The sequence below is a fragment of the Blautia sp. CAG:257 genome (assembly GCF_000433815.1).
Classification (GTDB): Bacteria; Bacillota; Clostridia; order Lachnospirales; family Lachnospiraceae; genus Blautia_A; species Blautia_A caecimuris.
In genome coordinates this window covers 6,133-63,803 of the sequence record NZ_HF999056.1, presented here as the reverse complement: position 1 = coordinate 63,803, position 57,671 = coordinate 6,133, and the positions used below count along the sequence as shown (strand labels likewise).

Sequence of the window (57,671 nt, the reverse complement as noted above, 5' to 3'; positions counted from 1 at the left end):
AGGCAGCAAACGTTGCGCTTGTAGGAACAGAGAAAATCGGTTCCGGACTTGTAACAGTTATGGTTCGCGGTGATGTAGGCGCTGTGAAATCAGCAGTAGAAAGCGGAAGCGCAGCAGCATCTAGACTTGGAGAGCTTGTAGCTACACATGTAATTCCAAGACCTCATACAGACGTTGAGAAGATTCTTCCGGTTCTTAAATAAATCAGAGTAAGCAGTTCAGTCATGTATCCAGACTTATTACAGGCCGGGTAAAAGGGTCAGAGACTTTTGTGCAGACAGGGGTTCCCTGATCCGGCTGTCTGGCTCATGGCTGAATTTTTATTCGGAAAGCAGGTGTATTCTTGGAAACAAAGAACATAGAGCTGATCACAAAAATGGTGATAGACGCCATTAATAAAAATGAGAGCAGAGGCCAGGGCTTCATGGTTCCCATTGGAGTTTCCGCAAGGCATATCCACCTGACACAGGAGCATGTAGAGGCTTTGTTCGGACCGGGATATCAGCTTACAAAGAAAAAAGAGCTGATGGGCGGACAGTTTGCATCAAATGAGACGGTTACTATCGTAGGTCTCAAGCTTCGTGCTATTGAGAACGTCAGGATTTTAGGACCTGTCCGCAAAGCATCACAGGTGGAAGTATCAGCCACAGATGCCATTAAACTGGGAATGAAGGTTCCGGTTCGCGAATCAGGAGATGTCAAGGGAAGTGCTCCCATTGCCATTGTGGGACCAAAGGGTGCTATTTATCTGAACGAGGGCTGTATTGTGGCTATGCGTCACATTCATATGTCACCGAAAGATGCTCAGGCAGCAGGTGTAAAGGACGGCGATATTGTTTCTGTAAAAGCAGACAACGAGCGCGGAACAATCTTTAATCAGGTAAAAATCCGTGTAGACGACAGCTTTACACTGGAAATGCATATTGATACGGATGAGGCCAATGCGGCGAAGATCGCCACAGGCAATACCGTTACAATTATAAAATAAGGTTCCTCCGAAAAGCAGGGGATGCAGCACAGGAAAAGATCCTTTGGGATATATGCGCCGCATCCCCATAGGAGGATTTAAGAAGAATATTTATGCGGAGGCTCACATGATTGTAGGAAAAGTAGTTGGAAGCGTGGTTTCCACCCGGAAAAGTGAGAAGCTGATCGGACAGAAATTTATGATTGTAGAGCCGGTGCATCATATGAAATCAGAACTCAGCCAGATTGTTGCGATCGACATGATCGGCGCGGGAATCGGAGAGTATGTATTGGTGGCACAAGGTAGCGCAGCACGAATCGGCTGCGGCGAAGAAACAGCACCTATTGATGCGGCGATAGTCGGAATCATTGATGACGGTGCGGGATTGGAGTAACGCCATGGAAATCAAAGAATTACAGAAAATAATGCAGGACAGCGGTGTGGCAGGCGCCGGCGGCGCCGGATTTCCGACTTATGCCAAGCTTACGGATAAGGCGGATACCATTCTCATGAACTGTGCAGAGTGCGAGCCGTTGCTTAAACTGCACAGACAGCTGCTGGAAAAGCATGCCTATGAGATCATGAAAACTTTCAATCTTGTAGCAGAGACAGTCGGCGCATCAGAAGCGATCATCGGCATTAAAAAATCTTATGTGCAGACAGTAAAAGCGCTTCAGCAGCATATTGAGGAATTCCCGAGAATCAGGATACATCTTCTTGAGGAAGTTTATCCTATGGGAGATGAAGTTGTTCTGATCTATGAAGCAACCGGACGCGTGGTAAGACCCGGGGGACTGCCTATTGAACAGGGAGTTATCGTTTTTAATGTTGAGACGATCTACAACGTATACCGCGCACTGGAAAAACAGATGCCTGTAACAGACAAATATGTATCTGTTGTGGCAGAAGTAAGCAGGCCTGTAACTGTCCGTGTTCCTATCGGATGTACGTTGGATGAGGTTGTGGAGCAGGCCGGTGAAATTACAACAAAGGACGCCGTATATTTTGTAGGCGGACCTATGATGGGGCGGATCGGCAGCGGTTCCGACCCGGTAACAAAGACAACGAATGCGATTCTGGTCCTTCCGAAGGATCATCTGATCGTTATGAAGAAGCAGAGAACTTCTTCCATAGATTTAAAACGTGCAGCGTCTATCTGCTGCCAGTGTAATACCTGTACAGATCTCTGCCCGAGAAACAATCTGGGACATCCTATTGATCCGGCGCGTTTCATGAGAGCGGCAGCAAACGGTGATTTCAGAGATCTGAATCCTTATCTGGATTCTCATTTCTGCAGTTCCTGCGGTGTCTGCGAGATGTATGCCTGCCCTCAGAGCCTGGCTCCCAGAACTCTGCTGGCGGATATGAAGGGCGGACTCAGAAAAGCAGGAATCAGACCTGCGCAGGGTGTACAGCCGGTACCGGTGCAGCAGTCCAGAGAATACCGCAAAGTTCCTGAGGAACGTCTGATGGCGCGGCTTGGACTGACAAAATATGATAAGGATGCACCGATGGATGAGACTCTGGTAGCTGTTCCGAAGGTTAAGATCCTTCTGAGTCAGCATATCGGCGCTCCGGCACAGGCAATTGTGAAAGCAGGCGATGAAGTAACAAGAGGTCAGATGATTGCAAAGCCTGCTGACGGATTAAGCGTCGGCATTCATGCAAGTATCTGCGGAAAAGTAACTGAAGTAACAGACCGCTACATCATAATTGCAGCAAAGTAGAAAGGACGTGCAGAACATGAGTAAAGCAATCGGAATGATTGAATTTAAAACCACTGCCACAGGTGTCACAGCAGCGGATGCCATGGTAAAGACCTCTGACGTAGAAATCGTTGAGGCACAGACCGTATGTCCGGGAAAATATATTGCAATTATCACCGGTGATTTAAGTGCGGTAAAAGCGGCTGTTGACGCGGCAGTTACCACTTACGAAGATAAATGTATTGACAGTTTTGTGCTTGGAAATCCTCATGAATCACTTTTTCCGGCTATGTACGGAACCACTGTGATCGAGGATATCAGCGCGCTTGGAATTCTGGAAACCTATGATGCGGTATCTATTATCGAAGCAGCTGACCAGGCTGCCAAAACAGCCATTGTAGATGTGATCGAGCTTCGTATTGCAAAGGGTATGTGCGGAAAATCTTATATGATGATTACCGGAGAGGTATCCGCAGTAGAAGCGTCCATTCAGAGAGCAAAAGAGCTTGTTGCCGAAAAAGGCATGTACCTTGACTCTTCTGTAATTGCTCATCCGGACAGACGCATGATTGATTCTATTTTATAAAAAGTTCTCAAAAAGGGGGCAAGGAAAATGCTGGCATTAGAAAGACGGAATCTGATCCTCGAGAAACTTCAGACAGAAAGACGGGTTGTAGTAAGCGAACTCAGCCAGCTCTATGAAGTCTCAGAAGAAACAATACGCCGGGATCTTGACAAGCTTGAAAAGGAAGGGCTTGCCACAAAAAGCTATGGCGGAGCCGTTATTAATGAAAATGTAAGTATTGACCTGCCCTTTAATATTCGCAAAAACCAGAATGTAGGCGGAAAGCAGAAAATGGCGGAGATTGTGGCAGAAATGGTGCAGGACGGGGATCACATTTTTCTGGATGCAAGCACCACCGCAGTTTTTATTGCAAAGGCATTAAAGGATAAAGAAAGACTTACAGTGATCACCAATTCCATGGAAATCCTGATAGAGCTTTCGGATGTATCCGGATGGAATATCATTTCCACAGGCGGTGTCATGAAAGAAGGATATCTTGCGTTTCTGGGATCCAGGACAGAGGAAGCTATCCGTTCCTATTATGTGGACAAGGTGTTTTTTTCCTGTAAGGCACTTGATCAGGAATGGGGAATCATGGAATCCCAGGAGTCTTTTGGCACAACGAAAAAAGCCATGATCGCTTCCGGACGCAAAAAAATTCTGGTAGTTGACAGTACCAAATTTGATCAGACTGCTTTTTCTGTGGCAGGAAAGCTGCGTGATTTAGACGTAGTGGTAACAGACAAAAGGCCGTCTGAAAAATGGCTTGCACGTTTTACCAATGCCGGAATTGAATGCCGGTATCCGAAGCAGCCATAAAAAAGGAGCATCAGACATGAATACTTTTGAGATGAAAACAGTGATCCATTTTGGGGAGAACGCACTGGAAAGACTGAAGGATATTCCTTATAAAAGAGTCCTGATCATTACAGATCCCTTTGTTGTTCAGAGCAAAATGATCGACCTGATAACAGAGCCGCTTACAAGAGGCGGAAAAGAATATGATATTTTCCACAATGTAGTACCGGATGCGCCTGTAGATAAAATTGCAGACGGCGTAAAGAAATTCCTGAGTTTCCAGCCGGAGGTTGTTGTGGCTGTAGGCGGAGGTTCCGCTATTGATTCCTCAAAAGCCATCCGTGAGTTTGCATTAAAGATCAACCACTATGCAGAAGTGGGGCTGATCGCAATTCCAACAACAAGCGGGACAGGATCAGAAGTAACTTCTTTTGCAGTTGTCAACGATACAGAGGCAAAAGTAAAATATCCGCTTGTTTCAGACAGCCTGACAGCAGACGAGGCGATTCTGGATGCAGAGCTGGTAAAAAGTGTTCCTCCGTCTATTACGGCAGACACGGGAATGGATGTATTTACACATGCGCTGGAATCCTATGTCAGCATAGATCATAATGAATTTTCTTCTGCTCTGGCAGAAAAATCCATTGAGATCTGCGGCGTATTTCTTCTCAGAGCCTATCTGGACGGCAGTGATATGCATGCCCGTCAGAAAATGCATGTGGCTTCCTGTCTTGCAGGCCTTTCCTTTAACACTGCAGGGCTGGGAATCACTCACAGTATGGCGCATCAGCTGGGAGCAATGTTCCATATTCCCCACGGAAGAGCCAATGCAATGCTGCTTCCTCATATTGTGGAATTTAATGCAAACATCAATAAGCACAGCAGAAGCCAGAAAGAATACCTTCCGGCAGTGAAGCGTTATGCAAATATTGCCCATATTCTGGGGCTGAGCAATTATAATAAAGTAATGAGTGTCCGTTCACTTGTAAACTGGATTCAGTTCATGCTGAAAGAAATGAACATCCCGCTTACCATTCAGGAAATCGGAACCATTACACCGGATGCTTACTTTGCGGCAATAGACAAGATGGCAGAGGCGGCTCTTGCAGATGCCTGCACACCTACCAACCCACGAGTGCCGACAAAAGAAGATATTATAAAAATTTATACAAAGCTGTGGTCCTTTTAAAAGGGAAGGCAGATATAATCTGAGACAGACTTTTCTGAAAAGGTAGACGATATGAAAAGATCGAAAAGAATCGAGGCTTTGGATCGCCGGGCAGTAAATAAAGACGGATTTATTGACGAATGGCCGGAAATGGGATTTGTGGCAATGCACAGTCCCTATGATCCGAAGCCTTCTGTAAAAATAGAAAATAATATAATTACAGAACTGGACGGAAAGAAGAGAGAAGACTTTGACTTCCTGGATCAGTTCATTGCGGATTACGCGATCCGCACAGACAGAGCAGAGGCGTCTATGGCGGTTCCCTCTCTGGAAATTGCCAGAAAGATCGTAGATATCAATGTTTCCCGTAAGGAGATACTGGAGATCGTATCCGGTATCACTCCTGCAAAGATGGCGGAAGTTATCAACTGCCTGAATGTGGTGGAAATGATGATGGGAATGCAGAAAATGCGCGCCAGAAAAATTCCGGGAAATCAGGCTCACATTACAAACCTGAAGGATGATCCGGTTCAGATCGCAGCAGACGCTGCAGAAGGCGCTCTGAGAGGGTTCAGTGAAGAAGAGACTACCATGGGTGTGGCACGTTATGCGCCGTTCAGCGCAATGGCTCTTCTGATCGGTTCCCAGGCAGGACGTCCGGGAGTACTGACTCAGTGTTCGGCTGAGGAAGCTACAGAACTGGAACTTGGGATCCGCGGGCTTACCACTTATGCGGAGACCCTTTCTGTTTATGGCACGGAAAAGGTATTTATTGACGGAGACGATACTCCGTATTCCAAGGCGTTTCTGAATTCAGCTTATGCATCCAGAGGACTGAAAGTCCGCTTTACTTCCGGCGCCGGAAGCGAAGTGCTGATGGGAAGCAGCGAGATGAAGTCCATGCTGTATCTGGAGTGCCGCTGCCTTTATGTGACAAAGGGAGCAGGAAGCCAGGGAATCCAGAATGGTTCTGTAAGCTGCATTGGTGTTGCTGCAGGCGTTCCGGCAGGAATCCGTGAGGTCATTGGCGAGAACCTTGTTGCAGCCCTTCTGGGACTGGAATGTGCATCCTCCAATGATCAGAGTTTTTCCAATTCTGACATGAGAAGAACAGCAAGAACCATGCTTCAGTTTATGCCGGGAACAGACTTTATTTTTTCCGGATATGCTGCAGAGCCAAATTATGACAATATGTTCGCAGGCTCCAATTTTGACGCCGAGGACTTTGACGATTATAACGTAATGCAGAGAGATATGCAGGTGGACGGAGGTCTTCGCCCTGTTACAGAGGAAGATGTGATCCGTGTGCGCCGCACTGCAGGCAAGGCGGTTCAGGCCGTGTTCAAATATCTTGGTTTAACTGAGATAACAGACGAGCAGGTGGAAGCAGTTACCTATGCTCATGGAAGCAGGGATACTCTGAAGCGTGACGCTGCGGCAGACCTGATGTCTGCGGATGAAATGATGAAGCGCGGCATTACAGGCGTTGATGTGGTAAAGGCTCTTGCTGAAAGCGGTTATACGGAACTTGCAGAAAATATTCTGAACATGCTGAAACAGAGAGTTATCGGAGATTATATGCATACGGCAGCTATTCTGGATGAACATTTCCAGGTAATGTCCGGTGTAAATACTCCGAATGATTATATGGGGCCGGGAACCGGATATCGTGTTTCCGGAAAACGCTGGGAGGAGATCAAGGCAATTCCTCACAGAATCAATGTAAACGAATTTTAGGAGGTGCGCTATGGAAGTAAATGAACAACTGATCCGTGCGATCACTCAGGCGGTTGTGGAGCAGCTTCATCAGAATGGCGCACAGCCGGAAAAAGAAGTTCAGACACCGGAAACATCCGGATCCGGAAGCCTTGCCGGAAGAACACGGATGCGTCCGAAACATTCTTATGACAATGCAGCCAGGGCGGCTCAGGGAACAGATCCCCGAGAGATTGTGATTGGTGTTGGGGCAGCCTTTCAGACAGAAATCCATAAGACTATGGGCGGAATTCCTCTTGATGAGGTTCTCCGTAACGTAAAAGCAGGAATTGAGGAAGAGGGAATGACCTCCCGTGTGGTAAAGGTTCTGGATACTTCGGACGTATGCTTTATGGCGCTTCAGGCTGCTAAGCTTTCCGGCTCCGGCATTGGCATCGGAATCCAGTCAAAGGGAACTACAGTCATTCATCAGAAGGATCTGTATCCTCTTTCCAATCTGGAGCTTTTTCCACAGGCGCCTCTTATGGATTTGGAAACCTACCGTAAGATCGGACAGAATGCCGCAAAGTATGTAAAGGGAGAAAAGGTTACGCCTGTTGAGTGTACCAACGACCCTATGGTACGTGCGAAATACCAGGTAAAGGCAGCGCTGATGCACATTGTGGAAACAGAGCAGCTGGATCCGGAAAAAGGAATGATCGAATGGGAGGGAATAAGATGAGCAGCTATCCGTTAGGACAGAATGAAGCAGATACCATTACCTCCAAAACAGGAAAAAAGCTTTCTGACATTACTCTGGACGAAGTAAAAAGAGGTAATGTACAGGCGGAGGATATTAAGATATCTCCGGAAATGCTGAAACGCCAGGGACAGGTGGCAAAGGAAGCGGACAATCCTCAGATGGAAGCAAATTTCCAGAGAGCTTCTGAGCTTGCCAACGTACCTGACGAGGTAATACTGAACATGTACAACAAACTGCGTCCGAACCGTTCTACTAAAACAGAGCTTGTACTTATGGCACAGGAGCTTCTGGAAAAATACAGTGCGCCGCACTGTGCAAAGCTGGTTCTGGAAGCAGCAGAGATTTATGAAAAAAGGGGAATTCTTCTTTGAAACTGATTGCGGGTGTTGATATAGGAAATTCCACAACTGAAGTATGCATTGGAAGTGTGGGAGAGGATGGAAGTTTCCATTTCCTCTCCGGGGCTTCCAGGATGACAACCGGAACAAAAGGGACACTGCCAAATGTTCACGGGATAAAGTCCGCGCTTCTTGAGGCTCTGGATAAAATCAGGCAGCCTTTAAGCGCCCTTGATCTTGTGCGTCTTAATGAGGCAGCCCCTGTGATCGGAGATACGGCAATGGAGACCATTACAGAAACCATTATTACCGAATCTTCCATGATCGGGCACAATCCTTCCACTCCGGCAGGAGCAGGTGAGGCATCCGGTTATCTTCTTCATCTGGAAAATATCTGGAAGGGGAAACCGGGAGTTCCCTATATTGTAGTGGCAGCAAATAAGTTCTCCTATGAGGAGGTTGCGGCAAGGCTGAACCAGCATATTCCGGAACTTGATATCCGGGGGCTGATCCTTCAGGCTGATGAGGCAGTCCTTGTGGAAAACCGTCTGAACAAGCAGATTCCTATTATTGATGAAGTCAGGCATATCAGCCGGGTTCCGGAAGATAAGCTGGCCGCTATTGAGGTAGCTCTGCCGGGAACCGGAATAAGGATGCTGAGCAATCCTTACGGCATTGCCACTCTCCTGGGACTGAATCCGGAGGAAACAAGAGCAGTCACTCCTATTGCAAAGAGCCTGATCGGAAAAAGGAGCGCGGTTGTGATCCGCACCCCAAACGGAAACATCAGAGAGAATGTTCTTCCTGCAGGTGAGATCCACTTCCACGGAAGCAGAGAATTAAGTGTAAATATTGATACAGGAGCAGATTCTATTATGGAAACGCTCCAAAAAGCAGGGCAGATCCGTGATATCAGCGGACAGCAGAATACCAACGTGGGAAATATGCTGGACCGTATCAAAAAAAGTATGACGGATGTTGCTTCAGACCGGGATCAGGAGGTAAGGATCACAGACATTCTTGCAGTAGATACTCTGGCCCCTGTTGAGATATCCGGCTCACTTGCCGGAGAAACCTGCATGGAAAAGGCAGTGGGAATCGCTGCCATGGTAAAGACAAAGCACCTTCCCATGCAGAAAATTGCAGAAAAACTGGAACAGGAACTTAAAGTGAAGGCTGTAGTTGCAGGCGTGGAAGCAGTTATGGCATCTCTTGGAGCGCTGACCACACCGGGAACAAGACTTCCCCTTGCGATTCTTGATATGGGGGGCGGGTCCACAGATGCGGCGGTGCTGGAAGAAAACGGCACAGTCCGGACGACCCATCAGGCAGGAGCGGGAGAGCTTGTTACCATGCTGATACAGACAGAACTAGGACTGGGAAGCCGCACTACGGCAGAGCAGATAAAAAAATATCCTATGGGAAAGGTGGAAAGCCTTTTTCATATGAGACTGGAAAATGGTTCCATGCAGTTTTTTGAGGAGTCTATAGACCCGGGATATTATGGACATGTGGTACTTCTGGCACCCGGCGAAATGCTGAAGGTGGAAGAAGATATTCCCATGGAAAAGATTCTTGAGGTCAGAAGAGAGGCAAAGCGGAAGGTATTTGTAAGAAATGCTGTTCGTGCGCTGAAAATCGTGGCTCCTGAACATGATTTACGAAAAATATCAAACGTGGTGCTGGTTGGCGGTTCCGCTGAGGACTTTGAGATTCCGGAAATGCTTACAGAAGCCCTTGCAGAATACCGGATCGTCTGCGGACGTGGAAATATCCGGGGAACAGAGGGTCCGAGAAACGCAGTGGCCACAGGTTTGTTAATGTCATATTTAAGCAGCTGACCGTACCGGTCAGACAGACGGCAGAGTTTCAGGAGGAAGCATGATCGTCAGAAAACCAACTGTTATTATATACACCAGAGATCCGGATGAAGATTTTTTAAGGGAGATCTGTGTGGGAATTGAAGAAGAGGGCGTTCTTTATGAGATACATTCCAGAGATGCCGACATGGATGAGCTTGCATTTGAAGCTGCAAAAGATTCTATGCTTGGTTCAGGAATTGGTATTGCAGAGCGCAGGATTGCCATGCAGATGGCAAAGCTTCCCAAAGGAAAAAATGTATTTGAGTTAAATGATCCACGTTTCTGGCAGTGCAGAAATCTTGGGGCAAACAGCGCGAGAGCGGTAAAAAAAATGCCGTTTAAGGCTATTTACGGGGAAAACAGGGAGATGTCGTTATGAACATTTATACAAAAAGCGGTGATAAGGGAACAACAGACCTTGTACGCACAAAAAATGTATCCAAGTCAGACGACCGTATTCAGCTTGTGGGAACGATTGATGAGCTGACAAGCCATCTGGGGCTGGTAAAGACAATGATGGAGGACGAAGACGCAATTGCTGTTCTGGAAAAGATTCAGCGCAGGCTGATCACAATTATGGCAGGTGTGGCAGATCCTTATAACAGAGATTATAAAATAGAAGATGCTCCGGTGGAAACGCTGGAACAGGAAATCGATCGTCTGGAGGGGTTGTTTCAGAGACCGAAGGAATTTATTCTTCCCGGAGCCAACAGATTATCGGCAGAGCTTGATATTGCCCGTACAGTGGCAAGAAGGGCAGAGCGTGCGCTGGCTGCGGTCAGTGTAAAGTTCGGAGCAGATAACGGAACAAAAAAATATATGAACCGCCTGGCAGATTATCTTTATGTCCTTGCCAGATATACCGATGCCATTCAGGCAGACAAGGTGGAAAGATCCGAAAACACACAGGTATCCGGTGATAAAAAGGAGAGACCCATGGCAGAAAATCAGGGAACTCAGCCAAGCGAAGCTGTAATCCAGGAAGTATTAAAAAGAATGGGAATCCAGGGCAGAATTACTCTGGACAGCGCCAAGCGTCTGATTGAAAAAATTGAAAAAGAAGCAGAACGCCGGGGCAAAAAAGCAGTGATCGCAGTCTGCGGACCGGAGGGAAATCCCATTGCAGTTCACGTAATGGACGGCGCTTTTCTGGTAAGCTTTGATGTGGCGACCAAGAAAGCATATACTTCTGTTGCGGTGAAAATGTCCACAAAGGAGCTGAGCGTTCTTGCTCAGCCGGGGGGAACCTTCTACGGTGTGGATAAAATGGACAATGGCAAGATCGTAATCTTTGGAGGCGGCGTACCGCTGAAGGTGGGCGATACCATCATCGGAGGCCTTGGCGTCAGCGGAGGAACCGGTGAGGAAGACCACAGTCTGGCAGAATACGGACTGTCAGTTCTCAATGAGGTTTTATAGGAAAAAGAGATGGATGGAAAAGGAGCGCTTTGGCGCTCCTTTGTATTTGCAGCAGAGTAATTTAAGATCTTTTATATTTTCCCGGAGTGATTCCCTTATATTTTTTAAAAGTACGGATAAAATAGCTGAGATCATTGAAACCGTTCCTGTAGGCAATTTCCGTAATAGAGTCATCGGTGGTTGAAAGCTCGTAGCAGGACTGTTCGATTCGCTGCCTGTTCAGATAATCCATAGGCGTCTGGTGTGTCATTTCCGAAAAGAATCTGCAGAAATATTTGGGTGACATGGACACAGAGGCAGAAAGCTCCTGAAGAGTCAGCGGCGATGCATAATTATGTTCAATAAATTCCAGTACCTGTTTCAGCTGGAGAATCCTCTTATAGTCTTTTCGTGCCTTTTGCACATTTTCCAAATAGTAATGTTTACCAAAAACGATACCGAAAAAGTGGTAAAATTGTCCAAGAACAGTAAGTTCATAACCAGGCTGATTCTGCCACATGGAGTCAAAAATACTGTTTACAGTTTCACAGATATCTTTTGATTCATCTGTAAAATGATGATATACCAGGATTTCCTGATGGATGATTTTCTGCATATAACCGGCACATACAGAGTTGTGCTTTAAAAATGCATTTCCGTCAAAAACAAGACACTGATAGACACAATCATCAGGCATTCCGCTGTGAAGGATTCCGCTGTGTACAAAAATGATATCTCCGGCTGTGGCTGTGAAACTTTTTTCGTCTAAAGTGACGGTAAGAGTTCCTTTGAGTATCCGCATCAGTTCATATTCTATATGCCAGTGGTAAGACATCACATAGCGGGGATGAGTGGAATCAATGTGATGAAATTCAAATGGGAACTCATAAGTCCCTCGTTTTCTGTTTTCATTCCGGTCAAGATCATGCAAGACGGTGAGCCTCCTTCCGACAGTTTATAGAAATTTTATACATAATTCTAAAAAGGTGAATATTATACTATTTTTTGCCATTATAACACAAGTAATTATAATATTGCAATTGTATAATAAGCATATAAACACGGGAGAAATTCTGTCTGATGTTTACATGGTACCGTTGTCCGGGATGTTTTGATATGAACATACAAAAATCCTGAGATATACAAAACTGAATTTTGCTGTCAAGGGCAAGTTACAGTGAAATTTGGTTTACTACCGTGAATGGAAGGAACAGCAGCAGATTTTTCCGGAACAAACGAACTTAAATATGGAGGTAATAAACATTATGGCTAAAAGCAGATTAATCGGAAGCTATCCTGTAATCGGAATCAGACCTACAATTGATGGCCGCAGAGGCGCTCTTGACGTAAGAGGATCTCTGGAAGAGCAGACAATGAACATGGCTAAGTCTGCAGCAAAATTACTGGAAGAGAATTTAAGATATTCCAACGGAGAGCCGGTTAAGGTTGTTATTGCAGATACAACAATCGGACGTGTTGGAGAGACTGCTGCATGTGCGGATAAATTCAGAAGAGAGGGTGTTGATATCACTCTGACTGTTACACCATGCTGGTGCTACGGATCTGAGACCATGGATATGGATCCTCAGACAATCAAGGCTGTATGGGGCTTCAACGCTACAGAAAGACCTGGTGCAGTTTACCTTGCATCCGTTCTGGCTACACATGCACAGAAAGGACTTCCGGCATTCGGTATCTACGGACATGAGGTTCAGGACGCTGACGACACAACAATTCCGGAAGATGTAAAAGAAAAAATCTTAAGATTCGGCCGTGCAGCAGTTGCAGCAGCTTCCATGAGAGGAAAATCCTGGCTGCAGATCGGTTCCATCTGCATGGGTATCGGCGGATCCATCGTTGACTCCGACTTTATTGAGTCTTATCTTGGAATGCGCGTAGAATCTGTTGACGAGGTAGAGATCATCCGTCGTATGACAGAGGGCATCTATGATCATGATGAATTTGAGAGAGCTCTTGCATGGGCAAAGAAAACATGCACCATCGGATTTGACAAGAACCCGGAAGAGCTTCAGATGTCCGAAGAGAAGAAAGAAGAGCAGTTTGAGTTTGTTGTTAAGATGGCAGTTATCATCAAAGAGCTGATGAACGGCTGTGATAATCTTGATCCGAAATTCTCAGAGGAAGCAATCGGCCACAATGCTATTGCAGCAGGTTTCCAGGGACAGAGACAGTGGACAGACTTCTATCCGAACGGCGACTTTGCAGAGGCAGTTCTGAATACTTCCTTTGACTGGGAAGGAGCAAGAGAGCCGTACATCCTTGCTACAGAGAACGACGTTCTCAACGGTCTTGGAATGCTGTTTATGAAACTTCTTACCAACCGTGCACAGATGTTCGCAGATGTTCGTACATACTGGAGCCCGGATGCAGTTAAGAGAGTAACAGGATATGATATTGAAGGTGTTGCAAAAGAGAATGGCGGTATCATTCATCTGATCAACTCCGGTGCATGCTGCCTTGATGCTAACGGCGGTGCTAAAGACGAAAACGGCAATGCTGTTATGAAAGAATGGTGGAATGTAACAGAAGAAGATCAGAAGGCAATTATGGATGCCACTACATGGAATGCAGCAGACAACGGATACTTCCGTGGAGGCGGATTCTCCTCCAGATTTGAAACAAAGGATCAGATGCCTGCAACTATGATCCGTCTGAACCTTGTAAAAGGACTTGGACCGGTTCTTCAGATCGCAGAGGGCTGGACTGTAGCTCTTCCGGAGGAAGTATCTGATACTCTCTGGAAACGTACAGACTACACATGGCCATGCACATGGTTTACTCCAAGATGCGACGGAAAAGAAGGCGCATTCAAGGATGCTTACAATGTAATGAATAACTGGGGCGCTAACCATGGTGCAATCTCCTATGGACATATCGGCGCAGACCTTATCACAATGGCTTCTATGCTGAGAATCCCGGTTTGCATGCACAACGTTCCGGAAGAAAAGATCTTCCGTCCGGCTGCATGGAATGCATTTGGAATGGACAAAGAGGGCGCAGACTTCCGCGCTTGCAAGAACTACGGACCTCTTTACAAATAAGACTTATATCGGCAGTTAAATGCCAGATGAAAAATCCTCCGGAGAGCTCCGGAGGATTTTTTTGTCAGGAAAGCAATAAAATGTGCAGAACATCCATTATTACCTGGAGTAAAATCTGCGGTACTTCTGTCCATTTTTCTGTCAGTGTGGTAAAATCAGGGAAGCATGAGAAATTTTGGATAAGTGAAGGGGAATGAAAATGTTACATGAAAAAATAAGAATCTGTTATGAAGATTATGAAGCCTGGATGACTACTTATTTCTGGGAAGAGTCTAAAGAACTGTATCCGGGACAGGTTCGCCCGGTGATTCTGATCTGTCCGGGAGGAGCCTACAGAATGACCTCAGACAGGGAAGCGGAAGCCATTGCCATTCGTTTTATGAGCATGGGATACCATACAGCGGTTCTCAGATACAGTGTGGCTCCGGCTGTTTATCCAACAGCTCTCTGCCAGCTTGCAAAGGCAGTAAATATTCTGAGAAAAAGAAGCGGGGAATGGCTGATCGACCAGGACAAGATACTTGTAATGGGATTTTCCGCAGGAGGACATCTGGCGGCGTCACTCGGAACCCTCTGGAATAATGGAGAGCTTGCAGAACTTCTGGGGCTGGAGGCAGAGGATATCTGTCCAAATGGCCTGATCCTCAGCTATCCGGTGATCACCTCAGGGAAAGAGGGGCATGAGGAAAGCTTCCGAAACCTGCTGGGAGACAGGTATGAGGAACTGAGGGATCAAATGTCGCTGGAAAATCAGGTAAGCAGAGACACACCGGAAACCTTTATCTGGCATACCATGGAGGATACGACAGTTCTTCCGTATAATTCCATATGTTTTGTTCAGGCTCTGGCAAAATATGGGATACCGGCAGAATATCATCTGTTTCCGGAGGGGTATCATGGAATCGGACTTGGAAACGAGCTGACAGCAAATGAAGACGGAAGAGGAATTGTCCGTGGCTGTGAAGAATGGAGTTCGCTTTGTGAAAAATGGCTGAACCGCAGATTTCCCTGGTGGAATCCGGGGGTATGATTTTTTGAGGTTTTCTTTCCGAGAACCAGGTCAGAAAGAATCCCAGATCAGAAAGAATGATTTTGGGTTAAGTAAAAATCATTGGCAGGGCAGTGGCATGTTGATAATATATTTTTGTCAGCAGCTGTGCTCCGGGCATGTTGATGTGAATGAATCGGACGGTAGTTTTTGTCGTTATTTATCAGAAAAATGAGAACGAAAAGGGATTATCAAACCACAAAAACTGTGCTATGATTGTTTATAGTAACAGAAGAATCCATGAGTCTGCAGGGAAACAGCACAAAGGCATGTGATTCGGGGAAATGCATAAGGCAAGGGGAAAAGAAAGATGAAGAAAAAAACAGGAATCTGGTTTGCGGCGATATTGTGTATGATTATTTCAGTGACAGTTTCAGCAGACGTCCAGAACAAACAAACCCAACCGGATTATAAGACAGATTACTATATGATTGTGGAATCAAAAGCCGGAGGCATTGATATCTATGCAAACCCGGATCTGGAAGCTGCGAAGCTGAGCGAGGAAATGATTCCCAATGGCACAGCTCTGCATATTGAGGGTGAGGTGGAAGACGAGACTCATAAACGTACCTGGGGATATGTACAGTATCACGGAATGAATGGTTTTGTACCGCTGGATGACTGCCGCCCGGCAGCATCCCGACAGGAGGCTATTGATTCAGAACTGTATCTGGCAGGAAGAGATAATGTAAACTATCAGGCGGACTATGATATTACTGTATCGGAAGAGGATGATATGAAACTATATCAGGGTCCGGGCGAAAAATACGGGACAGTTCCGGGAGTCCGTGATATCAAAAGCGGCGAAACATTACATATTACTCAGGATGCCCATATGAATGACGGAAGCTATTGGGGTGTGACCACCATAGACGGAAAACAGGGATGGGTCAATCTGGATGAAGTGAACAATCCTGACCAACAGGAAGGTACTGAATCAGGAGAAATGTCAGATAGCACAGAAAATGGAAAGACTCCTGGAAAGACAGACAGCGCCTTGTCAGCAGAAGATGCGGAAACTTCTGATACAGCTGTTTCTGTAAGTACAGAGAAACCGGAAACACCTTCTGAAGCAGTTTCAGAAACCGCCGGAGAACCGGGAACAGCATTTGCATCAGAGACAGAAGAAACCGGAAAACCGGAAACACCTTCTGAAGCAGTTCCAAAAACCGCCGGAGAACCGGGAACAACACCTTCTGCAATATCAGAGACAGAAGAGAAGCCGGAAATATCAGTTGCGGCTCCTTCCATAACTCCGGATGCAACAGAGAGTTCTGAAGCGGCTTCCGCGCCGAAAGCTGTACCGGAAAAGGCTTCCGGGACAGACGATACCGCTTCCGGGAAAAAGGAAGCCGAGGGTACCCCTGCAGTTTCCGAAAAGCCTGAATCTGCGAAAGTAACCGGGGCAGACAATAAAAAAACCGAAAAAAGCAAAGAGAAAGAAGAGCCTTCGGTCAAAAAAACGGAAAACAGTGCAGGAGAAAATGCGCAGGAAACATCGGCTAAGACTGTAGAAACGTCTTCCGGAATTCCCACACCGTTTCTCTGGATTGCAGCCATAGCAGTAGGCGCAGCTGCCGGAGTTCTGATCTATCATTTTAAAAAGCGATAAAAAATAAAAGTACAGGAACCTTGAAGTGATATGTTCCCCTTTACTAGATATAAGGCAGAAGGGGATATCAGGAGAAAGGAACCTGTACTTTTTATATAATCAGGAAAATTTGATTTTCACTTTATAGGAAATCCCGAATTTATGGGATTTTCTTATGTTTTACTGGATTTTGCAGAATGATTACGGAATCAGTCGTTGATCACAACGCCTTTCTGAAGCATAACATTTGCATACAGAGCTTTTTCACTTGTGGAAATAATGCAGTAAGCAGTTTTTGCCTCATCATAAAAAGCAAAACGCTCGATATTTCCCACAACAGCATCTCCTCTGTCATCGTATTTACGGATGATTTCTTTGTATGTATCCCAGATCGGAGTTTCTACAGTATCTCCCGGCATAACTTCCATAAGATTTACAGGATGCTCCACATAAGTATCCAGTGGGAAAACTTTCAGGATAGCTTCCAGAATTTCCGGTACGCCGTGTCCGTCGCAGCGGATTGTAATGGCATTTTTTCCCATGGATTCTACAGGAAAGTTTCCGTCAGCAATAACGAGACGGTCACTGTGTCCCATTTCGCATAATACTTTTAATAATTCTGGTGATAAGATTTCAGGAATTCCTTTTAACATAATAATACCTCCGTTTATTAAGAATAAAATTTTTCTAATATAAAATTTACCTGTATCTTCCGTTGTTTACAATAGAATATTTTCCTGTAAAAGATGAATATTTTACTGTTGACAGAAACGTTTCGGCGATGTATGATAAGTTCAAACAGAAACGTTTCGGTTTTGAAAGCTGAAACACATAAATACTGAAAAACTGCAGGTTATACATTATATTTTACCATAAGGAGGAAATGATCATGCCACTTGTTACATCAAAGGAAATGCTGTCAAAGGCTCAGAAGGAAGGATACGCAGTAGGCGCTTTTAATGCGGAAAATATGGAGATGGTAAAAGCGATCATAGAAGCAGCCGAAGAACTGAAGGCTCCGGTTATGATTCAGACTACACCATCTACAGTAAAATATGGAACAGTTGAGACCTATGCAGCTCTTGTTGCGGCGGAAGCAAAAAAAGCCAGTGTGCCGGTATGCCTTCACCTGGATCATGGCAGCAGCTTCGAGCTTGCAATGCAGGCAATCCACGCAGGCTATACCTCTGTGATGATCGACGGCTCCAAGTTTGATTTTGAGGAAAACATAGCTTTGACAAAAAAAGTTGCAGACGTAGCCCGCGCCCTTGATATTCCCTGCGAGGCAGAGCTTGGCAAGGTCGGCGGCAAAGAAGATGACCTGGAAGCAGATGCTGATACAAATACAGATCCTCAGGAAGCAAAAGAATTTGCAGAGCGTACAGGCGTTACCTCTCTTGCAGTAGCTATCGGAACAGCCCATGGTTTCTATGCAGGCACACCGGTTCTTGATACTGAGCGCGTCAGCGAGATCCGTCAGATGGTAGAGGTTCCGCTTGTACTTCACGGAGCATCAGGATTAAGCGACGATCAGGTAAGAGAGTGTGTAAAACGCGGTATGTGTAAAGTAAACTTTGCTACAGAGCTACGTGACGCTTATTCCAAAGCAGTAAAAGAAACCTTTGCAGAAAATGAAAACACTATTGATCCGAAAGCTTACGGTAAAGCTGCGATCAAGGCAGTCAAGGAGCTTGTTATGTATCGCATGAAGGTCTGCGGATGTGACGGAAAAGCCTGAAACTGAAATACTGACAGGGGGATTCATATGGCAGCAACCATGAAAGATCTTGCAAAGCGAACAGGACTGGGCCTTGCAACCATTTCTTCCTATTTTAACGGAGGAAATGTCAGAGAAAAAAACAGAAAAAAAATCGAGGAAGCTATTGAAGAACTTCACTATGAGGTCAATGAGGTTGCCAGGAATCTTAAGACAAATGCAACAAAAACCATTGGAGTGGTAATTCCTGAGCTGAACAATACCTTTTGTGCTGAGATCATTACCGGTATAGAAGATATTTTAAGAAACCACGGTTACGCGACAATGATCTGTGACTGCCGTACAGACAAGAAGCTGGAGCAGGAGGCTGTGGAGTTTTTATGCCGGAAAAGAGTTGACGGCATCATCAATATGCCGGTAGATACCGAGGGCGGTCATCTGAAAACTTTTCAGAAAACAGGAAAGCCGATTGTTCTTATTGACCGTAAAATCAAGGGCGTTGTCTGTGACAGTGTTCTGGTAGACAATGAGCAGGCTGCTTCAGATGCCTTAAGGCTTCTGTATGAAAAAGGTCATCGGAATATCGGGATCATCGGCGGTCCGGAGGAAATCTCCACAGCGCAGGAACGAATGAAAGGCTATTGCAAAACCATGGAGGAACTGAATCTTCCTGTACGGCAGTCGCTGATCGTTCACGGTGATTACACCATTCAGGGCGGCGTTAAGGCAATGGAAACACTGGTGCAGGAAAATCCGGAAATGACAGCGGTTTTTATCACCAACTACGAGATGACTATGGGAGCTGTGATCGGGCTTAATGAGCTGGGAATCCGGATTCCGGAGGAAATCTCTCTGGTAGGCTTTGATAATCTTCCTTTTGCCAGAGCCTGTAATCCCAAGCTGACCATTGTTTCTCAGCCTACAGATAAAATAGCAGAGGCAGCGGCAGGGATTATGCTGGAACGTCTGGAACATGCAGGAAATGAATCCGGATGCCGCACAGAAAAGCTGGGAACTACCATTATTCATGGAAAATCCATTGCACAGCTTTAAGGATACAGAATCGTGGAAAAGCAGAACACGATAAATATAAGAGGAAAAAGACATGAACCACTCATATTTAATTGGAATTGATATTGGAACAAGCGCCTGTAAGGTTGCCCTTTTTGACCGGAGCGGCTGTGTTCTGGCAGCAGCCAACGGGGATTATCCGGTGTATTACCCAAAGGAGGGCTGGGCAGAGCAGAATCCGGAAGAATGGTGGAGCGCTGTCTGCGGGGCTGTCCGTCAGGTGATCGAAGAGGCGTCTGTTGCTCCGGAAGAGATTGCCGGCGTGGGTATTGACGGTCAGAGCTGGTCAGCCATTGCCATTGACCGGAACGGACATGTACTGACCAATACGCCGATCTGGATGGACACAAGAGCGCAGTCTGTCTGTGACCGTCTCAACGAGGAGATCGGCGCAGAGGCAATCTTTGAGGTGGCAGGAAACTCCCTTCAGCCATCTTATACTACAGCGAAGATCCTCTGGTATAAAGAAAACCTTCCGGAGGTGTATGCCAAAACTGACAAAATCCTTCAGTCCAACAGCTTTATTGCTTTTAAGCTTACAGGAGCGGTAAGCCAGGATCTCTCTCAGGGTTACGGACTTCACTGCTTTGATATGCGTACAGGTAAGTGGAATGAGGCTATGTGTGAAAAGCTGGGGATCCCTGTGGAATTTTTGCCGGAAATCGTTCCCTGTGACCATGTTGTGGGAACAGTAACAAAAAAAGCTGCGGAGGAATGCGGACTTGCAGAGGGAACTCCTGTTGTGGCAGGAGGTCTGGATGCAGCATGCGGAACTCTGGGGGCCGGTGTGATCAATCCCGGCGAGACTCAGGAGCAGGGCGGACAGGCAGGCGGTATGAGTATCTGTCTTGACGAGTATAAGGCAGATCCCCGTCTGATCCTTGGTTTCCATGTAGTTCCGGGCAAATGGCTTCTTCAGGGAGGCACTACCGGAGGCGGCGGTGTTATGCGCTGGTTTGAGCGGGAATTTGCGGACTATGAGCGGATGATGAAAAAGGAAACAGGAGTTTCTTCTTTGAATCAGCTTAATGAGATCGCAGAAAAAATAGCTGCCGGAAGCGATGGACTGGTATTTCTTCCGTACATGGCCGGCGAGCGGTCTCCCATCTGGAATCCTTATGCAAAGGGCGTATTCTACGGACTTGATTTCTCCAAAACAAAGGGACATATGGTCCGCGCCTGTATGGAAGGTGTGGCTCTTTCTCTCCGCCATAATCTGGAAGTGGCAGAAAGCGCAGGTGCCCGGGCAAACGTTCTCCGCGCTATGGGCGGATCTGCAAACTCACTTCTCTGGACCCAGATCAAGGCAGATATTACAGGCAAAAAGATCGTAGTTCCGGCTTCTGATACAGCCACTACTCTGGGAGCAGCCCTTCTGGCCGGAGTAGGAACAGGCTTCTATCAGGACTATGAGGAGGCAGTAAAGGAAACCGTCAGTGTAACAAGAACCCATGAGCCTGATCTCAGGGTGAAAGAGATTTACGACAAAACTTATGAAACCTATTTGGAATTGTACCGGTCTCTGGCCGGTATGATGACAAAACATGAATAAAAGGAGGAGTATTCTTATTATGAAAGCAGCAGTAGTTGTAGCAAATGAGGACGTGCAGTATCTGGAAATTCCGGAGCCGGAGGTAAAACCGGGGTATGTAAAGATCAAGGTTCGCTATTCCGGTATCTGCGGCTCTGATATTCCACGTGTCCTTCACAATGGCGTGCATTTTTATCCGATCGTTCTGGGACATGAGTTCTCCGGCGACGTGGTGGAAATCGGAGAGGGTGTTACAAAGGTAAAGGCAGGCGACCGTGTTTCAGGAGCTCCTCTTGTACCCTGCATGAAATGTGAGGACTGCCAGAAAGGCAATTATTCCCTTTGCAAGCATTACAGCTTTATCGGCTCCAGAGAGCAGGGAAGCAATGCAGATTATGTGGTGGTTCCGGAGCAGAACGCAGTTCCTTTTGACGCATCCGTTCCCTATGAGCAGGGCGCAATGTTCGAGCCTTCCACAGTAGCCCTTCACGGACTTCTGCAGAATGATTATCAGGGAGGCCAGTGCGTGGCGATCCTTGGCGGCGGAACCATCGGAATGTTTACCATGCAGTGGGCAAAGATCTTCGGTTCCAAAAAGGTTGTGGTTTTTGATATCAGTGATGAGCGTCTGGAGCTGGCAAAACGCCTTGGGGCAGACGAGGTGGTAAACACCACAAAAGAGGACTACATGAAAACAGCTATGGAGTTTACCGGAAACAAGGGATACGGTTATGTGTTTGAGACAGCAGGACAGGTTCCAACCATGCATATGGCCTTTGAGCTGGCTGCAAATAAGGCCCATGTATGCTTTATCGGTACTCCTCATGCAGACCTTTCCTTTACACCTGCCCAGTGGGAAAACATGAACCGTAAGGAGTTTAAACTGACAGGCTCCTGGATGTCCTACAGCGCTCCGTTCCCGGGAAAAGAATGGGAGCTTACCGCTCATTATTTTGCAACCGGACAGCTGAAATTTGATCCGGGCTTCATTTATAAGAAAATTCCAATGAGCCAGGCTCAGGAAGCCTTCCAGCTCTTTAAGACGCCGGGCCTTGTAAAAGGAAAGATTCTTTTATCAAACGAGGAAAACTAAAATGATACTGACAGTAACTTTAAATGCCGCTATTGACAAGCGGTATGTAGTAGAAAACTTTCAGGTAGGAGAAGTCAATCGTGTAAAGGAATGCAGTTATGTTCCTGGGGGAAAAGGCCTGAACGTTTCCAAGCCGGCCTCTATTTACGGGGCAGAGGTTGTGGCAACTGGATTTGTAGGCGGCCATGCGGGAAATTACATCGAGGATGCCCTGAAGCCCTTTGGCATTAAAAGTGAATTTTATCATGTGGATGCGGAAAGCCGTTCCTGCATTAATATCTGGGACGAGGTAAACCATGTGCAGACAGAATTTCTGGAGCCGGGCTTTACTCTTACGGAAAAGGATTTTGAAGGCTTTGAAGAAAAATTCTGCACTCTGGTTGCTGACGCAGAGGTTGTGGCAATGTCCGGAAGCGTTCCAAAAGGCTTAGACGGAACCGCATATCAGCGCCTTGTAAAAATTGTAAAGGACGCCGGAAAAAAGGTGATCCTCGATACCAGCGGAAAGCTTCTGGAAATGGGGATTCAGGCAGCTCCCACGCTGATCAAGCCCAATATTGACGAGATTCGGATGCTTACCGGAAAAAACTGCGATGATATCAATGATATTATTGAAGCGGCAAAGGTGATCCACAGAAACGGCGTGGAGATCGTAGCTGTTTCCCTTGGAGCAGACGGCTCCCTTGCAGTAAGTGACGAGGGAATCTTCCGGGCGGAAGTACCGAAAATCGATGCTGTCAATACAGTAGGCTGCGGCGATTCCATGATCGCAGGCTTCGCTATCGGACTGAAGGAGGGGCTGTCCCTTCCGGAAACCCTGAAAAAGGCAAGCGCCATTTCTGCGGCGGCAGCCATGCGGGAGGAAACAGGATTTTTCTGTATGGAGGATATGGAAAAAATTCTTCCTCAGATTAAGATTATGAAAGTATAAAGATTTTGTAGAGTTTTCAAAATACAACAGAATCAGAAAATCATAAAAAGGAGAAGAAAAAGATGGCAGAATTTATTAATCCGGCACTTGTGCCAAAAGTAACTCTTCCTTCCGGTGAGGAAGTTCCCTGTGTTGGAATGGGAACCTTTGGTTCTGACCGTGTATCAGCAGAGGATGTATCAGCAGCGGTTGCAGGGGCAGTGCGCAGCGGCTATCGTATGTTTGACTGCGCAGCCTGCTATGGCAATGAGCCACAGATCGGAAAGGTATTTAAGGACGCTTTTGATGAGGGCGTTGTAGAGCGAAAAGATCTTTTTATTATGACAAAGGTATGGAATGATATGCACAGAGATGTGGAGAAAGCCTGCAGAAAGAGTATTCAGGATCTTCAGTGCGATTATGTGGACCTGTACTTTATCCACTGGCCGTTCCCAAATTATCATGCACCGGGATGTGATGTAGATTCCAGAAATCCGGATTCCAGACCTTTCAGTGTGGATGAGTTTATGGATACTTACCGTCAGTGTGAGGAGCTTGTGGAAAAAGGGGTGATCCGTTACATCGGTATCTCAAACATGACGATTCCGAAGCTGGAGGCTGTTCTTCCGCTTATGAAGATCAAACCGGCAGCCTGTGAGCTGGAACTTCATGTATGCTTCCAGCAGCAGGAGCTTTATGATTATCTGGTAGCTCACAATATCCAGCCGGTAGGCTATATGCCTCTTGGCTCACCTAGAAGACCAGAGAGAGATATCTGTCCGGAGGATGTGGCTGATCTTCAGCTTCCGGAAATGAAAGCTATTGCAGAGGCACACGGAGTACATCCGGCTTTGATCGCTCTGAAATGGGCGCATCAGAGAGGAGAGATTTCCATCCCGTTCTCCGTACATAATTTTGCTTCCAATCTGAAATGCGTTACTGAGGATCCTCTTACAGAAGAGGAAATGAAAATCATTTCCACTCTGGAAAAAGGCAATCGCCTTGTAAAAGGTCAGGTATTCCTCTGGGAGGGCGCAAACGACTGGCATGATCTCTGGGATGAAGATGGTGTGATCGTAAAATAATATAAAAAACAGTAAAGAAAGAAGTAAAAAGGAACCCGTCGGCTCCTGCTCTTTTGGGCAGGAACCGGCGGGTTTTTTGGCGGAGAAAAGCAGGGGAGGGGAATGACATAAAGCAGCATACAATTCAAGTCATATATATCAAAAATAAAAACCACAAAACCTGCCACATATTGAAGAAATGTTGGATATTGATTAAATTATTACATATAGACAAAAAAAACATAAATTATCAAAAAGTATGGAAGAGTTTTAAAACGGGTTATAGAGATGGAAAATTTCTATAAAGGATGATTATTGGGAAAAGAAATAAATGCTCTATTTTTGACAGTTGAAAAAGCGAAAACATACTACAACTCATAGTTTATAAGAGAGAAGGCTAGTAGATATTTATAATTGTTTAAGTACTTTAATAAGGAGGATCTGATTTGACACAGGGATATATAGCTATCGGATATATGTGTAATCAGGCATGCAGCTTCTGCCCATGCTCTAAGGCAGAAAAAAGATACCCGATACCTGACTTAGAGATGCTAGAAAAAGTCGTGGAAAATATGATACAAACTTCCAGTATCGATTCTATTGTTGTATCCGGAGGAGAACCAACGATACATCCTGATTTTATAGATTTTATAAGATACTTATGTGAAAAAAAACTGAAAATCACTATTTTGACAAATTCAGAACGTTTTTCAGATAAAAAATTTACAGACAGATTCTTATCTGCTGTACGAACAGAACTGGTTGAACTGATTACGACTATCCATAGTCAATCAGAAGAAGAGCATGAAGCTGTTAATGGGTCTAAGGGGAGTTTTCAAAGAACCATTGATGGAATGTTGCAGATACAGTCTGGGGGAATACATACGACAGTCAAACATTGTATTACTAAGGCAAATTATAAAGATTTGTATCAATTTTACAAATTTATAGATAATGTCTTTCCGCAGGAAACAGATATTCAGCTGTGTAGTATCGATTATTGTGGGTTGTCCGAAGAAAACAAATATGACTATATGGTTATTTTTCCAGAGTTATATCCTTATTTTGAAGAAATGTTTGATGATTACATTAAAAAGTTGGATGTGGGAAATAAACGACATATGTATTGCATAAATATGCCGCTGTGTTCCCTCGATCCTTATTATTGGGATTTTGTTGCACCGAAAATAAAATCATATAGCAGTTATTCGGCACCCACACAGAAGGGTGAGTCGAATGTAGAGGATGGAAGAGATGATTTTATTGGAACATTGGGCGAAGGATGTAGGAAATGTAAAGCTGAGCCGTTATGTGCAGGAACATATCGCACTGCTTTTGAATATTTTGGGGATCGTATTATCTGTCCATACAAAAAGTAAGTGAAAGGAAGTTCAGTGCCATGGAGAATTATGTGAAACAACACTGTTTTGACAATGAAAATGTGTCTAGATATTATCTTTCGCCATATGTGTATATAGTTCAGACAGACGAAGGTCTTTATGTGGGGCGAGAGGATGATGAAAGAGAGTTTTGTTTTTATGAGGAAGTAGATGTCTATATACAATTATTTCATAAATTGTCAGAAGGGATGACTGAAGGCGAAATCTACAGGTATTTAGAAGAATATTTTTCAGAAAAATCTAACGAAATTTTAAGTTTATTGATTGGTGGAGGAATTGTAGAATGAAAGATTGTTCCTGTAGTTATATTTCGGGAGGAGCAATAGAAAGCACGGAATTTTGGCTGAATGATTTATGGAAATTTGAAGCAGGGGACAAGAATTTGCTTCTGGATCGTCAAGGACACATATTGCTGTTGAAAAAGAATCTTTGCAATACTATATGGAATCAGGAGATTTCCGAAGATTTGCTCCTGAAACTTTTACAGAGAAAATTTGCATATGAATCTGAAAATATAGATAAAAATGGGACGGAAAAAAACTCGGATATTAAACCGATGTTTTTTATGATAGATTTAACAAATAAATGCAATATGGAATGCCGCTATTGTTTAAGAAATGTGGAAGATGATTCTGACAAGGAGTCTATTACGAATGATATGATAGACTCTATTTGTGAATATCTGGCACAATACTGTAAACAAATAGGAGACAAACGTATTACTATTCAACCTTGGGGGGGAGAACCACTTTTGGAAACAGAGAAAATTTTTCTTCTCCAGGATGGTTTGAAAAAAAGGGGCATGAATCCTCAGATCACCATTGAAACAAATGCTCTGCTTCTTTCAAAGGGGTTGATGAAAGAACTATATCAAAGAGGAATTTCGATTGGAGTCAGTATAGATGGTTATCAGAAAATTCATGACTCACAGAGAGTAATACATTCAGGCTTTGGTACACATCAGGTGGTGGAACGCAGGATCAGAAGTATTCAGAAATTGTATGGAAATGATATTTCTACTATAACTACAGTTACTAGAAATTCTTTAGAAAATCTTGAGGATATTATAGAATATCTTGCAGTTGATTTGGGATTGATTCATATTAAACTAAATTTTGTCCATAGGAGTTGCTTTGCTATGAACGACGATTTGTGTTTGTACGCAGAGGAGATTGCAGATGCTACCATTCGTATTTTTCAGAAGATTTTGGAACTTCATAAGAGAGGAATAGAAGTCTACGAATATAATATTTGGTTGAAAAGTATGAATTTGCTTACAGGAAAAAAACTTGATGTTTGTAATTCTAATGGTTGTCATGGGGGAAAACGTATGATTGCTATTGATAAGCATGGTGATATTTTTCCCTGTGATGTGACAGATTTTCCAGAAGAACGGCTAGGCAATATTAAGACGGATAAGGATTTGATTGCATTACTTGAAAATTCAGTAGGAGAAAAAGCATATTTTAAAGAAAAAAAAGGAAACGAATGTGAGAAGTGTCCATGGCAGCATTATTGTCGCGGAGGATGTACCGTGCATATGAAATGTGCAACACAAGAACAGGATGTGGATATGATTGAGTGTACGATCAATCGGAACTTGTATCCGAAACTGATATCGTTGATTTTGCATGAACCGGAACGTATGAATCAGTTACTGGGATATGAGATCTTGAAAAAGGAGCCTTAGATGAGTAGGGAAATACAGCTGTATAAAAAATTTTCTGTAGGTATTGCAATGAATACAACATTGCAGGAATTTGCGGATTTATTAAATAAATATGCACCATATATTGATAATTTTTATGGATCACTTCCGTTAGGAGATAAATATCATGGAAGAACATTTATTGCTCAACAATTTCAGAATCAGGAAATGCAGGAGAAATTTTGGAAAATAGCAAGAATGATCAATGAGTCTGGAATTAATCTGGAAATCGTGTTTAATACAGATGGTCTGACAGAAGAAGATTTTAAAGAATGTAAATATCAATTAGAAAAAGAAGGTATTGTGGTTAATAAAATAGCAGTGCTCGACTGGTATTTTGATTCTGTTAAAAAGCTGTTTCCTTCTGTGAAAATTATAGACAGTGTAAATAACATGAAAAACACGCTGGAAGGTTTTCGGGAAATTCGGCATGATTATGATGAAATTGTAATAGGAAGACATTTTATTCGTAATGAGAATGTATTACGTGTTGTGCAAGATGAATTACATGCGAAAACCGTACTTCTACTGAATAATGGGTGTTCACATATATGTGGTGGATGCAGAACTCAGGAATACTGTAGGCAGTCATATGAAAAAGAAAGGGATAGATATTCTCCTGAATATGTATATGCATTGCAGAGTATTATGCCGTATGAGCTTCATGAAAATTTTTTTGATATAAGTCGGATCGATCTTTTTAAATTAAGTACCCGAAATGCGGATACAGAATTTATTCATAAATGTTTGGACAGTTATATTTATAATAATGCCCGGGAGTATGTGGAAAAAAGCTCACATCATTATCTCTTGTGGTCTCGATTGATTTGGCATATGCAATATTTTGACTCATTTAATTATGATAGGATTTATCAATTAAAAAGAGAAATCTGTAAGTGTTAAAGTGATAAAAACTTGATTATAAAATATCAGTTTTTATAAATTATTTTACTGGAGAGGAGGTGTATGGAAATGAGCAAGATTCAGATGTATTCTCAGAAACTTGGGAAAAATGTTATTGTTGAGACCAGTAAGAAAGCTAATACAGTTGCAATGGGATGGTCCAACAGTGGTTGGAGCAAGAGTGGTGGTTGGAAGAGACCACAGCTGTAAGGGATAATCCATGTGTTTTCAACCTGCAGGTTACATTCGGAAGAATGTAACCTGCTCTTTATAATAGTGAATAGGTGGTATGGATAATGGTTCTCGGTATTATGGTTTCAAAGCAATGTAACTTTCACTGTAGACATTGTATGGTAGATAGTTCTCATGAATATTCTTGGATAGAAGATGCTGTTTTGGAGAAATTTTTTGAAATGTTGGAATATGGCTGTCCGGATGAGGTATATATTCTTGGAGGAGAACCGTTTTTGCATATAAATGAGATAGAGAATATGGTGGCTCGTATCCAAAGATATTGTAGAAAGATTGTTATTTTTACTAATGGAAGCTTTTTAATGAACCAAAAACTTTCAGATAGAGTAAAGGCATTGCATGTAACAATACGCATAAGCGATGATAGATTTCATCGTGAGTTTTGGACAAATAAATTTAAGGAGAAATTGATATCTTCCGATTATTGGGTGGTATCGAAAGATGCTTCGGAAGATATGATTCCTGTAGGCAGAGCGTATGAAGAATTTAAACACTTAAAATATAATATGGGGTGTTCACTTCTAACGGGAAGATATGATAAAGAATTCTATCCAAATGCAGAACGGTATATGGTGATGATGGATGGTAGTGTTAATTTATACTGCGCTACGATTGAAGGATCATTGGCAAATGTATTTGAGGATAAAAAAATTACATATGATCTTTTGGTTGAGAGAGAAAAAATATTTCATAATTATTTGATGAAAGAAGTGATACACTGTCAGGAAGATACTTATATGGGAAAAATGTGTAATTTATGTTCTAAATATAAAATTACAGAGGATGCCATTTTTTTAAACGGAAAGAAGGTAGCTGATACACAGGATTACAGAAATTTTGAGGTATGAGAAAAGAATGAGTCGTAAACATAATCCGGCAGTATGAAATACAAGTGGGTGGAGTAAAAATGAATAAGATTACACAAGAAAATTTAACGGATTATAAATATTGTTTGCAAAATAACAGTAGAAATGAAGAGTTGTATAAAAATATAGTTCAAAAAGGGATACGACAGAGCCTTTTGGGAGAAAGGCTTGAATTTCCGCTTATGGAAACTTTTGAAATGAGAATGAAAGATTTATCAGTGGAAGATCAGAACGCAAGTGGACGCTGTTGGATTTATGCTGCCTGCCATATGATGAGACAAGTGTTTATAAAGCAGCATCAGGCAGTAGACTTTCTGTTTTCTCAGGAATACATTGCATTTTATGATTTACTGGAAAAGTCAAATTTCTTTCTGAATTTTATCATTGCTACAATACAAGTTCCTGACGATGATCGAGAACTTCGTGAAAAACTTAATCATCCAGTACAAGATGCCGGTCAATGGGATCTCTTTTGCAATATTATAAAAAAATATGGAATGCTGCCACAATACGCAATGAAAAAAAATGCACAGTCCCAAAATACAGGAGAAATGATATGGATTCTGTCAGATATGTTACGTTCGTTTGCATGCCAGCTACGTGGTACGTATGTAGAAACAAGGGATGTGAGTCATGTAATGCGTATTCGAGATACACAGATGGAATATGTATATCGTTTTCTAAGTATCTGTATGGGAATGCCACCGGATTATTTTGATTTAAGGATTTATCATGATAATGGTAGGTGCACCGAAGAAAAAAGAATAACACCTCAGGATTTCTATCGTAGGTATCTGCCAAGACGGTTAATAGAAGAAGCTATTCCAATTTCCTGTGTTGGAGTAAACATGGAACCAGATAAAACCTATGTAATCAAAAATTTAGGCAATGTGACAGAGGGGAGAAGGGTAAAATATTTAAATCTTGAACTGCAAAATATGAAGCAGGCGATGCTTACACAACTAAAAGCGGGGTATCCTGTATGGTTTGGCTGTGATTCTCGTATGGGAGTGGATAAAGAACAGGGAATTTTGGACCTAAATGTATACAAGCTGGACAAATTAGAATGGGAGTTTATGGATAAAGATAATAGACTGCGATATGGTATTTCCTGCCTGAATCATGCAATGGTTGTGGAGGGGGTCAGGATATCGAAGGACAATGAAATTCTCAGCTGGTTAGTGAAAAACTCTTATGGGAATCAGAAGGGGAATCAGGGATATTTGAATATGCAGGATCGGTGGCTTGATGAGTATGTTTATGAAGCTATTATTTTTCGTGAATATTTAAACGAAGAGATGATTGAAATATATGAACAGGCGGTTCCGGTGGAACTTCCGTCATGGCATCCTATGGGGATGTTGGCAGATTGAAATAAGGATGCGAGATAGAATGTATAAGGTATAGGAGGCAAAAATGAAATATCTTCCCAATCATAAAAAAATTATGTTGATTATTACGGAAAATTGCAATTTACGTTGCATATATTGTTATGAAAAGAATAAAAATGGAAAATCTATGACATTTGAAACAGCAAAAGAAATACTTGATCGCGCTTACGCTGATATGGATGGCTATGAAAGTATGGTAATTGAACTTCATGGAGGTGAGCCATTCCTTAATTTTACCTTAATCAAGAAAATAGATGAATACGTTATAGAAAATTATGGAAATATACCGGTATTGTTTCGAATGATAACAAATGGAACATTAGTACATGGAGAAGTTCAGCAATGGCTTAGTAGCAGGGCAGAACGTTATGAGTTGATGTTAAGCATTGATGGAAAACAGGATCAGCATGATCAGAACAGAAAACAGATTGGCGGAAAAGGCAGTTTTAGACAAATAGATTTGGACTTTTTCTTGAACACATGGAAACATTGTCCAGTAAGTATGACAATTAATGCGGGAACTTTGGATCACATGGCTGAAGGTACAATCTGGTTGCAGAAAAAAGGCTTTGATTGTTGTAATGCTTTTGAGTGGGCTGTGGACTGGAATTTGGAAGAAAGCGTACCTATATTGAGGAGAGAGCTTGATAAGCTAGTAGAATATTATTCTGAGCATTTAGAACAACCATTGTGTCTTCTGGTTAAATATCATTTGCAGGATTTTTATGATAAAATTGATGATTCCTATCGGTATTGTGTTGATATTGATGATCCTCTGGAATGTTATGATGCACAGGGAAAATATGCGCCCTGTCATGGATTTACTGTGTTTACTACAGGAAGTGAAGAAAAAGCAGCACAGTTTGAGAAATTTAAAATCAGTGATTTTAAATTTACAAAAGAAAATATGTGTTATGGTTGCCAGCTTATACATTTTTGTAGGGTTTGCTTTGCGGCGAATTTTATGCTTACCGGAAATATGCAGAAACAAAGTGCGGAAATCTGTTTGTTTAATCGAATGTGTATAAGAGCAGGAATTCGAATTCAGAGAAACCGAATCAAGAATCAAGGCAAGGTGGAAGAATATGAACAGAAAGCTTTGCAGGCGGCAGTGGATGTAGAGAAGTATCTAGATGTTTTGGAGGAAAAGTTAGACAGATGAATGTAGCAGTAATATCATGGGGACGGGAAGGAAAAGCAGTATATGATTTGCTAAGCAGAAATAAACAATATAAAGTTGTTTGTGTAGTAGAAGAGAATAGTGAAAAGTGGAACGATGAAGAATGTGCTCCTTGGATTGTATCTTCTGGACGTGCGGTATGTATGTTTGAAGAAGGAAAAATAGAATATTTTATTGTACCAAGTATGGCAGAAGCTCAAAACTATCGTGTGATCAAAATGCTTGAAGTCTATCACATTAATATAGACAACCTTCTTTATGCATCAGCAGAATCTTTGTGGAATACAACACTTTCCGATGAAGAGCGTATTTCAATGATTAATTCTTACAAATTGTGTAACGAACTGGATGCGATGGAGATTCATGTAGCAGAACACTGTAATTTGAATTGTAAAAATTGCTCAATGTTTTGTGGCCTTGTAAAAAAGGAAGCATATCCTGATTATAATGAGTTTGAAAAGGGAATTATTTTGTTAAAAAAATATTTTCAGCATGTGAAAATATTTCGTATTATCGGAGGGGAACCGTTGTTGAATAAGGATCTGGATAAATATATATATAAGATACGTGATATATACCCATATACGGATATACGACTTATTTCTAATGGCATCTTGGTTAAACAGATGAGTGACAAGCTGATTAAGGCAGTGAAGGAGTGTCATGTGACCTTTATTGTTACGCAGTATGCTGCGTTAAAAGGATCTATTGATGAAATAAAAATGTTTCTAGTGGAGAAAGGAATAACAAATATTGTAACAGAGGTAGTAACAGAATTTCAGAAAATTTACAATGCATCGGGCAGCTCAAATATTGATGAAAATTTTTATAGATGTCATTGGAAAGGCAGCTGTGCAACAATGTATGGCACACAAATTGCAACCTGTTTTGTTCCATTTGTAATACATTATCTTTCTGATCAGTTTAATCTTGGAATTCTGGAAACAGGGAAAATTGATTTAGAGGAGAACGGTCTTACTACTCAAGAGATACGTAGAAGGATGCATACACCGTTTGATCTTTGTCGCTATTGTGCTCCTAAGGGGGATTGGGTTACGTGGGAGAGAATAAAGAATAAAAAAGAAATGGCTCTGGTTGATTGGAGTATATAGATATGAGGCATATTAGAGAAAGCCTAGAAGAAAGTAAAACTAGAATTACAGAGTTGATTTTTACGATTAATCAGGAAATCACTCATTCATGGTCTGCCAAAGAAATTATGTATGTTGACGCATATTTTGCCTTTCTTCGACACCAGGCAGATATCCTGATTAAGCCAGAAAAGAAATCTGTGCTTTATCAGCAGGAACAGCAGATTAGAGAATATCTGTCGAAGCTTCTTGGATGTGATAAAAACACGGAATTTATTGTCATGATGAAGCAGATTCAAGCAGCAGTATTAGAACGTCTGCATGAACTGGAGCAATATAAAAGTCAGATTGTTAAAGAAAGTCATAGATATGTATACCATACATCAGCAGTAAAAGATTTGGTATGCTTATATGCATCGCAAAAAAAAGAAAACATGTATAATAATGAAGTGGTGGATGCGGTGTTTGGGACAACAGATTATGATCAGTTGGTTTTATATCTGGGACGGGCAGTTGCCGGTGGAATGCATGTTATCCAAAATGGTCGGATTTGTGTATATCCCAAGAATCCAACGGACAGACTTTGTGGAGAAGACGTAATTTTAAAAAAACCGGTATATTTATACAGGGTAGATATAGAGTATTTTGAACCAGTTATTGATTTCAGAGTACAGAATAATTGTGCAGAATTTTGCTTTGAGTATGAGTGGATAGCGAGGAGGCCATATGTTCCGTGTAAAGGAAAAAAGATAGAAAGTATTTCTTTGAAAGACTGGAGAAAGCATGAGATTTATTATAGTACAGGTTTAGAAGATGCAATCAATTTGAGCGAAGAATACAAAAAGAGTATGAGTATTTCAGAAGTAGAACAGACGATGAAAAGACTGATTTTTGAAAAGAAAATAGTACAAGACTGTATACCAATGGAAATTTGAGGAGATGCACAAATTATGAATGAATTGGAGCAGTATCAAAAAAGAAGGAAATATAGAAAACTATATCGTAAGAATCGGCGAATATACAGACATAAAAAAGTAGAGTTGCCTTTTTTAGAAGTATGGGCAGGAAAACAATGTACACTGCATTGTAGAGACTGTCTTCATATGATTCCTTATATAAAACAGGAAAAAGTGGATATTCAAGAGTTAATCCGTGATTGTAAACTCATATTTGAACTCTGTAATATTGAGTATTTTTCAATAGCAGGAGGAGAACCTTTTTGTAATAGGGAACTGTATCGGCTGTTGAATTATATTGCAGGAAATCCGTCTGTGAAGGACGGAAAGATTATTACCAATGGGACGGTGATGCCGGATGAAAGAACACAGGAGGCTTTAAAAAATTTAAATGGAAAGTTGGAGATTCGAGTAGATGTTTATCCAGGACAAGAAGATAAGGTAACATCTTTTTTAGATTTTTTAGAAGCTGAGAAGATTCGATGCCATATACAGAAATATAGAGCAGATAAGAAGTCAAATTGGAAGCATGTCAGCAGTACTGATCAATGGGAAATTCCCGAAAAAATGACAGAGTTGATTTATAAAGACTGTATTGTACGTCATTGTACTAGTTTATGCAATGGAGAATTGTCATCTTGTCCAAGAGGAATGATTTCGGCAGAAATTTATCATGTGGAGAAAAACCCTTATGAACATATCAAGATTTCAAAACTTAAAAATAATGCGGATTCTAGGGCGAGGATAGCTACGTGTATTAATGATTCTATTTATAAAGATTATTGTCGTTACTGTTTAGGACTAACGGAATCAAATCCTTATTTTGTGGTTCCAGGAGTACAAATCAAGAAAGAAAGATGAAAAATGAATTTAATAAAAAATCTGAAATATGGACAGATTTTTTTGGAAAATCTGTTTCAATATAGAAAAAAGAAAGTACCATTATCTTTTTTAGAGGTTTGGGTCGGACAGACTTGTACGCTTAAGTGCAGAGATTGCTGTCATTTAATTCCCTATGTGAAACCAAAACTTTTCAGTGTGGATGCGTTGATAGAAGACTGTAAAAAATTATTCGAACTGTGTGAAGTAGATTTCTTTTCTATATTGGGAGGAGAACCTTTTACCAATCCAGATTTATATAAGTTAATTGATTTTGTAGCGGAATCAGATAACATTATAGATGGAAAACTGATTACCAATGGTACAATCATGCCAGATAAAAAAATGATTTGTTCTTTAAAAAAACTTAATAATAAACTGGATGTGCGTATTGATGTTTACCCGGGTAGAGAAAACCGAGGAATTCAGTTTTATGATATATTGTCAAGAGAAGGAATACGCTGTACTCTTTTACGGCATAACGTTTTTGAAGAAATGCGATGGAAGAAATTAGGAGGACCAGAGCAAAAATTGATTCCTTGTGATACAGCGGTAGAAATTCATAAAGAATGTGCATTAAATGCATGTCATACATTGGCCAATGGGGAACTGACTGTATGTCCTAGAGGAATCACATCGGAAATGGTTTTTGGTATAGAGAAAAATTTATGGGAGCATATTGATGTAAAGTGCTTAAAAAATCCTGTTTGGGCGAAAGCAAAGATTGCAACGGCCGTTTCAAGAAAAATGTATAAAGACTATTGTCGTTATTGTATGGGGATTGCGGCAATGAATCCCTATTCTATTCAACCAGGGATTCAGATTGGCAGTCCAGAAGAAATTATTAGATAAAATAATGAAAATCTTGTTTATGAGGGGAGAAAAATGAAGAATAAAACAGAGATTTTTCCATTGGCCTTTGGAACAGGAAGATTACCAGAAATCGAGTTACATAAAAAGAAAATACCAGATCAGGATGTAATTGATCAGATGATTCAGTATGCTGTTGATAATGGCATTAATTATTTCGACACAGCGCCTTTATATTGTAATTCTCAATGTGAACAGGCGGTAGGAAGAGCACTTCATTCTTTTAGAGATTGCATATATTTGGGCGGAAAGCTTTCAGCAGATGATATCAAAACAGACCATTGCCGTGAGGCTCTTATGAAAACATTAAAAAATTTACAGACGGATTATTTGGATTATTATCTGTTTTGGGGAATTAATCAGTATTTTTTTGATGAAGTTATTGTAAAAAAGAAAGTTCTGGACCAAATGAGAATTTTTCAACAGGAAGGACTAATACATAAAATTGCATTTTCTTTTCATGGGGATGCAAATGGTTTAAGCTATATTATAGATGAAGCACAGAAAAGGGGAGTGAAATTTGATGCATGTTTAATGCAGTATAATCTTTTGGATAGAAGCAATGAAAAATCCATGGCTTATTCTCATAGTTTGGGTGTGAAAACTATGATTATGGGACCGGCAGCAGGAGGACGTCTGGCAATACCGTCGGATCTTTTTAAAAAAGTGCATAATACAAACGTCAGTTCTACATATGAATTAGCTTTACGTTTTGTGTTATCAAATCCTAATGCAGATATAGTTTTGTCGGGGATGAGCAATATGAACATGGTAAAAGAAAATATAAAAATTGCAAAATCTTCAGAAATTCTAAATTGGAAAAAAGTAAAGGAAGCGCTTGCTGAAATAGAATCATTTCGGGAGTTGTACTGCACAGGATGTAAATATTGTCAGCCCTGCCCAGCCGAGATACAGATTCAGGATATTTTTAAATGCTATACAATCTTCAGAGTATATGATTTGGCTAGCTATGCCAAAGGAGCATATGAACGATATAAGAAAGCAGGAGGAAAAACATTCCAGGACTGTTTGATGTGTGGACAGTGCGAAAAAAAATGTCCCCAGGGATTATCTATTAGAAAATGGCTTAAAAAAGTGGATGACATTATGAATGAAATTCAGGATAGTTTTTGTTTTTCAGAGCATGAACATGAGGAGATTTTTTAGATAAGATGTATCAGACGAAGTTTCTAGAGAGGGTTTTTAGCTTTAAAGGATGGAATATAACTGCAGATAGATTTAAAAAAATCCAGAAAAAATATTACTTAACACTTGATATGGATGTGCAATATGATGCGCAGGCTATAATAAATACATTGAGTTTTTCTAGGAGAAAAGATTTATTCATACAAAGTATGAATAGCCTCCAAGAGGAAAAGTTGTATGCTAGTGCTGTCCATGGGGAGGATCATATTCTCAGAGTGTGCATCCTTTGTTTTTTTCTAAGTGAAAAGCTTGGGATTAGTGACAAAGAATTTATAGATTTGTTAGAAATAGCTAAGTATCATGACATTGGAAGAATAAACGATAAAGCAGATAAGGGACATGGATTAAGGGGGGCGATACTTATAGAGCAGATGAATCTTCCTTATGGTAAGGAAAAATTAAAAAAATACCAAGCTGTTATAGCGTCTCACTCACTTAGAGATGAAGACTTTGAAGAAGAGTGGAAAAGGTGGGGAAATAAAATGAAGGAAATTAACTGGGGAAGGAATCTTCTTGAAATTTTAAAAGATGCTGATGCCTTAGACCGGTTTCGACTTAGAAATCAGTCTTTGCAACTGTCTTTTTTGCATAAAGATATTTCTCTTCGGGCAGTACAAGGTGCTTATGAGATATATCATCTTTTTCCAGGAAATATTTGATTTGGGGAGGAAAAATGTGTATCAGTTTCGATTCTATAATCCAGTAACAGTTTATTTTGGATTAGAAAAATTTGATGAATTACCAACCGTAGCTCGATACTATGGTGATAGAGCATTGGTCTTATATAGTGAAGCATTTAATAGACATACAGATTATGTGGATATGATTTTGCGTATGCTGAAAGAACGGGATATTTATACGCTTGCGATATCTGAGAGTATGCCTAATCCAAGAGGGGAGTTTGTTGACAGAATAAGTAGACTGTGTAGAAACGAAAGGATAGAGGTTCTTATAGGTATTGGAGGAGGAAGTGTATTGGACAGTGTAAAGGCAATCTCAGCATCGGTTTATACAAACGCAAGTTGTTGGGAATGGATTACTGGAAAAGAAGAATTAAAAATGGCACTCCCAGTAATTGCAGTTCCTACAACTGCTGCTACAGGTTCAGAAATGAATAGTGGTGGGCTGATTTCTTTTCCTGAAAGAAGAGAGAAGCTTAGTTTTGGACATCCGCTTCTGTTTCCAAAAGCTGCTTTTATTATACCTGAATTTACAGCATCTCAAAGCCGGGAATACACTGCAGCAGGATGTGCAGATGTTATGTTTCATATTATGGAAGGAAATTATTTTACCAGAGCCCCCAAAATGGAAACCCATTTAAAGGTTATGGAAGAATTAATGAAAAATTTGGTTAAGTATTCACGAATTGTTGTAGAGGATCTTCATAATTATGATGCAAGAGCAAATTTGTGTGTTATTGCTTCATGGGCATTAAATGGTTTTCTGGAAAATGGGACGGGGCGTATTGCTGTTTGTCATGCACTAGAGCATCAAATATCCGGCTATTATGATATTCCGCATGCCAAAGGAATGGCAGTTATAGTTCCCAAATGGCTTCGATATATTGCAGAGAGGGGCGGTGCAGAACAAGTCGCTGAATTTGGAAAGGCTGTGTTCGATGTGAAAAGTAAAAAGTCAAAATTACAGACAGCAATAGAGACAGTCGATAAGCTGGAGTATTTTTTATACGCAGAGTTAATGCTACCTTCTTCTTTTTTGGCCTACGGGATTACAGACAAGCATTTTAATGAAATGGTGCAGAATATCTGTCATGGTGGAAAACTAACAGGGATAATTAATTTAGATTCGCATGATTTGGTAAATATATTAAATAGTTGTCTTTAAACAGGAAATAATTTTTTACTATTTTTAATAGTATGTAGCTGTGTAAAATATTGTAATTTATACTTGGGGGCAAGAATTAAGATTTGTTTAACATTCTTTATTTTTTAAATTGTTAAGAAGTTTTTATGTAAAGAAAAAGATAAGATATAACTATGTATATCCAAAATTGTGATAGAGTTTGAATTATTGTAGAAAAGTATCGTGATGAAATAGATCGATATCTCAGATAACAAAATATTTACAAAACTGGAGGAAATCAGATGAAAAAGTATGTGAAACAGACAGTCGGCGTATGTATTGCAATGCTTATGGCAGTTTCGGCCGGGGAATACAGCGGAACGCTTGTCCAGGCAGCAGAAAATCAGGAAACCGTAGAAGAAACTGCTCCTGTATATGAAGCAGGCAATGTTGCGCAAAAAGAAGACGGAACTGTTTATTACTGGGAGTATGACGGTTCCAACTTTGAGGGCAGCGCTGCATTAGGATATTATAAGCCGATTGTCGGAGAAACAAATAAGCTTATGATGCAAAGCCCATCCGGAGAAAAAGTCATGATCGGTGATATGGAAGGCGGCGGTTCCCTGGTTCTTACGGACAGCAGCCTGATCTTTTATGAAAAACCTGTAGATCAGATCGGAGGATACGAAATCTGCAGCATTGATCAGAACAGTGGACAGACACAGACATATGGTCTGGGGCGGATTGAAGCATCAGATGGAAAGAAGATTATCTGTTCAGATACTGCAAATCATAGTATTGACAGTATTGATGCAGAAACAGGAGAGAGAATGAAGCTTGTTGACGGCAGCTTTCTTGCCAGTCATGACGGACTGATCTATTATCAGCCTGTAGAAGCTGATTCAGGGGCAGCTACAAAAGGAAAAGTATCTCTTGCTGTAGTGGACGCACAGGGAGGACAGCAGAAAACGCTGTGCACCACAGAACCGGATTTATATGCAGATGATTTTCAGGGAACAGCTTCAATTGTGTCCATGGTTTTTAAAGATGAATATATTTACTTTTCCTATGGTTCCTATGAAGGAACCGGGGCAGTATATGCAGGTGGAAAGATTATGAAGGTTAAAAAAGACGGAACGGAAGCAGAGATTGTTGCAGGAATGGACGGACTTCGGGCACCTGTTTTTTCCGTCAGTGAAGATGGAATGGTTGTGAGCCAGAGTATAGACGAAATGTATGATTATATTAACTCTATGGACAAGTATTTTACACGAAACGGAAGCATTTATTTTATGAATGAAAACGGAGAGCCAGTGGAACTGGTTACTCAGGCAGACTATGCATCTGTGGGAAGTGTGGCCTGCGGCCAGTTCAATGATAATGAGGCAGTTACTATCCAATTTGCTGAAAAAATCGGAAATAAGGTTTACATGCTTCTGGATCATGGTGTGATCGATCAGGCAAACAGTGTAGGTTGGAGAACCGGGTATGCCCGGGTAAACAGCGCAATGTTGAGCAAAGATCTGGATACAGGCACAGTAGAAACGGTATTCAGCTATTAAAATCAGATAAACCAGGTTGAGGCAAATTTATAATTTTATCAGAGAAAAAGTCACTGTTTCTGTAAATGGCAGTGGCTTTTCTTTTTTGGAGAGTACTGTGTTACAGACATGAAAAACAAAATTTTGCCATATTCCATATTCCCATAGTTTGTGGTAAGATAAATCATAAGTAAGTATTCTATATGTTCAGAACGGGAGAGTTTTTATAGTTTATGTATCGTATATTACTTGTAGATGATGAGATCCTTGTAAGGGATGCCATAAAGGAAAATATAGACTGGGAGGGAATCGGATGCCAGCTTGTGGGCGATTGCGAAAACGGCCAGCAGGCAGCGGAATTTGTAAAGGAACATCCGGTGGATATTGTGCTGACAGATATCCTGATGCCTTATATGGATGGAATGGAGCTGAGTCATTTTCTTCACGACAATTATCCTGATATTGTGATCGTGATATTCAGTGGATTCGGGGAATTTGAGTATGCAAAAAAGGCGATCCAGTATAATGTCAGTGAATATCTTTTAAAACCAGTGACAGCTATGGAGCTTACGGGTGTGATTAATAAAATGAAGGAAAAGGTAGATCAGAAGAGACAGGAAAAGCAGAAAATGGAAAAGCTTACAAAAGCTTCTGAGAGCTACCGCAAAAACGCTCAGGTCATACGTTCCAAAGCAATAGAGGCTCTGGTAAACTGTACCACAAATGTGGAGGAAAGCCTGGAACGTCTGAGAAATATGGGAATCGATCCTTCGGCAGTGAGATACAGGGTCGCCATGTTTGATATTGATATTTATTCCGATATGTATCAGCTTGATATGGAGAAACGCCAGGAAAGTGCGTTGATGGCTTTTGTACTTTATAACATCAGTGATGAGATCGTGAGAAGGGAACAGGCGGGCATTGTCTATCAGGAAGGCGGGAACAGGGTCTGTATTCTGTTTCAGGAAAAATGGAGCCGAGATTTTACTGCAAAGACAAAAGGAATATGCAGAGAGATCAAGGACAAAATGAAAGAAGTAATGGGGATAGACGTATCAATGGGAATCGGAGACTGGGTAAAGAATCCAGGAGAGCTGATTTTGTCCCACGATATGGCTGCTCAGGTGATGCAGTACCGGTATCTGCTGGGGGGGGATCTTCTGATTGATATGGCAGAGCAGAGGTCTGTAAAGGTGATTCCTCTTGACAGGCTTCTGGAGGAACTGACCGAAGCATTAAAAACAGGAAAAAAGGAACAGGTGGAAAGTGCATTTCAGGAGATGAAAGATTCTATCTGCCAGGCACTGGTGGAAAAAAGCCGTGCCTGTATGTACCTGCAGCAGATTGTAAGAACCATTGATCGGGTATGTGAGGATGTGTCAGTGGATATGAAGAGAATCCTCAGTGGAAGGGATGAGCTTCTCCACAGTATTACGAAACAGAAATCTTTTGACAGTGCCTGCAGGATTGTGGAAGATTATATTATGAAAATCTTTAAACTGCTTTCCGATATGAACAGCTCTACCGGACAGAGGCAGGCAAGGCTGGCCATGAATTATATCCAGAAAAATTATATGGATCCGGATCTCAGCCTGAACGATATCTGTTCTTATCTGAATATCAGCACCAGTTACTTCAGTACAATATTTAAAGAAATGACCGGGGAGACTTTCACAGAGGTTCTGATCAGGACACGAATGGAAAAGGCAAAGGAACTTCTGGAAAACACTACTATGAAAAATTATGAGATTGCAGAAAAAGTAGGATTTTCTGATCCTCACTATTTTGGCATTTCCTTTAAAAAGATGACAGGAGTCACACCTACAGAATATGCCAGGGAGCGGAGAAGATGAAAAAAATCCAGCCGGGCGACCTTATGATTAAAAAATTTAAAAGTATTCAGAGCGTTATTTTTGCAGTGCTGTCAGTTCTTCTTCTGGGGGCAGTGATTATTATAACTGTAATTTCTTTAAGCTATACCAGGCAGTCTGTATTTGAAAATTCATCTTTGTATACACAGACCATTATCCAGCAGATGAATCAGAATATCGATTCTTATATTGATTATATGGAAAATACCTCTTATCTGGTTTCCAGTAATGAAGACGTACAGAAATATCTTTTTGGGGATACTGCAGATCCTGAGGCAAGAGACCGTATTCTCAGTCAGTTTGAGACAATTCTGGACAGCCGGAGTGATATTCTGAACCTGGGAATTATTGCAGAAAACGGAAGAATGCTGATCAACAATGGGCAGCATCTTACAAATCAGGACCTGGATATTCATTCCCAGGAATGGTATACCAATGCGCTGGAAGGCAGGGAGAGCGTTTATCTTACTTCCTCTCATGTTCAGCACATTATCAGCGGAGAACGTCCCTGGGTGATCACGCTGAGCCGGGGAATCCGTAACAAAGAAATGGGAACAGGACAGGAAAAAGAAGGGGTATTCTTTATCGATCTGAATTACAGCGCTATCAGCGAGCTGTGTGATCAGAGTATGGTAGGAAATCAGGGATATGCTTTTATTGTGGATGCAGATGGAAATATTGTGTATCATCCGCAGCAGCAGCAGCTTTACAATGAGCTTCAGACAGAGAATATTGACCTTGTCATGAACGCAGGATCTGATATTGTAACCTGGGGGGATGGGATCAACAAAAAAATGTATTCCATTTCCAGATCGGAAAAAACAGGATGGACGGTAGTAGACTGTGTAAGAGTGGAAGAGCTTTTGCGAAGAAGCAATGAGGCTCAGAGTATTTATGTGCTGGTGGCAATGGGGCTGATGGCAGTAGCTTTATTTTTTTCCCGTTTTGTGGCAAAAAGTATTACGCTTCCTATTCAGCGGCTGTGTGATTCCATGGAACGGGTTCAGGAAGGAGATTTCAGTGTTTCCGATATTGTAGTGGATTCTGAAAATGAAATCGGCAGCCTCACAAAATCTTTTAATGTTATGACTCAGAGGATACATGAGCTTATGGCACAGAATATCCGGGAACAGGAAGCAAAGAGAAAGAGCGAGCTGAAGGCTCTTCAGTCCCAGATCAATCCTCATTTTCTGTATAATACGCTGGATTCCATTATCTGGATGGCAGAAGGTAAAAAAAACGAAGAGGTTGTACTGATGACAGCTTCTCTTGCCCGCCTTTTAAGACAGAGTATCAGTAATGAGGATGAACTGGTATCCATAGGCCAGGAAATTGAGTATGCCCGAGGCTATCTGACTATCCAGAAAATGCGTTATAAGGACAAACTGGAGTTCCGGATTGAAGTAGAACCTTCTATATTAAATATACGCCTGATCAAACTGGTATTACAGCCTGTCATTGAAAATGCCATTTATCATGGCCTGAAATATAAAGAGAGCAGGGGACTTCTTCTGGTAAAAGGATTTATGAAAAACGGAAATGCGGTACTTCAGGTAATTGACGACGGCGTGGGCATGGATCAGGAAACCCTGGATCATATTTACGAAAGACATAAGGTGGATTATCACTCCAACGGTGTTGGGATATATAATGTCCAGAAAAGACTTCAGCTTTATTATGGGAACGAGTATGGAATTGTTTATGAAAGTAAACCAGGTGAAGGAACTACTGCCACAATTACAATACCGGGACAACAGGAGGGGCTGTGATGAAAAAGTATGGAAAATGGATTGCTGTGGCATTGCTTCTCAGTCTGGTATTTGCTGCGGTAGCGGTAAATTATCATAAAAACGGAGCAGAAAGACAGAATCGTCTTTCCTTGATTTACATTCCAAAAGTGGTGGACAGCAGAAATGATTTCTGGACGTCTCTGATCCAGGGCGTTCAGATGTCGGCGCAGGAGGCAAATGTGGATATTGAAATCATGGCTCCGGAGGAAGAGAATGATGTGGAGGGACAGAACCGGATACTGAAACAGGCAATTCTTAAAAATCCTGATGCCATTCTTATTTCTCCCTCCAGTTTTACAGAATCCAACAGTCTTCTTCAGGAGGCAAGAGATCAGGGGATACGGATCACATTTATTGACTCTTATACAGAAGAAAGTATTCAGGAGATCACAGTTGCCACAGACAATGTGGAGGCAGGAAAAAAACTTGGGGAATTTGCGGCTTCTCTGCTGAAACCGGAGGATCAGATCGCCATTGTTGCCCATGTAAAAGGCGTTTCTACTGCTGTGGAAAGAGAAAAAGGATTCCGGGAAGGCCTTGGAAAATTTGAAAAAAACATTGTAGATGTGGTGTACTGTGATTCCAGGTATGACAAATCCTATGAGCTTACTATGGAACTGATCAGACAGTATCCCGGTCTTAAAATGATCGCCGGGATGAATGAATATTCTTCAGTGGGAGCTGCCAGAGCAGTGAAGGCGGCCGGAGCGGAAAATAAGATTCAGGTGGTAGGTGTGGACAGTTCCCAGGAAGCAGTCCAGTTGATGGAACATGGGATCTTTCAGGGAATTGTTGTACAGAAGGCTTTTAAAATGGGGTATCTGGGAGTACAGGAGACAGTTCGGCTGCTCAGAGGGGAAACCTATGAGGCGGAGATCAATTCCGGCTGTCAGCTGGTGACGCCGGAAAATATGTACACAAGTGAAATTGAAAAACTGCTTTTTCCGTTTAATACACTAAAAACAACAAAAACAGACGGCAATCCACAGTGAAATTTGGGGATACCAGTCAAGAAAAAAGGTAAAATATTTACATTACCGTAAATATTTTACCTTTTTTTGTAAGATATTCTATTACAATTATCAGGTTTTCACGTTATTATAAGTTAAGAAAACACAGAGAGTGTGAAAAACAGTAGGAGGGTGAAGAAATTGGAAAAGCTGAAACAAAATCCAATCATAAAAAAGCTCGGCCTGAACAGGATTCTGCTTGTTGGGATCCTGATTCTTATGTTCGTAGTCTTCAAAGTGGTTCTTGGAGATAAGTTTCCGGTAGGAGACAGTATCAGATCCACATTGAACTATGTTTATTTCCTGGGCTTTTTGTCACTGGGCGTTACTTTTGTAATCGCTACAGGAGGAATTGATTTCTCCATCGGACCGGTTATGTTCTGCTGTGCACTGGTTTCCGGTTACTGCATGACAAGCTATGGTGTTCCATGTGCAGCAGCTATGGTATTATGTGTACTGATCGGTCTTTGCTTTGGTACCTTTAACGGATGGCTGGTATCTTACATGTCTGTACCGCCGTTTATCGTATCTATGGCATCTATGAATATTGCCAAAGGTCTTGCTTCTGTATTTACAAAAACACAGTCTGTAAGCTGGCCTATGGGCAGCGATCCGGAAAACGGATGGTTCAGAAACATTGTTTCCTATAACGATTTTCCTGTAGGTATTGTGATCTTCCTGGCAGTAGCAGTGATCTGCGGAATTATCCTTTTCCGTACAAAACCGGGACGTTATATTCTCTGCCTTGGTTCTAACAGTGAGGCGGTTCGCCTTTCCGGTGTAAACACCAGAAAATGGCGTATGCTTTCATACATGATCTGCGGAACTCTGGTAGGTATTGCCGCACTGTTCTTTGTAGCTACATATACAACTGTTCAGCCAGGTTACGGCGATCAGTACAACAACGAGGCGATTGCAGGCTGCGTAATGGGTGGTACATCCATGGTTGGCGGACTTGCTTCCATCGGCGGTACTGTGATCGGTGTGTTCATCATTTCTCTTCTTCAGCAGGGAATCATGGCATTTGGTCTTGGTAAAGGACAGCAGATGATCATCACCGGTATTATTGTAATCGTTGCAGTTTACGCTGACGTTTCTGCAAGACGCAGAAAGAACTGATCGGAAGGGAGGATGTAACAATGGGTGAAGTTATTTTAACTATGAAGGACATTGATAAGTCCTTTCCTGGAGTTCATGCTCTGGATCACGTTAATTTTGAAGTGAAACGCGGCGAAGTACATGCGCTTATGGGAGAAAACGGTGCCGGAAAGTCCACACTTATGAAGGTTCTTACCGGTATTTATCAGAAAGATTCAGGATCCATTGTCTATAAAGGCAAGGAAACAGAATTTCACAACACAAAGGAAGCTCAGGATGCCGGTGTGGTAATCGTGCACCAGGAGCTGAACATGGTAGGCGACCTGACAGTTGCCCAGAACATTTTTATCGGCCGTGAGCCAAAAAAAGGTTTCCGCATCGATGACAAAAAAATGATCGAGGATTCCAAAAAACTGTTCCAGGATCTGAATATTGATATTGATCCAAAAGAAAAAATGCATAATCTGACAGTTGGTAAACAGCAGATGTGTGAGATCGCAAAAGCGATTTCCCACAAAGCAGAGGTTATCATCTTTGACGAGCCTTCAGCAGCCCTTACTGAAAAAGAGATTGCGGATCTGTTTGTCATCATTCGTGACCTTCGTGAAAAAGGTCTGGGTATTGTCTATATTTCTCACCGTATGGATGAGATCAAGGTTATTACAGACCGTGTTACTGTTATGCGTGACGGCGGTTATGTTGGAACTCTTATCACCAAAGACAGTACAAAAGAAGATATCATCAACATGATGGTGGGACGTGTTATTTATGAGGATCCGAAGCAGCACAGTATGGTTGCGCCGGATGCGCCTGTTGTACTTAAAGTAGAACATCTGAATGCAGGTAAGATGGTTCAGGATGTAAGCTTTGAGCTTCGCAAAGGCGAAATCCTTGGTTTCTCCGGACTGATGGGCGCAGGTCGTACCGAGACAGCAAGAGCACTGTTTGGTGCAGATCCGAAACAGAGTGGAAAGATTTCTATCATGGGCAAAGATGGACAGCTTCGTGAAGTTACCATCAACAGTCCGCAGGATGCTGTTAAATATGGTATCGGTTATCTGTCAGAGGACAGAAGAAGATATGGATGTGTTGTACAGAAGTCCTGTATTGAGAACACAACTCTGGCAACAATGGAACAGTTTACAAAGGGCTTCCTGATTGACTCAGCGAAAGAAAAAGAAGTAACTGAGAAATATATCAAAGAGCTTGCAACCAAGACTCCTACCGCAGACCAGCTTGTTGTAAACCTTTCCGGTGGTAACCAGCAGAAGGTGGTTATTGCAAAATGGCTTACAAGAGACAGTGAAATCCTGATCTTTGACGAGCCTACAAGAGGTATTGATGTTGGTGCCAAGAATGAAATTTATAAACTGATGAACAGACTGGCAGCAGAAGGTAAATCAATCATCATGATCTCTTCTGAAATGACAGAAGTTCTCCGAATGAGTGACCGTATCATTATCATGTGTGAGGGTAAAGTAACAGGTAATATTGATATTTCTGAAGCTACCCAGGAAAACATCATGGATAAGGCTACACGTAGTATTGATTAAGGAGGACAGTCATGACTAAGAAGAAAAAAAGTATATTAAGTGATCAGAGATTTATCGTTTTAATTGTTGTTATTGCTCTGACAGCTGTATTCTCCATTATGAGTAAAGAGTTCAGACAGTACAACACATTGCTGAGTTTGCTGGATTTTTCATACTATGATCTTCTGATGGCAATCGGTGTTACTTTCCCTCTTATTACCGGAGGCGTAGACCTTTCCATCGGAACAGGTATGGTATGTTATGCACTGATCGGCGGAACTCTGATAAGAAGCCATGGCGTACCTGTTGTTGTTGCTATGCTGGTTTGTGTGCTTCTTGGAGTTCTGATCGGAACACTGAACGGTGTTCTTATCGGCGTAATGAATCTGCCGCCGTTTCTTGCAACTCTTTGTACCTGTATGATTACCCGCGGTGCCGGATCTCTCTGTACCGCTACACCGTGGCCGGGTCTTACACAGGAAGGCGGATGGTTCCATTCTATCTTTAAACTTACAATCGGTACAGGAAGAAGCGCTGACCGTTATCCGATCGGTTTCCTGTGGATGGTTATTCTGGTTCTTCTGATGGAATTTGTTCTGAACCATACAAAGTTCGGACGTTACACCATCGCTATCGGTTCCAATAAAGAAGCAGCAGCTCTTTCCGGAATCAATGTTAAATTCTACCATGTTATGGTATATGTTGTCTGCGGTCTGTTTACAGGTCTTGCAGCAATCGCATACGCAGCAGTAACTCCTACCGTACAGCCAGGTACTGGCGCCGGTCTTGAGATGGATGCCATTGGTGGCGTATTTGTCGGTGGTGTGGCAGCTACAGGTGGTTATGGATCTGTACTTGGAACCTTTGTTGGTATCTTTGTCATCATGCTTCTGAAAACTGGTCTTCCGTATGTGGGACTGCAGGCAAACTGGCAGCAGATCATCACAGGTCTTGTACTGATCGTTGCGGTACTGATCGATATCATCAAAGAAAAGAAAGCAGCAGCATTATAAAGAATACAGTTTTCAATTTTAATCACGTATGTGAACCGTCAGGTGAAAACGCCTGACGGATCATCATAAAAACTAAAAACTATATAATTTTTAAGGAGGATGTAGAACAATGAAAATTAAAAAACTCATCGCATTAGGCCTTTGTGCAGCAATGGTATCCGGTATGACAGTTGCTCCGGTATTTGCAGCAGAAGAAGCAACAGAAGAAACTGCTGAAACAGAAGAAACTGCTGAAACAGAAGAGGCAGCTGCTGAGGAAGAAGCAACAACAGAAGACGCTGCTGATCCGGCAGCTCAGTTTGAGGGACTGAAAGCAAACGAAGCATATGAATTCCCGATGATGGTTAAATCTTTCCAGTCTACATACTGGCAGGCAGCAGTTGAAGGTATGCAGAAAGCAGCTGATGAGCTGGGCGTTACTTTCACAGCACAGGGACCGAACAGTGAGTCCGATATCGCAGACCAGGTTAACATGATCAATACAGCTATCGCAGCAAAACCAGTTGGTATGGGTCTTGCAGCCTGCGATACATCTTCTGTAACAGATGCTCTTAAGAAATGCGCAGCAGACGGAATCCCGGTTGTAACATTTGATACAGGTGTTGCAGATGCTCCGGAAGGATCTGTAGTAGCAGAGGTTGTTACAGACAACACTCAGGCTGGTGCAGTAGCAGCTGAGAACATGTATGGCGCAATCAAAGACGTTATTGCAAACGCTGAAGGCCAGGTTATCATCGGTGAGGTTAACCAGGATGCTACAGCTCAGAACATTCAGATGCGTGGCGCTGGATTCATCAACAAGATGATCGAGCTTATCCAGGCTGATGGAAAAACTGTTGCAGTTGCTGGTAACGAGTTCTATGTAAACGCAGCAGAAGGTGCAGATGCTAAAGAAGCAGATGCAGACGTTGTTATCCAGGTTGCAGTACCGGCTCAGACAACTGTAGAGCTTTGCTCCACAGAGGCTCAGGCTATCCTTTCCAAAGAAAACTGCATCGCTATCTTCGGTTCCAACCAGGTTGCAGCTGAGGGTGTTCTTGCAGCTAACGCTAACCTGAACGTTCTTGGTTCTGACGCAGCAGCAGGCGATGTTATCGGTGTTGGTTTCGACGCTGGTTCTATCATCAAAGCAGCTGTACAGGATGGCACATTCCTTGGTGCTGTTACACAGTCTCCTCTTATGATGGGATACTATGCAATCTACGCTCTGACAGCAGCAGCAAACGGAGATGAGGTTTCTGATGTTCCGACAGCTGGTTACTGGTATGATGCAACAAACATGGAAGACGAAGAAATCGCTCCGAACCTTTATGACTAATTTCTAGTCTCTGAGTTTTACACAATATTCACTATATCCCCAGAGGATTCTCTGGGGATATTTTAAATTAACACATATCTGTCAGGAAAGCTGACAAACAAAGGGAACTGTCCACAGATTACCGGAAACAGAGTGGACAGTGACAAATAAGGACACTTTTTCAGACAAACCAGGTTCTTCCGATTTGAAGTATTTTCATGTAATATGATGTTATCAAATATGGAAGAACTAAAAAACACAGCAGACAATAAAAAATTCTTCTGTGTATATCTTACATATTTAGGAGGTTTTAATCATGGCAACATATTATCTGGCAGTAGACATTGGTGCATCCAGCGGACGTCACATTCTGGGACATATGGAAAATGGAAAAATGATCCTGGAAGAAGTATACCGTTTTGAAAATGGTATGGTAAAAAAAGGCGATGAGCTTTGCTGGGAATTTGACCGTCTGTTTAAAGAGGTGATCAACGGCCTGAAAAAATGTAAAGAAATCGGTAAGATTCCGGTAAGCATGGGCGTTGATACCTGGGGTGTTGACTTTGTTCTTCTGGACAAAGACGGCAATGTTCTCGGAAACACAGTGGGATATCGTGACAGCCGTACAGAGGGTATGGATCAGGAAGTGTACAAAGTGATCTCCCAGGAAGAGCTGTATGAGAGAACCGGTATCCAGAAAGCAATTTACAATACCATCTATCAGCTTATGTCAGTAAAAACAAAACATCCGGAGTATCTGGAGCAGGCAGAAACCCTTCTTCATGTACCGGATTACTTCCATTATCTTCTCACAGGAGTAAAATCCTGCGAATATACAGAGGCTACTACCAGCCAGCTGGTAAGCCCTGTTACAAAGGACTGGGATTTTGAACTGATCGACAAGCTGGGATATCCGAGAAAGATTTTCCAGAAGCTGATCATGCCGGGAACAAGCATCGGACATTTTTCTGAAGCAGTGAAGAACGAGGTTGGTTTTGACCTGGAAGTAGTTGCACCTGCAACTCACGACACTGGTTCTGCTGTGCTTGCAGTACCTGCAAATGACGATGACTTTATTTATATCAGTTCCGGAACATGGTCACTGATGGGGCTTGAGAGAGAGACCGCAGACTGCTCCAAAGAGAGCTGTGCTCTGAATCTGACAAACGAAGGCGGATATGCAGGACGTTTCCGCTATCTGAAAAATATCATGGGCCTGTGGATGATCCAGTCTGTACGTCATGAGATCAATGATAAATACGGTTTTGCTGAAATCTGTGCTATGGCAGAAGAAGCAAAGGATTTCCCGTCCAGAGTAGACGCAAATGACGAGTGCTTCCTGGCACCGGCAAATATGACAGAGGAAGTGAAGGATTACTGCCGCAGAACCGGACAGAAGGTTCCGGAGACTCTCGGTGAGATCGCTACTGTGATCTATACCAGCCTTGCAGAATGTTATGCAAAAACAGCAAAAGAACTGGAAGAGATCACAGGAAGAACCTACAGCCGTATCCATGTTGTAGGCGGCGGTTCCAATGCAGGATATCTGAATGAACTGACAGCAAAAGCTACAGGCAAAGAGGTTCATGCAGGTCCGGGAGAGGCAACTGCAATCGGTAATATCACTGCCCAGATGTTAAAGGCAGAGGAATTCAAATCTATTGAAGAAGCAAGAACAGTAATTCACGAGTCCTTTAATATCAAAATTTATAACGCATAAACAGCTTTATAGTTTTATATGAAGAGGAGAGTTCATTATGTTAGTTAATACGAAAGCAAAAGTCGGCGTATTTTCAATCGCACTGGGAGCTTACCTTCCACAGTTCCCGTCACTGGTACCGGAGTTTGAGGCACAGTATGCTGCATTCAAAAAAACAATTCCGGATACGGTAGAGATCATTGACGGAGGAATGGTGACAACCAAGGAACAGGCAATGGAGGCAGGGGACAGATTCCGCGCTGCAGACGTTGATCTTGTATTCCTTCAGATGCTGACCTATGCTACATCTTATAATATGCTTCCGGCAATCCGCGATCTGGATGTTCCTGTAGTGCTGGTAAACGTCCAGAAGCTGAAAGCTCTGGATTATGAGCATACAGATATTGCTTCCTGGCTGGGAGAAGGCTATGCCTGCGGAGCTGTAGGCGAAGCTGTTGCAGACCTTGAGAGAGCAGGCAAAAGACATGCGGTGATCACAGGTGTGGTAGAAGGCGGAGATCCTGCTGTTCAGGCAGAGATTGAAGACTGGTGCAAGGCTGCTCAGGTCAGAAGAAGATTTCGTGAGACTAACATTGCGCAGATCGGCAGACCATATCCGGGAATGATGGATCTGTACATTGATGAAACAAACCTCTATAACAGAATGTTCCTTTATACCAAGCAGTTTGACTGGGAAAAGATGTGGGCGATTGCAGACGATATCACAGATGAAGACGCAATCCGTGCAAAAGCTCAGGACATTCTGGATACTTTTGAGATCGAAGGCGGCGGCACAATCGAAAAAGTATGGGATATGGCAAAATATGTGGTTGCCTTTGAGCAGTGGGTAAAAGACGAGCATCTTGGTATGATCGCTTCCCATTATGATGGCTTTGCTCAGGGCAAGGCCGGTGTTCTTGACAGTATGCTGATCCCGGCATTTTCCATGCTGATCAAGCAGGGAACTGCATGTGCGGTTGAGGGCGATATGAAGGTTGCCATGGCAATGAGCATTCTGAAAACAATTTCCGGAACCGGACAGCTTTCTGAGATGTATTCCATTGATTTTAATGATGATATCTGCATCATTGGTCATTCCGGAAGCGGCGATGCGGACATCTCTGACAAAAAACCGACCATGAAGATCGTGAAGGTGTTCCACGGCAAAACGGGCGGCGGATATCTGACACAGTTCTATCCGTATCTTGGACCGGTTACTTATCTTGCCATTACACAGGATAAGGACGGAAACTTCAAGTTCGTTGTGGCAGAAGGCGTAAATGAAGACGGGCCGATCCTTTCCTTTGGTGATACCAATATGAGAACACGCTTTACCTGCGGTGCAAGAGAGTTTGTAAACCGCTGGAGTGAAGCCGGTCCCACACATCATATGGCAGCAGCAACCGGAAGACACATTGACACGATTCTCAAGGTTGCAAAAATCTTTAACGTTCCGGTTGAGATCGTTACAAGATAAAATTGACTCTTCGTTTTGAGAAAGTATCTGATATTTACACATATTCAAAAACAACATCCCGCAGACCGGTCATGGTTCTGCGGGATGTTGTTTTGGCAGCATGGGAATCCATTACATAAAAACTTTTGCTGCACATGTGCTTTTGCCAGGAGCTGAGACAGCTATCTCAGCTCCTGGTGTTCTTTTTTCAGTTCGCGGTAAAGCTCCATGGAATTCCAGTGTACGGTAACAGGAGTGAGGACTGCTTTCAGATCAACGTTTTTCAGCTGATTGTCCCGGAAAAACTGAAGGAAAGCGTCCATCTGACTGTTGGAGAAATCTTTCATAACCAGCATTTCTTCGCTGAAGTTTTCTCCCATGGGAAACCTGGAACAGGGAGAAAATCCCGGAATTTCAAAAAGGTATCCCAGAGGATGAAACAAATCAGAAGCAGGCACTTCACGGACGTCAACGCCAGCTTTTCTCAGATATCGTCTGATCTGTCTGGTGCGTTCATCCTGCGAAAAATGATAAAGAAGAATCTGCGGTTTGGGGGCGGGATCCCTGTCCAGTGTGGATAAGTTCATGTTGTTAAGATCAAATGTGTTCAAAAAAATGCCTCCTGGTAGAATAATGGCGCAGTCAAAAATGTCTGCTGAGTTTACAGGTTTCTATACTACAGAATAGAAGAGGTTTTTCTCCATAAGATATTATCTCAGATAATTATCATGTCACACCGGTTCCTGTGTCTGCCTGCGGGCCGGGATGCGGATCTGCACCTCTGTACCCTGCCCCTGCCTGCTGGTATAGGTAAGTCCATAAGCCCTGCCGTACAGGATCTGAAGTCTCTGATGTGTGTTGTATACAGCAATGTTTGTGCCGCCGGAGGAAGAACCTGCGCTGTTTCCGGAAATGATTGTGGAAAGCTTTTCCGGAGGGATTCCAACGCCATCGTCTGAGATCAGAAGCACAATATCTTCCTGCTCCATCCAGCCGGTGAGAACGATTGTTCCGGCCTTGGTATCCTTTTCCAGAATGCCGTGAAGAACGCAGTTTTCTATCACAGGCTGTAAGGTAAGTTTTGGTATCTGATAATCTGTCAGCTCATCCGGAATATCAGAGATAAAGGAAATATTGTCATGATAGCGCATGTTCTGGATTTTCAGGTAAATAGAAACATGCTCTTCCTCTTCTCCTATGGTGCTGATGCTTTTTTTGCGGCTCAGTGTCAGCTTATAAAACCGGGAAAGGCTTTGTACAGCGCTGGAAATCTCTGAGGTTTGTCCCTGCAGCGCCATCCAGTTGATCATATCCATAGTATTATACAGAAAATGCGGATTGATCTGAGCCTGCAGAGAATTAAATTCTGCGATCCGAAGTTCTTCTGCCGCTTTCATCTGCTCGTCCATAAGCTGCTGTATTTTTCGAGTCATATAGTTATAGGTATCTACCAGATCACCAATCTCGTCATGATAAACAGGGCTTTCCATGGGAACCGGAGATCCCTGACGGACCTTGCTCATCTGCCGGATCACAGAGGAGATCCGGCTGCTTACAGACCGGGCCAGAAAATGAGCCATAACTGAGGCAAGCACCAGCACTGCAAGGTACATAAGGATATACTGGAACATGATAAAATTGCTTTGTTTTAAAAGAGAAGAAGAGGGCAGGACAGTTACCATGAACCAGCCGGGCTGTCGGATGTTATAAAATCCTGCATAAATCTTCTGGTCGAGGATCGTCCTTTCAATGAAACCGTTGGAAGCCATAAAGGAATCTTCAACAGTCTGGTAATCCAGAAGATAGATACCCGTCCCGGATTTATCAGAAGATGCCACAATGGCATTTCTTTCATTGATAATGTAAGAAACGCTGCCGTCCAGAGTCAGATTCCTTTTCAGCATTTGCGTCAGCTGATCTGAGGAGGAATAAAGGGCAATGTAAGCCTGATGGGCATTTCCCTGATAATAAAAAGTAGTGGAAACAATGTACGCCATATCTCCGAAGGTACTTTTTTCCCGTTCTCCCAGATAAAATTCCGGACAGTAGAGCTCGGATTTTCCTGTTCCCTGAAAGATTCCGTACCAGTAGGTGCCCTGAGCCAGGCTCATTGGCACAAAGTAGTCACTGGTCAGTTCATCGCGAAAAAGCTTAACGGATTCTGTTGGAAAATCCATGTAGATCTGAAGTCCGGTAATGGTCTGACCGTCAATAAGCTCCTGGGCTTTTTTCTGAAATGCTTCTGCATCCCGGGGATCCAGAAGCATCTGGAAAGGGGAATTGACTGGCTGGTGAAACAATGTTTCATAGAATCCAAGCTCTGTGATCTCCTCATAGGCATCCAGGATTTTCTGGATACGGGCCTCTATCAGAGGCGCGGCCTCGGAGGATGCATCCTGTTCTTTTCGGATGGTATCAGAGACAACCATGTCATACAGCCGGGTGTAGAAAAAGATTCCCACAATAAGTACCGGAATCGTAACAGCAATACTCAGTACAATGGTAAATTTTGATTGCAGATTCATATCTCCGTAAATCTGACGTATTTTTTTTAATAATCTTGTCATTTCAGATTTTTCTCCCTGTACTCAGACGGAGAAAGCCCGCTGTATTTACGAAAGCTTTTTCCAAAGTAATTGCCGTCGCTGTAGCCAACTCTGGATGAAATGTCTGAAATCCGGTATCTGGAGTCTTTTAGCAGCTGTTTGGCCTTTTCCATCCTGTACTCTGTAAGATATTGATTTAAGGTATGCCCGGTTTCGTTTTTGAAAAAGGTACATACATAGGAGGCAGAAAGAAAAACGTGTTCACTGATATCTTTGACAGAAAGTGTCTCATCCATGTAATGTTTTCCAATGTAGCTTTTGATCATATGGATGGTTGGATTCTCATGTGTCTGATTTCCCGCATGTTCCAAAAAGTCTTCAGTCTGCCGGCGAAGCGTCTGATGGAGCTCGGAAAAAGTAAAACATCTGTCAATGATCTCTGCAATGGGTTCTGCGTACACATCGTCTGTCTGAAGGTTCTGTTTCCGGGCCTTATCAAGGGTCAGGAACAGTTTATAATAGAGATCCTTTACAGCATTCTGGAACACTTTTGTATTTTCAGTAAAATATTCCTGAAGCTGATCCAGAAGAACAAAGGCAGATTCAGGAAGCCCGGAAGAAAGTGAGTCTGCAAACTCGCTTTCCGGTGATGCAGAAACGAGCTCAGGGGAGGACTTTGTGCTCTGGTTCAGTCTGTCAGGGGTCAGCAGTGTATTTTCCGGAAAAAAGAAACTGCTCTGCAAAAGAATCACAGCGGAGGCATAGGACTGATAGGCTTTTGCCATTCCGTATACAGTTTCTCCTGCTGCAATGGAAAATCTTCCCAGAACAGAAAGGCGCTGACAGATAAAGTCGCTGATTTCATGAAAGCACCGGATGGAAGGTTCTGTCTGTCCAAACAGGAAACACAGGAGATTCTGATGCTTTTTGTCTGTGTAAATAAAATTGATCTTTCTTTTTTCCAGAAAGTCAGACAGCTCCTGATAAAACATCTCCAGAGCAGACAGCTCCGGAAAGGTATTCATTCTTATAATAAAGGAAATAAAAAAAGTGGAGCTGTTTACAGTAAAACCAAGTTCTCCGAAAAGTCTGCGGGCAGTCTGAATATCAGGTAAAGCTGGAAGTGTCAGAAGCAGCGCCAGACGGGAGGCGGTTTCCATGGATTTCAGGACCTCTCCTCTTCGTGAGTGGCGTTTCTGTATGTAAAGATCAGCGGCTTCCCGGACTGCCTGGGAGACTTCGGAAGGATTCAGGGGCTTTTCGATATAGCTGACAGCTTTCAGACGAATGGCAGCTTTGAGATATTCTTTATCCGAATAGCCGCTCATAAAAACAGGAACAGAATCCGGAAGAAGCTTTTCCAGCCGTTCCAGCATGGTGATTCCGTTCATGCGAGGCATACGTACATCACACAAAATGATTTCGGGTTTGTAAAGACGGGCCTGTTCCAGACCGTGAATACCGTCGTCAGCCTGAATGATCTGATCAATGCCAAGGGATTTCCAGTCAATGGCGCTGATCAGCCCTGTACGGGTAAGCTCTTCATCGTCTACGATCAGTAATTTCATAGGATTCTCCTTGTTATAAGTAAAAGTCAGGTATAGTCTATCATATTTTTAACAGGAATACGAGAGAAAAAACAGCGGGTTTTGTGCAAATAAATGAAAATATATTACCCGGATTCAAAAGATATTCCCATTTTATAAAAAAATCACCAATGGTAAAATAGAATCAGTAAACAGATATGAAAAAGGAGGGGAAGAGCCGTGTCTGAATATGTTCTTGAGCTTAAAGGAATTACAAAGATTTTTCCGGGTGTAAAGGCATTGAATAATGTGCAGTTTCAGCTGAAACCCGGCGAGGTTCATGCGCTCATGGGCGAAAACGGCGCCGGAAAAAGTACGTTTATCAAGGTAATTACCGGTGTACATAAAGCAGAAGAGGGTGAAATGTTCCTGAACGGCAA

General features: G+C 42.5%; 53 protein-coding genes (1 of these 53 running past the window's edge). 48 read left to right on the top strand and 5 right to left on the bottom strand.

Features of this window, described 5'->3' with window-relative positions:
- The 13 genes from QVP40_RS07560 to QVP40_RS07500 all read left to right on the top strand — a co-directional run.
- On the top strand, window positions 1-203 hold the 3' portion of the coding sequence (locus tag QVP40_RS07560; protein ID WP_005427721.1) for a BMC domain-containing protein. 76 nt of this gene lie to the left of the window's left edge; only the last 203 of its 279 coding nucleotides appear in the window; its start codon lies off the left edge, out of view; the stop codon is at window positions 201-203.
- 173 nt (window positions 204-376) lie between these two features.
- Entirely contained in the window at window positions 377-988 is a 612-nt protein-coding gene (gene pduL, locus QVP40_RS07555) for a phosphate propanoyltransferase (protein ID WP_390427811.1), read from the top strand.
- 106 nt (window positions 989-1,094) lie between these two features.
- Window positions 1,095-1,361 (top strand): EutN/CcmL family microcompartment protein, encoded by a 267-nt coding sequence (locus tag QVP40_RS07550; protein WP_022067862.1) that lies wholly within the window; start codon window positions 1,095-1,097, stop codon window positions 1,359-1,361.
- A gap of 4 nt (window positions 1,362-1,365) precedes the next feature.
- Window positions 1,366-2,694: a 4Fe-4S dicluster domain-containing protein gene (locus QVP40_RS07545; RefSeq protein WP_022067861.1), complete on the top strand. Its 1,329-nt coding sequence runs from the start codon at window positions 1,366-1,368 to the stop codon at window positions 2,692-2,694.
- Between the two features lie 16 nt (window positions 2,695-2,710).
- Window positions 2,711-3,259: a BMC domain-containing protein gene (locus tag QVP40_RS07540; RefSeq protein WP_022067860.1), complete on the top strand. Its 549-nt coding sequence runs from the start codon at window positions 2,711-2,713 to the stop codon at window positions 3,257-3,259.
- Between the two features lie 27 nt (window positions 3,260-3,286).
- Complete coding sequence (locus QVP40_RS07535) at window positions 3,287-4,057, top strand: DeoR/GlpR family DNA-binding transcription regulator (protein ID WP_022067859.1); 771 nt, start codon at window positions 3,287-3,289, stop codon at window positions 4,055-4,057.
- A 16-nt stretch (window positions 4,058-4,073) separates the two neighbouring features.
- A complete protein-coding gene (locus QVP40_RS07530; RefSeq protein WP_022067858.1) occupies window positions 4,074-5,225 on the top strand; it encodes a 1-propanol dehydrogenase PduQ in 1,152 nt (383 codons plus the stop codon).
- Between the two features lie 51 nt (window positions 5,226-5,276).
- Window positions 5,277-6,941 carry a propanediol/glycerol family dehydratase large subunit gene (locus QVP40_RS07525; protein WP_022067857.1) on the top strand — a complete coding sequence of 555 codons (1,665 nt, stop codon included), beginning with the start codon at window positions 5,277-5,279 and terminating at the stop codon, window positions 6,939-6,941.
- A gap of 10 nt (window positions 6,942-6,951) precedes the next feature.
- Window positions 6,952-7,641 (top strand): propanediol/glycerol family dehydratase medium subunit, encoded by a 690-nt coding sequence (locus QVP40_RS07520; protein WP_022067856.1) that lies wholly within the window; start codon window positions 6,952-6,954, stop codon window positions 7,639-7,641.
- Window positions 7,638-8,033 (top strand): diol dehydratase small subunit, encoded by a 396-nt coding sequence (locus tag QVP40_RS07515; protein WP_022067855.1) that lies wholly within the window; start codon window positions 7,638-7,640, stop codon window positions 8,031-8,033. The genes QVP40_RS07520 and QVP40_RS07515 overlap by 4 nt, the downstream gene beginning before the upstream one ends.
- Entirely contained in the window at window positions 8,030-9,841 is a 1,812-nt protein-coding gene (locus QVP40_RS07510) for a diol dehydratase reactivase subunit alpha (protein ID WP_022067854.1), read from the top strand. Before QVP40_RS07515 ends, QVP40_RS07510 begins: the two co-directional genes overlap by 4 nt.
- 40 nt (window positions 9,842-9,881) lie before the next feature.
- Window positions 9,882-10,241, top strand: coding sequence for a glycerol dehydratase reactivase beta/small subunit family protein (locus QVP40_RS07505; RefSeq protein ID WP_022067853.1), 360 nt, complete (start codon window positions 9,882-9,884; stop codon window positions 10,239-10,241).
- On the top strand, window positions 10,238-11,281 hold the full coding sequence (locus tag QVP40_RS07500) for a cob(I)yrinic acid a,c-diamide adenosyltransferase (protein ID WP_022067852.1): 1,044 nt from the start codon (window positions 10,238-10,240) through the stop codon (window positions 11,279-11,281). Before QVP40_RS07505 ends, QVP40_RS07500 begins: the two co-directional genes overlap by 4 nt.
- Window positions 11,282-11,342: 61 nt before the next feature.
- Here QVP40_RS07500 and QVP40_RS07495 read toward each other — a convergent pair whose 3' ends face one another.
- Window positions 11,343-12,191, bottom strand: coding sequence for a helix-turn-helix transcriptional regulator (locus tag QVP40_RS07495; protein WP_022067851.1), 849 nt, complete (start codon window positions 12,189-12,191; stop codon window positions 11,343-11,345).
- Window positions 12,192-12,525: 334 nt separating this feature from the next.
- Between QVP40_RS07495 and QVP40_RS07490 the strand changes: the two genes are divergently transcribed.
- From QVP40_RS07490 to QVP40_RS07480, 3 genes are all read left to right on the top strand, one after another.
- Window positions 12,526-14,322, top strand: a complete 1,797-nt coding sequence (locus QVP40_RS07490; protein WP_022067850.1) for an L-fucose isomerase — start codon at window positions 12,526-12,528, stop codon at window positions 14,320-14,322.
- 199 nt (window positions 14,323-14,521) lie between these two features.
- The gene (locus tag QVP40_RS07485; RefSeq protein ID WP_022067849.1) at window positions 14,522-15,352 is read left to right on the top strand and encodes an alpha/beta hydrolase; all 831 of its coding nucleotides are present in this window, start codon (window positions 14,522-14,524) and stop codon (window positions 15,350-15,352) included.
- Between the two features lie 328 nt (window positions 15,353-15,680).
- Window positions 15,681-16,982 (top strand): GW dipeptide domain-containing protein, encoded by a 1,302-nt coding sequence (locus QVP40_RS07480; RefSeq protein WP_022067848.1) that lies wholly within the window; start codon window positions 15,681-15,683, stop codon window positions 16,980-16,982.
- A 188-nt stretch (window positions 16,983-17,170) separates the two neighbouring features.
- Here the strand turns inward: QVP40_RS07480 and QVP40_RS07475 are convergent, their stop codons facing one another.
- Entirely contained in the window at window positions 17,171-17,614 is a 444-nt protein-coding gene (locus QVP40_RS07475; RefSeq protein ID WP_022067847.1) for an RbsD/FucU family protein, read from the bottom strand.
- 236 nt (window positions 17,615-17,850) lie between these two features.
- Here QVP40_RS07475 and QVP40_RS07470 point away from each other — a divergent pair, with 236 nt between their 5' ends.
- The 31 genes from QVP40_RS07470 (at window position 17,851) to QVP40_RS07320 (ending at window position 53,180) form a co-directional block, all read left to right on the top strand.
- The gene (locus tag QVP40_RS07470) at window positions 17,851-18,699 is read left to right on the top strand and encodes a class II fructose-bisphosphate aldolase (RefSeq protein WP_022067846.1); all 849 of its coding nucleotides are present in this window, start codon (window positions 17,851-17,853) and stop codon (window positions 18,697-18,699) included.
- 27 nt (window positions 18,700-18,726) lie between these two features.
- Window positions 18,727-19,731: a LacI family DNA-binding transcriptional regulator gene (locus tag QVP40_RS07465; protein ID WP_022067845.1), complete on the top strand. Its 1,005-nt coding sequence runs from the start codon at window positions 18,727-18,729 to the stop codon at window positions 19,729-19,731.
- Between the two features lie 52 nt (window positions 19,732-19,783).
- A complete protein-coding gene (gene xylB / locus QVP40_RS07460) occupies window positions 19,784-21,301 on the top strand; it encodes a xylulokinase (protein WP_022067844.1) in 1,518 nt (505 codons plus the stop codon).
- Between the two features lie 19 nt (window positions 21,302-21,320).
- Complete coding sequence (locus QVP40_RS07455) at window positions 21,321-22,373, top strand: galactitol-1-phosphate 5-dehydrogenase (protein WP_022067843.1); 1,053 nt, start codon at window positions 21,321-21,323, stop codon at window positions 22,371-22,373.
- Between the two features lies 1 nt (window position 22,374).
- Window positions 22,375-23,304, top strand: a complete 930-nt coding sequence (pfkB, locus tag QVP40_RS07450; protein WP_022067842.1) for a 1-phosphofructokinase — start codon at window positions 22,375-22,377, stop codon at window positions 23,302-23,304.
- Between the two features lie 62 nt (window positions 23,305-23,366).
- On the top strand, window positions 23,367-24,368 hold the full coding sequence (locus QVP40_RS07445; protein ID WP_022067841.1) for an aldo/keto reductase: 1,002 nt from the start codon (window positions 23,367-23,369) through the stop codon (window positions 24,366-24,368).
- A gap of 425 nt (window positions 24,369-24,793) precedes the next feature.
- Entirely contained in the window at window positions 24,794-25,726 is a 933-nt protein-coding gene (locus tag QVP40_RS07440) for a radical SAM protein (protein ID WP_022067840.1), read from the top strand.
- Window positions 25,727-25,746: 20 nt separating this feature from the next.
- Window positions 25,747-26,034: a hypothetical protein gene (locus QVP40_RS07435; RefSeq protein ID WP_022067839.1), complete on the top strand. Its 288-nt coding sequence runs from the start codon at window positions 25,747-25,749 to the stop codon at window positions 26,032-26,034.
- Entirely contained in the window at window positions 26,031-27,437 is a 1,407-nt protein-coding gene (locus tag QVP40_RS07430; RefSeq protein ID WP_022067838.1) for a radical SAM/SPASM domain-containing protein, read from the top strand. The genes QVP40_RS07435 and QVP40_RS07430 overlap by 4 nt, the downstream gene beginning before the upstream one ends.
- Window positions 27,438-28,358 carry a hypothetical protein gene (locus QVP40_RS07425; protein WP_022067837.1) on the top strand — a complete coding sequence of 307 codons (921 nt, stop codon included), beginning with the start codon at window positions 27,438-27,440 and terminating at the stop codon, window positions 28,356-28,358.
- A 69-nt stretch (window positions 28,359-28,427) separates the two neighbouring features.
- Window positions 28,428-28,568: a hypothetical protein gene (locus QVP40_RS07420; RefSeq protein ID WP_022067836.1), complete on the top strand. Its 141-nt coding sequence runs from the start codon at window positions 28,428-28,430 to the stop codon at window positions 28,566-28,568.
- 86 nt (window positions 28,569-28,654) lie between these two features.
- The gene (locus tag QVP40_RS07415) at window positions 28,655-29,458 is read left to right on the top strand and encodes a radical SAM protein (RefSeq protein ID WP_022067835.1); all 804 of its coding nucleotides are present in this window, start codon (window positions 28,655-28,657) and stop codon (window positions 29,456-29,458) included.
- Between the two features lie 59 nt (window positions 29,459-29,517).
- Window positions 29,518-30,849 carry a C1 family peptidase gene (locus tag QVP40_RS07410; protein ID WP_022067834.1) on the top strand — a complete coding sequence of 444 codons (1,332 nt, stop codon included), beginning with the start codon at window positions 29,518-29,520 and terminating at the stop codon, window positions 30,847-30,849.
- Window positions 30,850-30,892: 43 nt separating this feature from the next.
- A complete protein-coding gene (locus QVP40_RS07405; protein ID WP_022067833.1) occupies window positions 30,893-32,029 on the top strand; it encodes a radical SAM protein in 1,137 nt (378 codons plus the stop codon).
- The gene (locus QVP40_RS07400) at window positions 32,026-33,159 is read left to right on the top strand and encodes a radical SAM protein (RefSeq protein WP_022067832.1); all 1,134 of its coding nucleotides are present in this window, start codon (window positions 32,026-32,028) and stop codon (window positions 33,157-33,159) included. Before QVP40_RS07405 ends, QVP40_RS07400 begins: the two co-directional genes overlap by 4 nt.
- Window positions 33,160-33,161: 2 nt before the next feature.
- Window positions 33,162-34,073 carry a hypothetical protein gene (locus QVP40_RS07395; protein WP_022067831.1) on the top strand — a complete coding sequence of 304 codons (912 nt, stop codon included), beginning with the start codon at window positions 33,162-33,164 and terminating at the stop codon, window positions 34,071-34,073.
- 15 nt (window positions 34,074-34,088) lie between these two features.
- Window positions 34,089-34,955, top strand: coding sequence for a radical SAM protein (locus tag QVP40_RS07390; protein WP_022067830.1), 867 nt, complete (start codon window positions 34,089-34,091; stop codon window positions 34,953-34,955).
- A gap of 3 nt (window positions 34,956-34,958) precedes the next feature.
- Window positions 34,959-35,825 carry a radical SAM protein gene (locus tag QVP40_RS07385; RefSeq protein WP_022067829.1) on the top strand — a complete coding sequence of 289 codons (867 nt, stop codon included), beginning with the start codon at window positions 34,959-34,961 and terminating at the stop codon, window positions 35,823-35,825.
- Window positions 35,826-35,858: 33 nt separating this feature from the next.
- Window positions 35,859-37,010 (top strand): aldo/keto reductase, encoded by a 1,152-nt coding sequence (locus QVP40_RS07380; RefSeq protein ID WP_022067828.1) that lies wholly within the window; start codon window positions 35,859-35,861, stop codon window positions 37,008-37,010.
- A gap of 5 nt (window positions 37,011-37,015) precedes the next feature.
- Complete coding sequence (locus QVP40_RS07375) at window positions 37,016-37,708, top strand: HD domain-containing protein (RefSeq protein WP_022067827.1); 693 nt, start codon at window positions 37,016-37,018, stop codon at window positions 37,706-37,708.
- A 16-nt stretch (window positions 37,709-37,724) separates the two neighbouring features.
- Complete coding sequence (locus QVP40_RS07370; protein ID WP_022067826.1) at window positions 37,725-38,894, top strand: iron-containing alcohol dehydrogenase; 1,170 nt, start codon at window positions 37,725-37,727, stop codon at window positions 38,892-38,894.
- 260 nt (window positions 38,895-39,154) lie between these two features.
- Complete coding sequence (locus QVP40_RS07365) at window positions 39,155-40,414, top strand: hypothetical protein (protein WP_022067825.1); 1,260 nt, start codon at window positions 39,155-39,157, stop codon at window positions 40,412-40,414.
- 212 nt (window positions 40,415-40,626) lie between these two features.
- Window positions 40,627-42,246, top strand: a complete 1,620-nt coding sequence (locus tag QVP40_RS07360; protein ID WP_022067824.1) for a response regulator transcription factor — start codon at window positions 40,627-40,629, stop codon at window positions 42,244-42,246.
- Window positions 42,243-44,033 (top strand): cache domain-containing sensor histidine kinase, encoded by a 1,791-nt coding sequence (locus QVP40_RS07355; protein ID WP_022067823.1) that lies wholly within the window; start codon window positions 42,243-42,245, stop codon window positions 44,031-44,033. Before QVP40_RS07360 ends, QVP40_RS07355 begins: the two co-directional genes overlap by 4 nt.
- The gene (locus QVP40_RS07350) at window positions 44,033-45,046 is read left to right on the top strand and encodes a substrate-binding domain-containing protein (protein ID WP_022067822.1); all 1,014 of its coding nucleotides are present in this window, start codon (window positions 44,033-44,035) and stop codon (window positions 45,044-45,046) included. Before QVP40_RS07355 ends, QVP40_RS07350 begins: the two co-directional genes overlap by 1 nt.
- A 159-nt stretch (window positions 45,047-45,205) precedes the next feature.
- On the top strand, window positions 45,206-46,183 hold the full coding sequence (locus QVP40_RS07345) for an ABC transporter permease (RefSeq protein WP_022067821.1): 978 nt from the start codon (window positions 45,206-45,208) through the stop codon (window positions 46,181-46,183).
- A 20-nt stretch (window positions 46,184-46,203) separates the two neighbouring features.
- Window positions 46,204-47,715: a sugar ABC transporter ATP-binding protein gene (locus QVP40_RS07340; protein WP_022067820.1), complete on the top strand. Its 1,512-nt coding sequence runs from the start codon at window positions 46,204-46,206 to the stop codon at window positions 47,713-47,715.
- 11 nt (window positions 47,716-47,726) lie between these two features.
- On the top strand, window positions 47,727-48,707 hold the full coding sequence (locus QVP40_RS07335; protein WP_022067819.1) for an ABC transporter permease: 981 nt from the start codon (window positions 47,727-47,729) through the stop codon (window positions 48,705-48,707).
- A 109-nt stretch (window positions 48,708-48,816) separates the two neighbouring features.
- Window positions 48,817-50,025 carry a substrate-binding domain-containing protein gene (locus QVP40_RS07330; protein WP_022067818.1) on the top strand — a complete coding sequence of 403 codons (1,209 nt, stop codon included), beginning with the start codon at window positions 48,817-48,819 and terminating at the stop codon, window positions 50,023-50,025.
- A gap of 295 nt (window positions 50,026-50,320) precedes the next feature.
- Window positions 50,321-51,724 (top strand): rhamnulokinase, encoded by a 1,404-nt coding sequence (gene rhaB / locus QVP40_RS07325; protein WP_022067817.1) that lies wholly within the window; start codon window positions 50,321-50,323, stop codon window positions 51,722-51,724.
- A gap of 37 nt (window positions 51,725-51,761) precedes the next feature.
- Window positions 51,762-53,180: an L-arabinose isomerase gene (locus QVP40_RS07320; RefSeq protein ID WP_022067816.1), complete on the top strand. Its 1,419-nt coding sequence runs from the start codon at window positions 51,762-51,764 to the stop codon at window positions 53,178-53,180.
- A gap of 161 nt (window positions 53,181-53,341) precedes the next feature.
- On the opposite strand, the gene QVP40_RS07315 is transcribed toward QVP40_RS07320, so the two are convergent.
- The 3 genes from QVP40_RS07315 to QVP40_RS07305 form a co-directional block, all read right to left on the bottom strand.
- A complete protein-coding gene (locus tag QVP40_RS07315) occupies window positions 53,342-53,770 on the bottom strand; it encodes a DUF3783 domain-containing protein (RefSeq protein ID WP_022067815.1) in 429 nt (142 codons plus the stop codon).
- A 120-nt stretch (window positions 53,771-53,890) separates the two neighbouring features.
- Window positions 53,891-55,726 (bottom strand): sensor histidine kinase, encoded by a 1,836-nt coding sequence (locus QVP40_RS07310; RefSeq protein ID WP_022067814.1) that lies wholly within the window; start codon window positions 55,724-55,726, stop codon window positions 53,891-53,893.
- Window positions 55,723-57,273, bottom strand: a complete 1,551-nt coding sequence (locus QVP40_RS07305) for a response regulator transcription factor (RefSeq protein ID WP_022067813.1) — start codon at window positions 57,271-57,273, stop codon at window positions 55,723-55,725. The genes QVP40_RS07310 and QVP40_RS07305 overlap by 4 nt, the downstream gene beginning before the upstream one ends.
- Window positions 57,274-57,471: 198 nt before the next feature.
- On the opposite strand from QVP40_RS07305, the gene QVP40_RS07300 reads away from it, so the two are divergent.
- Window positions 57,472-57,671, top strand: a 200-nt coding sequence (locus QVP40_RS07300) for an ATP-binding cassette domain-containing protein (RefSeq protein ID WP_288200381.1), incomplete at its 3' end; no start/stop codon positions are given.

Coding starts and splice junctions, on each gene's coding strand:
- pduL (WP_390427811.1), top strand. CDS start 377: ATGGTGATAGACGCCATTAATAAAAATGAGAGCAGAGGCCAGGGCTTC.
- QVP40_RS07550 (WP_022067862.1), top strand. CDS start 1,095: ATGATTGTAGGAAAAGTAGTTGGAAGCGTGGTTTCCACCCGGAAAAGT.
- QVP40_RS07545 (WP_022067861.1), top strand. CDS start 1,366: ATGGAAATCAAAGAATTACAGAAAATAATGCAGGACAGCGGTGTGGCA.
- QVP40_RS07540 (WP_022067860.1), top strand. CDS start 2,711: ATGAGTAAAGCAATCGGAATGATTGAATTTAAAACCACTGCCACAGGT.
- QVP40_RS07535 (WP_022067859.1), top strand. CDS start 3,287: ATGCTGGCATTAGAAAGACGGAATCTGATCCTCGAGAAACTTCAGACA.
- QVP40_RS07530 (WP_022067858.1), top strand. CDS start 4,074: ATGAATACTTTTGAGATGAAAACAGTGATCCATTTTGGGGAGAACGCA.
- QVP40_RS07525 (WP_022067857.1), top strand. CDS start 5,277: ATGAAAAGATCGAAAAGAATCGAGGCTTTGGATCGCCGGGCAGTAAAT.
- QVP40_RS07520 (WP_022067856.1), top strand. CDS start 6,952: ATGGAAGTAAATGAACAACTGATCCGTGCGATCACTCAGGCGGTTGTG.
- QVP40_RS07515 (WP_022067855.1), top strand. CDS start 7,638: ATGAGCAGCTATCCGTTAGGACAGAATGAAGCAGATACCATTACCTCC.
- QVP40_RS07505 (WP_022067853.1), top strand. CDS start 9,882: ATGATCGTCAGAAAACCAACTGTTATTATATACACCAGAGATCCGGAT.
- QVP40_RS07500 (WP_022067852.1), top strand. CDS start 10,238: ATGAACATTTATACAAAAAGCGGTGATAAGGGAACAACAGACCTTGTA.
- QVP40_RS07490 (WP_022067850.1), top strand. CDS start 12,526: ATGGCTAAAAGCAGATTAATCGGAAGCTATCCTGTAATCGGAATCAGA.
- QVP40_RS07485 (WP_022067849.1), top strand. CDS start 14,522: ATGTTACATGAAAAAATAAGAATCTGTTATGAAGATTATGAAGCCTGG.
- QVP40_RS07480 (WP_022067848.1), top strand. CDS start 15,681: ATGAAGAAAAAAACAGGAATCTGGTTTGCGGCGATATTGTGTATGATT.
- QVP40_RS07475 (WP_022067847.1), bottom strand. CDS start 17,614: ATGTTAAAAGGAATTCCTGAAATCTTATCACCAGAATTATTAAAAGTA.
- QVP40_RS07470 (WP_022067846.1), top strand. CDS start 17,851: ATGCCACTTGTTACATCAAAGGAAATGCTGTCAAAGGCTCAGAAGGAA.
- QVP40_RS07465 (WP_022067845.1), top strand. CDS start 18,727: ATGGCAGCAACCATGAAAGATCTTGCAAAGCGAACAGGACTGGGCCTT.
- xylB (WP_022067844.1), top strand. CDS start 19,784: ATGAACCACTCATATTTAATTGGAATTGATATTGGAACAAGCGCCTGT.
- QVP40_RS07455 (WP_022067843.1), top strand. CDS start 21,321: ATGAAAGCAGCAGTAGTTGTAGCAAATGAGGACGTGCAGTATCTGGAA.
- pfkB (WP_022067842.1), top strand. CDS start 22,375: ATGATACTGACAGTAACTTTAAATGCCGCTATTGACAAGCGGTATGTA.
- QVP40_RS07445 (WP_022067841.1), top strand. CDS start 23,367: ATGGCAGAATTTATTAATCCGGCACTTGTGCCAAAAGTAACTCTTCCT.
- QVP40_RS07435 (WP_022067839.1), top strand. CDS start 25,747: ATGGAGAATTATGTGAAACAACACTGTTTTGACAATGAAAATGTGTCT.
- QVP40_RS07430 (WP_022067838.1), top strand. CDS start 26,031: ATGAAAGATTGTTCCTGTAGTTATATTTCGGGAGGAGCAATAGAAAGC.
- QVP40_RS07425 (WP_022067837.1), top strand. CDS start 27,438: ATGAGTAGGGAAATACAGCTGTATAAAAAATTTTCTGTAGGTATTGCA.
- QVP40_RS07420 (WP_022067836.1), top strand. CDS start 28,428: ATGAGCAAGATTCAGATGTATTCTCAGAAACTTGGGAAAAATGTTATT.
- QVP40_RS07415 (WP_022067835.1), top strand. CDS start 28,655: ATGGTTCTCGGTATTATGGTTTCAAAGCAATGTAACTTTCACTGTAGA.
- QVP40_RS07410 (WP_022067834.1), top strand. CDS start 29,518: ATGAATAAGATTACACAAGAAAATTTAACGGATTATAAATATTGTTTG.
- QVP40_RS07405 (WP_022067833.1), top strand. CDS start 30,893: ATGAAATATCTTCCCAATCATAAAAAAATTATGTTGATTATTACGGAA.
- QVP40_RS07400 (WP_022067832.1), top strand. CDS start 32,026: ATGAATGTAGCAGTAATATCATGGGGACGGGAAGGAAAAGCAGTATAT.
- QVP40_RS07395 (WP_022067831.1), top strand. CDS start 33,162: ATGAGGCATATTAGAGAAAGCCTAGAAGAAAGTAAAACTAGAATTACA.
- QVP40_RS07390 (WP_022067830.1), top strand. CDS start 34,089: ATGAATGAATTGGAGCAGTATCAAAAAAGAAGGAAATATAGAAAACTA.
- QVP40_RS07385 (WP_022067829.1), top strand. CDS start 34,959: ATGAATTTAATAAAAAATCTGAAATATGGACAGATTTTTTTGGAAAAT.
- QVP40_RS07380 (WP_022067828.1), top strand. CDS start 35,859: ATGAAGAATAAAACAGAGATTTTTCCATTGGCCTTTGGAACAGGAAGA.
- QVP40_RS07375 (WP_022067827.1), top strand. CDS start 37,016: ATGTATCAGACGAAGTTTCTAGAGAGGGTTTTTAGCTTTAAAGGATGG.
- QVP40_RS07365 (WP_022067825.1), top strand. CDS start 39,155: ATGAAAAAGTATGTGAAACAGACAGTCGGCGTATGTATTGCAATGCTT.
- QVP40_RS07360 (WP_022067824.1), top strand. CDS start 40,627: ATGTATCGTATATTACTTGTAGATGATGAGATCCTTGTAAGGGATGCC.
- QVP40_RS07355 (WP_022067823.1), top strand. CDS start 42,243: ATGAAAAAAATCCAGCCGGGCGACCTTATGATTAAAAAATTTAAAAGT.
- QVP40_RS07350 (WP_022067822.1), top strand. CDS start 44,033: ATGAAAAAGTATGGAAAATGGATTGCTGTGGCATTGCTTCTCAGTCTG.
- QVP40_RS07340 (WP_022067820.1), top strand. CDS start 46,204: ATGGGTGAAGTTATTTTAACTATGAAGGACATTGATAAGTCCTTTCCT.
- QVP40_RS07335 (WP_022067819.1), top strand. CDS start 47,727: ATGACTAAGAAGAAAAAAAGTATATTAAGTGATCAGAGATTTATCGTT.
- QVP40_RS07330 (WP_022067818.1), top strand. CDS start 48,817: ATGAAAATTAAAAAACTCATCGCATTAGGCCTTTGTGCAGCAATGGTA.
- rhaB (WP_022067817.1), top strand. CDS start 50,321: ATGGCAACATATTATCTGGCAGTAGACATTGGTGCATCCAGCGGACGT.
- QVP40_RS07320 (WP_022067816.1), top strand. CDS start 51,762: ATGTTAGTTAATACGAAAGCAAAAGTCGGCGTATTTTCAATCGCACTG.
- QVP40_RS07310 (WP_022067814.1), bottom strand. CDS start 55,726: ATGACAAGATTATTAAAAAAAATACGTCAGATTTACGGAGATATGAAT.
- QVP40_RS07305 (WP_022067813.1), bottom strand. CDS start 57,273: ATGAAATTACTGATCGTAGACGATGAAGAGCTTACCCGTACAGGGCTG.